Origin of the sequence: Caballeronia sp. dw_276, from assembly GCF_018449635.1 — a bacterium.
Lineage (GTDB): Bacteria > Pseudomonadota > Gammaproteobacteria > Burkholderiales > Burkholderiaceae > Caballeronia.
On record NZ_JAAVUV010000002.1, the window covers coordinates 114,300 to 171,579 of the forward strand.

Annotated in this window: 55 protein-coding genes (2 of these 55 only partly in view); 29 read left to right on the forward strand and 26 right to left on the reverse strand. The window is 59.3% G+C overall.

Annotated features, from left to right (window positions below; all coding sequences use genetic code 11):
• The 6 genes in view from HB633_RS03470 to HB633_RS03495 are tightly spaced (at most 50 nt apart) and all read left to right on the forward strand, a layout consistent with a single transcriptional unit that may run on beyond the window.
• On the forward strand, positions 1-678 hold the 3' portion of the coding sequence (locus HB633_RS03470) for an SRPBCC family protein (protein ID WP_213776685.1). Its footprint begins 468 nt before the window's first position; the window shows 678 of its 1,146 coding nt (coding positions 469-1,146); its start codon lies off the left edge, out of view; the stop codon is at positions 676-678.
• Between the two features lie 27 nt (positions 679-705).
• Positions 706-1,863 (forward strand): ABC transporter ATP-binding protein, encoded by a 1,158-nt coding sequence (locus HB633_RS03475; protein ID WP_213776686.1) that lies wholly within the window; start codon positions 706-708, stop codon positions 1,861-1,863.
• 28 nt (positions 1,864-1,891) lie between these two features.
• Entirely contained in the window at positions 1,892-2,929 is a 1,038-nt protein-coding gene (locus HB633_RS03480) for an ABC transporter substrate-binding protein (protein WP_213777168.1), read from the forward strand.
• Positions 2,930-2,979: 50 nt separating this feature from the next.
• Complete coding sequence (locus tag HB633_RS03485) at positions 2,980-4,212, forward strand: ABC transporter permease (protein WP_346730271.1); 1,233 nt, start codon at positions 2,980-2,982, stop codon at positions 4,210-4,212.
• Between the two features lie 19 nt (positions 4,213-4,231).
• Positions 4,232-5,059 carry an ABC transporter permease gene (locus tag HB633_RS03490; protein ID WP_213776687.1) on the forward strand — a complete coding sequence of 276 codons (828 nt, stop codon included), beginning with the start codon at positions 4,232-4,234 and terminating at the stop codon, positions 5,057-5,059.
• A 40-nt stretch (positions 5,060-5,099) separates the two neighbouring features.
• Positions 5,100-5,891, forward strand: a complete 792-nt coding sequence (locus tag HB633_RS03495; protein WP_213776688.1) for a phytanoyl-CoA dioxygenase family protein — start codon at positions 5,100-5,102, stop codon at positions 5,889-5,891.
• Between the two features lie 47 nt (positions 5,892-5,938).
• Here HB633_RS03495 and HB633_RS03500 read toward each other — a convergent pair whose 3' ends face one another.
• Positions 5,939-6,502 (reverse strand): acyltransferase, encoded by a 564-nt coding sequence (locus HB633_RS03500; RefSeq protein WP_213776689.1) that lies wholly within the window; start codon positions 6,500-6,502, stop codon positions 5,939-5,941.
• 607 nt (positions 6,503-7,109) lie between these two features.
• Between HB633_RS03500 and HB633_RS03505 the strand changes: the two genes are divergently transcribed.
• From HB633_RS03505 to HB633_RS03515, 3 genes are all read left to right on the forward strand, one after another.
• The gene (locus tag HB633_RS03505) at positions 7,110-8,405 is read left to right on the forward strand and encodes an MFS transporter (protein ID WP_213776690.1); all 1,296 of its coding nucleotides are present in this window, start codon (positions 7,110-7,112) and stop codon (positions 8,403-8,405) included.
• 10 nt (positions 8,406-8,415) lie between these two features.
• Positions 8,416-9,318 carry an SMP-30/gluconolactonase/LRE family protein gene (locus HB633_RS03510; RefSeq protein WP_346730256.1) on the forward strand — a complete coding sequence of 301 codons (903 nt, stop codon included), beginning with the start codon at positions 8,416-8,418 and terminating at the stop codon, positions 9,316-9,318.
• Between the two features lie 112 nt (positions 9,319-9,430).
• A complete protein-coding gene (locus HB633_RS03515) occupies positions 9,431-10,639 on the forward strand; it encodes a porin (RefSeq protein ID WP_213776692.1) in 1,209 nt (402 codons plus the stop codon).
• A gap of 75 nt (positions 10,640-10,714) precedes the next feature.
• Here the strand turns inward: HB633_RS03515 and HB633_RS03520 are convergent, their stop codons facing one another.
• Together HB633_RS03520 and HB633_RS03525 are read right to left on the reverse strand one after the other, a co-directional pair.
• Positions 10,715-11,155 carry a universal stress protein gene (locus HB633_RS03520; RefSeq protein WP_213776693.1) on the reverse strand — a complete coding sequence of 147 codons (441 nt, stop codon included), beginning with the start codon at positions 11,153-11,155 and terminating at the stop codon, positions 10,715-10,717.
• A 181-nt stretch (positions 11,156-11,336) separates the two neighbouring features.
• Positions 11,337-12,116 carry an alpha/beta hydrolase gene (locus HB633_RS03525; protein ID WP_062002033.1) on the reverse strand — a complete coding sequence of 260 codons (780 nt, stop codon included), beginning with the start codon at positions 12,114-12,116 and terminating at the stop codon, positions 11,337-11,339.
• Positions 12,117-12,261: 145 nt separating this feature from the next.
• Here HB633_RS03525 and HB633_RS03530 point away from each other — a divergent pair, with 145 nt between their 5' ends.
• Positions 12,262-13,749, forward strand: a complete 1,488-nt coding sequence (locus HB633_RS03530; protein WP_213776694.1) for an HD domain-containing phosphohydrolase — start codon at positions 12,262-12,264, stop codon at positions 13,747-13,749.
• Here the strand turns inward: HB633_RS03530 and HB633_RS03535 are convergent.
• Positions 13,744-14,619: a LysR family transcriptional regulator gene (locus HB633_RS03535; RefSeq protein WP_213776695.1), complete on the reverse strand. Its 876-nt coding sequence runs from the start codon at positions 14,617-14,619 to the stop codon at positions 13,744-13,746. The genes HB633_RS03530 and HB633_RS03535 overlap by 6 nt on opposite strands.
• 113 nt (positions 14,620-14,732) lie before the next feature.
• On the opposite strand from HB633_RS03535, the gene bla reads away from it, so the two are divergent.
• From bla to HB633_RS03560, 5 genes are all read left to right on the forward strand, one after another.
• A complete protein-coding gene (bla, locus tag HB633_RS03540; RefSeq protein ID WP_213776696.1) occupies positions 14,733-15,638 on the forward strand; it encodes a class A beta-lactamase in 906 nt (301 codons plus the stop codon).
• Between the two features lie 59 nt (positions 15,639-15,697).
• The gene (locus tag HB633_RS03545) at positions 15,698-16,162 is read left to right on the forward strand and encodes a lysozyme inhibitor LprI family protein (protein WP_213776697.1); all 465 of its coding nucleotides are present in this window, start codon (positions 15,698-15,700) and stop codon (positions 16,160-16,162) included.
• Positions 16,163-16,494: 332 nt separating this feature from the next.
• Positions 16,495-18,402, forward strand: a complete 1,908-nt coding sequence (locus HB633_RS03550) for an EAL domain-containing protein (protein ID WP_213776698.1) — start codon at positions 16,495-16,497, stop codon at positions 18,400-18,402.
• 101 nt (positions 18,403-18,503) lie between these two features.
• Complete coding sequence (locus HB633_RS03555) at positions 18,504-19,295, forward strand: DeoR/GlpR family DNA-binding transcription regulator (protein WP_213776699.1); 792 nt, start codon at positions 18,504-18,506, stop codon at positions 19,293-19,295.
• Positions 19,292-20,431 carry an MFS transporter gene (locus HB633_RS03560; RefSeq protein WP_213776700.1) on the forward strand — a complete coding sequence of 380 codons (1,140 nt, stop codon included), beginning with the start codon at positions 19,292-19,294 and terminating at the stop codon, positions 20,429-20,431. The genes HB633_RS03555 and HB633_RS03560 overlap by 4 nt, the downstream gene beginning before the upstream one ends.
• Before the next feature lie 31 nt (positions 20,432-20,462).
• On the opposite strand, the gene HB633_RS03565 is transcribed toward HB633_RS03560, so the two are convergent.
• Positions 20,463-21,335, reverse strand: a complete 873-nt coding sequence (locus HB633_RS03565) for a LysR family transcriptional regulator (RefSeq protein ID WP_213776701.1) — start codon at positions 21,333-21,335, stop codon at positions 20,463-20,465.
• A 257-nt stretch (positions 21,336-21,592) separates the two neighbouring features.
• Between HB633_RS03565 and HB633_RS03570 the strand changes: the two genes are divergently transcribed.
• The 5 genes from HB633_RS03570 to HB633_RS03590 all read left to right on the forward strand — a co-directional run bounded on the left by HB633_RS03570 (position 21,593) and on the right by HB633_RS03590 (position 27,523).
• Positions 21,593-22,567 (forward strand): sugar ABC transporter substrate-binding protein, encoded by a 975-nt coding sequence (locus HB633_RS03570; RefSeq protein WP_213776702.1) that lies wholly within the window; start codon positions 21,593-21,595, stop codon positions 22,565-22,567.
• A 146-nt stretch (positions 22,568-22,713) separates the two neighbouring features.
• Complete coding sequence (locus HB633_RS03575) at positions 22,714-24,336, forward strand: sugar ABC transporter ATP-binding protein (RefSeq protein WP_213776703.1); 1,623 nt, start codon at positions 22,714-22,716, stop codon at positions 24,334-24,336.
• Position 24,337: 1 nt separating this feature from the next.
• Positions 24,338-25,339 carry an ABC transporter permease gene (locus tag HB633_RS03580; protein ID WP_056366918.1) on the forward strand — a complete coding sequence of 334 codons (1,002 nt, stop codon included), beginning with the start codon at positions 24,338-24,340 and terminating at the stop codon, positions 25,337-25,339.
• Between the two features lie 18 nt (positions 25,340-25,357).
• Positions 25,358-26,290, forward strand: coding sequence for a ribokinase (rbsK, locus tag HB633_RS03585; RefSeq protein WP_213776704.1), 933 nt, complete (start codon positions 25,358-25,360; stop codon positions 26,288-26,290).
• A gap of 126 nt (positions 26,291-26,416) precedes the next feature.
• On the forward strand, positions 26,417-27,523 hold the full coding sequence (locus HB633_RS03590; protein WP_213776705.1) for a nucleoside hydrolase: 1,107 nt from the start codon (positions 26,417-26,419) through the stop codon (positions 27,521-27,523).
• A 30-nt stretch (positions 27,524-27,553) separates the two neighbouring features.
• Here HB633_RS03590 and HB633_RS03595 read toward each other — a convergent pair whose 3' ends face one another.
• Both HB633_RS03595 and HB633_RS03600 read right to left on the reverse strand, forming a co-directional pair.
• Positions 27,554-28,687, reverse strand: coding sequence for an acyltransferase (locus HB633_RS03595; protein ID WP_213776706.1), 1,134 nt, complete (start codon positions 28,685-28,687; stop codon positions 27,554-27,556).
• Between the two features lie 126 nt (positions 28,688-28,813).
• Entirely contained in the window at positions 28,814-29,239 is a 426-nt protein-coding gene (locus HB633_RS03600) for a VOC family protein (protein WP_213776707.1), read from the reverse strand.
• A gap of 110 nt (positions 29,240-29,349) precedes the next feature.
• Here HB633_RS03600 and HB633_RS03605 point away from each other — a divergent pair, with 110 nt between their 5' ends.
• Positions 29,350-30,303: a LysR family transcriptional regulator gene (locus HB633_RS03605; protein ID WP_213776708.1), complete on the forward strand. Its 954-nt coding sequence runs from the start codon at positions 29,350-29,352 to the stop codon at positions 30,301-30,303.
• Positions 30,304-30,388: 85 nt separating this feature from the next.
• Positions 30,389-31,597, forward strand: a complete 1,209-nt coding sequence (locus tag HB633_RS03610) for a cytochrome P450 (RefSeq protein WP_213776709.1) — start codon at positions 30,389-30,391, stop codon at positions 31,595-31,597.
• A gap of 70 nt (positions 31,598-31,667) precedes the next feature.
• On the opposite strand, the gene HB633_RS03615 is transcribed toward HB633_RS03610, so the two are convergent.
• The 4 genes from HB633_RS03615 to HB633_RS03630 form a co-directional block, all read right to left on the reverse strand.
• Entirely contained in the window at positions 31,668-32,105 is a 438-nt protein-coding gene (locus HB633_RS03615; RefSeq protein WP_213777170.1) for a hypothetical protein, read from the reverse strand.
• Positions 32,106-32,276: 171 nt separating this feature from the next.
• Positions 32,277-33,629, reverse strand: a complete 1,353-nt coding sequence (locus HB633_RS03620) for an adenylosuccinate lyase family protein (RefSeq protein WP_213776710.1) — start codon at positions 33,627-33,629, stop codon at positions 32,277-32,279.
• Between the two features lie 12 nt (positions 33,630-33,641).
• Positions 33,642-34,808 carry an enolase C-terminal domain-like protein gene (locus HB633_RS03625; RefSeq protein ID WP_213776711.1) on the reverse strand — a complete coding sequence of 389 codons (1,167 nt, stop codon included), beginning with the start codon at positions 34,806-34,808 and terminating at the stop codon, positions 33,642-33,644.
• Positions 34,809-34,829: 21 nt separating this feature from the next.
• Positions 34,830-36,170: a cation:dicarboxylase symporter family transporter gene (locus tag HB633_RS03630; protein ID WP_213776712.1), complete on the reverse strand. Its 1,341-nt coding sequence runs from the start codon at positions 36,168-36,170 to the stop codon at positions 34,830-34,832.
• A gap of 244 nt (positions 36,171-36,414) precedes the next feature.
• Between HB633_RS03630 and HB633_RS03635 the strand changes: the two genes are divergently transcribed.
• On the forward strand, positions 36,415-37,140 hold the full coding sequence (locus tag HB633_RS03635) for a GntR family transcriptional regulator (RefSeq protein ID WP_213776713.1): 726 nt from the start codon (positions 36,415-36,417) through the stop codon (positions 37,138-37,140).
• A gap of 4 nt (positions 37,141-37,144) precedes the next feature.
• On the opposite strand, the gene HB633_RS03640 is transcribed toward HB633_RS03635, so the two are convergent.
• Both HB633_RS03640 and HB633_RS03645 read right to left on the reverse strand, forming a co-directional pair.
• Positions 37,145-37,804 (reverse strand): AAA family ATPase, encoded by a 660-nt coding sequence (locus HB633_RS03640; RefSeq protein ID WP_213776714.1) that lies wholly within the window; start codon positions 37,802-37,804, stop codon positions 37,145-37,147.
• Positions 37,804-38,268 carry a type II toxin-antitoxin system prevent-host-death family antitoxin gene (locus tag HB633_RS03645; RefSeq protein WP_255580728.1) on the reverse strand — a complete coding sequence of 155 codons (465 nt, stop codon included), beginning with the start codon at positions 38,266-38,268 and terminating at the stop codon, positions 37,804-37,806. The genes HB633_RS03640 and HB633_RS03645 overlap by 1 nt, the downstream gene beginning before the upstream one ends.
• 99 nt (positions 38,269-38,367) lie before the next feature.
• On the opposite strand from HB633_RS03645, the gene HB633_RS03650 reads away from it, so the two are divergent.
• From HB633_RS03650 to HB633_RS03660, 3 genes are all read left to right on the forward strand, one after another.
• Positions 38,368-39,684 (forward strand): chloride channel protein, encoded by a 1,317-nt coding sequence (locus HB633_RS03650; protein ID WP_213776715.1) that lies wholly within the window; start codon positions 38,368-38,370, stop codon positions 39,682-39,684.
• A gap of 299 nt (positions 39,685-39,983) precedes the next feature.
• A complete protein-coding gene (gene glpK, locus HB633_RS03655) occupies positions 39,984-41,483 on the forward strand; it encodes a glycerol kinase GlpK (RefSeq protein WP_213776716.1) in 1,500 nt (499 codons plus the stop codon).
• A gap of 75 nt (positions 41,484-41,558) precedes the next feature.
• The gene (locus HB633_RS03660) at positions 41,559-42,425 is read left to right on the forward strand and encodes an MIP/aquaporin family protein (RefSeq protein WP_213776717.1); all 867 of its coding nucleotides are present in this window, start codon (positions 41,559-41,561) and stop codon (positions 42,423-42,425) included.
• Positions 42,426-42,488: 63 nt separating this feature from the next.
• Here the strand turns inward: HB633_RS03660 and HB633_RS03665 are convergent, their stop codons facing one another.
• From HB633_RS03665 to HB633_RS03675, 3 genes are all read right to left on the reverse strand, one after another.
• Positions 42,489-42,770, reverse strand: coding sequence for a DUF4148 domain-containing protein (locus HB633_RS03665; protein WP_213776718.1), 282 nt, complete (start codon positions 42,768-42,770; stop codon positions 42,489-42,491).
• 476 nt (positions 42,771-43,246) lie between these two features.
• Entirely contained in the window at positions 43,247-43,951 is a 705-nt protein-coding gene (locus tag HB633_RS03670) for an MgtC/SapB family protein (protein WP_213776719.1), read from the reverse strand.
• Positions 43,952-44,336: 385 nt separating this feature from the next.
• Positions 44,337-45,812 carry a PLP-dependent aminotransferase family protein gene (locus HB633_RS03675; RefSeq protein ID WP_255580729.1) on the reverse strand — a complete coding sequence of 492 codons (1,476 nt, stop codon included), beginning with the start codon at positions 45,810-45,812 and terminating at the stop codon, positions 44,337-44,339.
• Between the two features lie 178 nt (positions 45,813-45,990).
• Here HB633_RS03675 and HB633_RS03680 point away from each other — a divergent pair, with 178 nt between their 5' ends.
• A complete protein-coding gene (locus HB633_RS03680) occupies positions 45,991-46,317 on the forward strand; it encodes a hypothetical protein (RefSeq protein ID WP_213776720.1) in 327 nt (108 codons plus the stop codon).
• A gap of 3 nt (positions 46,318-46,320) precedes the next feature.
• On the opposite strand, the gene HB633_RS03685 is transcribed toward HB633_RS03680, so the two are convergent.
• The 3 genes from HB633_RS03685 to HB633_RS03695 all read right to left on the reverse strand — a co-directional run bounded on the left by HB633_RS03685 (position 46,321) and on the right by HB633_RS03695 (position 48,016).
• Positions 46,321-46,698 carry a hypothetical protein gene (locus HB633_RS03685; protein WP_213776721.1) on the reverse strand — a complete coding sequence of 126 codons (378 nt, stop codon included), beginning with the start codon at positions 46,696-46,698 and terminating at the stop codon, positions 46,321-46,323.
• A complete protein-coding gene (locus HB633_RS03690) occupies positions 46,695-47,312 on the reverse strand; it encodes a LysR family transcriptional regulator (protein ID WP_213776722.1) in 618 nt (205 codons plus the stop codon). Before HB633_RS03690 ends, HB633_RS03685 begins: the two co-directional genes overlap by 4 nt.
• Before the next feature lie 116 nt (positions 47,313-47,428).
• Entirely contained in the window at positions 47,429-48,016 is a 588-nt protein-coding gene (locus tag HB633_RS03695; protein WP_213776723.1) for a DUF4865 family protein, read from the reverse strand.
• A 294-nt stretch (positions 48,017-48,310) separates the two neighbouring features.
• Here HB633_RS03695 and HB633_RS03700 point away from each other — a divergent pair, with 294 nt between their 5' ends.
• On the forward strand, positions 48,311-49,162 hold the full coding sequence (locus HB633_RS03700) for a LysR family transcriptional regulator (protein ID WP_213776724.1): 852 nt from the start codon (positions 48,311-48,313) through the stop codon (positions 49,160-49,162).
• On the opposite strand, the gene HB633_RS03705 is transcribed toward HB633_RS03700, so the two are convergent.
• Both HB633_RS03705 and HB633_RS03710 read right to left on the reverse strand, forming a co-directional pair.
• Complete coding sequence (locus HB633_RS03705) at positions 49,159-49,620, reverse strand: MEKHLA domain-containing protein (RefSeq protein ID WP_213776725.1); 462 nt, start codon at positions 49,618-49,620, stop codon at positions 49,159-49,161. The two genes, HB633_RS03700 and HB633_RS03705, sit on opposite strands and share 4 nt — an antisense overlap.
• Before the next feature lie 34 nt (positions 49,621-49,654).
• Complete coding sequence (locus HB633_RS03710) at positions 49,655-50,470, reverse strand: TlpA disulfide reductase family protein (protein ID WP_213776726.1); 816 nt, start codon at positions 50,468-50,470, stop codon at positions 49,655-49,657.
• A 163-nt stretch (positions 50,471-50,633) separates the two neighbouring features.
• Between HB633_RS03710 and HB633_RS03715 the strand changes: the two genes are divergently transcribed.
• Positions 50,634-51,494, forward strand: coding sequence for a glycerophosphodiester phosphodiesterase family protein (locus tag HB633_RS03715; protein ID WP_255580730.1), 861 nt, complete (start codon positions 50,634-50,636; stop codon positions 51,492-51,494).
• Here HB633_RS03715 and HB633_RS03720 read toward each other — a convergent pair.
• The 5 genes in view from HB633_RS03720 to HB633_RS03740 are tightly spaced (at most 39 nt apart) and all read right to left on the reverse strand, a layout consistent with a single transcriptional unit that may run on beyond the window.
• Positions 51,491-52,321 carry an amidohydrolase family protein gene (locus HB633_RS03720; protein WP_255580731.1) on the reverse strand — a complete coding sequence of 277 codons (831 nt, stop codon included), beginning with the start codon at positions 52,319-52,321 and terminating at the stop codon, positions 51,491-51,493. The genes HB633_RS03715 and HB633_RS03720 overlap by 4 nt on opposite strands.
• Positions 52,318-53,340, reverse strand: a complete 1,023-nt coding sequence (locus HB633_RS03725; RefSeq protein ID WP_213776728.1) for an NAD(P)-dependent oxidoreductase — start codon at positions 53,338-53,340, stop codon at positions 52,318-52,320. The genes HB633_RS03720 and HB633_RS03725 overlap by 4 nt, the downstream gene beginning before the upstream one ends.
• Positions 53,337-54,401 (reverse strand): substrate-binding domain-containing protein, encoded by a 1,065-nt coding sequence (locus HB633_RS03730; RefSeq protein WP_213776729.1) that lies wholly within the window; start codon positions 54,399-54,401, stop codon positions 53,337-53,339. The genes HB633_RS03725 and HB633_RS03730 overlap by 4 nt, the downstream gene beginning before the upstream one ends.
• A gap of 12 nt (positions 54,402-54,413) precedes the next feature.
• Positions 54,414-56,357 (reverse strand): TRAP transporter large permease subunit, encoded by a 1,944-nt coding sequence (locus HB633_RS03735; RefSeq protein ID WP_213776730.1) that lies wholly within the window; start codon positions 56,355-56,357, stop codon positions 54,414-54,416.
• Positions 56,358-56,396: 39 nt separating this feature from the next.
• On the reverse strand, positions 56,397-57,280 hold the 3' portion of the coding sequence (locus HB633_RS03740) for a TRAP transporter substrate-binding protein (protein ID WP_213776731.1). Its footprint extends 136 nt past the window's final position; only the last 884 of its 1,020 coding nucleotides appear in the window; its start codon lies beyond the right edge, outside the window — the gene reads right to left on this strand; the stop codon is at positions 56,397-56,399.

The following is a 57,280-nucleotide window of genomic DNA, read 5'->3' on the forward strand; positions in this document are numbered from 1 at the left end:
CAAGGCTGGATCTACGTGACGCTCAACGCCGACGCCCCGCCTGTTGCCGAAAAGCTCGCGGGTCTCACCGAGTTGATCGCCAACTACGGCATGACCGATTACAAGGAAACGTTCTACGAAGAACACGTGTGGGATACCAACTGGAAAATCCTCGCCGAAAACTTCATGGAGAGTTATCACCTGCCTATGCTGCATCGCGCGACCGTTGGACCGCATTCGCGCCTGGAAGAAATGGAATGCCCGCCCGGCAGCGATGCGTTCAACTATCACTGGATCACGAAGGAAGCGTCGTTACCCATCGGTCAGGCGCATCCGGACAATCATCGCCTTGTTGGTCACTGGCGCAAGACGACCGCGCTGCTCGCGATCTATCCGACTCATCTCGTGACGCTCACGCCCGGCTACTTCTGGTATCTCGTGCTGCAGCCTGTGGGAACCGGCCGTGTTCATATCCGCTTTGGCGGCGGCCTGGCGCCCGAGTTCATCGCCGATCCGAAAGCCAATGAATACATGACGACACTCAAAGCATTGCTCGATGCAGTCAACGAAGAAGACCGGCGCGGCGTGCAAGCGGTATTCCGTGGCGTAAGCGCGCCGCTTGCGAAGCCGGGGCACCTGAGTCATCTGGAAAGGCCCAACTACGACTTCGCGCGCTACCTTGCGCAACAACTCGCCTAATCCTGAACACTCATTAAACACGACACGATGTCAACGCACTCCTTCATCTCCTTCGCGGGCGTGAGCAAGACATATGACGGCGTTCATTACGTCGTGGAAGGACTCGACCTCGACGTTGCCAAAGGCGAGTTCGTCTCATTGCTGGGACCGTCGGGATCGGGCAAGACCACCACGCTGATGATGCTCGCGGGTTTCGAATCGGCGACCCAAGGCGAGATCCGCCTGAACGGAAAACGTCTCGACGATAAACCGCCGCATCAGCGCGACATCGGCATGGTGTTCCAGAACTACGCGCTCTTTCCGCATTTGACCATCGAGCAGAACGTCGCGTTTCCGCTGTCGGTGCGGCGCATGAGCAAGACCGAGCAGAAGATGCGCGTGAAGCGCGCACTGGACATGGTGGAGTTGCCGCATCTTGCAGCGCGTCGTCCAGCACAACTATCGGGTGGGCAGCAGCAGCGCGTGGCCCTTGCGCGCGCACTCGTGTTCGAGCCGAGCGTGGTGCTGATGGATGAACCGCTCGGCGCGCTCGACAAGCGCCTGCGCGAGACCATGCAGTACGAAATCATGCGGCTGCATCGCGAGCTTGGCTTGACGGTGGTCTACGTGACGCACGATCAGGCCGAAGCGCTGACCATGTCGGATCGCGTAGCCGTTTTCTCCGATGGCCGCATTCAGCAGGCAGCGACTCCAACCGAACTCTATGAGAACGCGCACAACGCGTTCGTGGCGAATTTTGTCGGCGAGAACAATGGCTTGATGGGCCGGGTACTCGACCAGGATTCAGACTGGGCGACGCTCGTGTTGCCTGATGGCGCGGTCATACGCGGACGTTGCGGACGGGGCTTGCGCAACGGTGATGAAGCAATGCTGGCGCTGCGCCCGGAGCGCGCGCACATTGCATCGGCAGAAGGCATTCAGAGCGCGGCAGATATCAACACGGTGACCGCCCGCGTGGAAGAACTCGTGTATTGCGGCGACCATCACCGCGTTCACTTGAAACTTGGAGCACAAGGCGCTGGCGACAGCCTCATCGTCAAAGTACCCAATACGCAGCACCACGACCTTCCGTCACTCGGCAGTGCAACCGCCGTGGCATGGCGCCACGACGACTGCAAGATTCTCGCAACGGCCGTAACCGCAAGCCACGGCCTCGCTCCGTCCCTCACCGCAGGAGTCCACTGACATGAAAACTAAACTTATTCGTACCGGTATGACGGGCATCGCCGGACTCGTTTTTTCTGGCGTCGCGTTGTTCTCCGCAAGCGCGCTCGCGGCCGAAACGATCTCGGTGGTGACCTTCGGCGGCGCGTATGAAGCAGCGGCCAAGAAGGCGTTCTTCGAGCCGTTCACGGCTGCAACGGGCATCGGCTTTTCGACGGAATCGTATGACGGCGGTCTCGCCAAATTATCGGCGATGGAACAGGCGAAGAACCCCACGTGGGATCTGATTGACCTTGAATCGAACGACGCGATCACCGGTTGCGACGAAGGCCTGCTCAAGAAGATCGATAAAAAATCGCTCGGCAACACGAGCGCGTTCATTCCCGGTTCGATCATGGATTGCGCGGTCGCCGCCATGGTCTGGTCCACGGTCTATGCATACGACACGACCAAGCTCAAGACCGCGCCGACCTCGATCAACGACTTCTTCGACTTGAAAAAATATCCGGGCAAACGCGGCCTGCGCAAGTCGCCGAAGGTGACGCTCGAATGGGCGCTGCTCGCCGATGGCGTCAAACCCGCCGACGTCTACAAGGTGCTCGGTACGCCCGCCGGCGTGGATCGCGCGTTCAAGAAGCTCGACACCATCAAGCCGAGCATCGTCTGGTGGGAAGCCGGCGCGCAGCCGCCTCAACTGCTTTCGGACGGCGCTGTGGTGATGACGCAGGCGTACAACGGGCGCATCGATGACGCCGTGCACAAGGATCACAAGCCGTTCGAATCGGTGTGGGACGGTCAGGTCTACGACTTCGAGTGGTGGGGCATCCCCATGGGCGCGAAGAACGCCGATGCAGCGGCCAAGTTCATCGCATCGGCATCGACGGCAAAAAGCTACGCTGATCTGACGAAGTACATTGCGTACGCGCCGCCGCGCAAGGACTCGATTCCGCTCATCGATAAAACACGCCTCAACGACTTGCCGACCGCGCCCGCCAACTTCAAGCGCGCCGTGCAGATCAATGCGAATTTCTGGGCGGATAACGCCGACCAGATCAACAAGCGCTTCCAGGTCTGGCTGACTCAGTAATGAACCCCGCTAGGTGATTTGTGACCGTGACAGTGACTGCGACCAGCGACGTGCAAGAGCCGGCTGAAACCCAAACCGGCGGGCGCGCGGCGTATGACAAGACGCGCCGGCGGGCATCCACGCAAGCGCTTCTGCTCGCCTTGCCGTTGCTGCTGTTCCTGCTCGCCACCTTCATTGCGCCCATCGCTATTCTGCTTTCCAGGAGCGTCGTCAATCGCGAAATGCCGGTGAACTTGCCGGTGCTTTCGCAGGCGCTCAATGCATGGAACGGCGAAGGCGTACCCGATGAACACACCTTCGCCCTGCTCGCCGCCGACATGCGGCGAGCGTCTCAGGAAGGTCAGCTCGGCACCGTCGCGCGGCGGATGAACTTCTACCTGCCCGAGTTTCGCAGCTTGCTGATGAAGACCGCGCGTCAGTTGCCCGAGACCACGCCGCCTGCTTGGAGAGAAGCGTTGATCGAACTCGATCCACGCTGGGGCACGCATGACATCTGGCGTTACCTGAAACGCTCGGCGGTGTCACCTACGCCGGATTACTTGTTGACCGCTATCGATTCCGAAGTCACGGCCGATGGCGCCGTCAAATCTCTTCCGGCAGACAGCTCTGTCTATCTGAACGCCTTTGCGCGCACGGTGTGGATAAGCGCGTCCGTGATGGTGTTATGCCTTCTTCTCGGGTATCCCGTCGCGTATCTGCTCGCCACGCTGCCGCCTGCGAAAAGCAACCGCTTGATGCTGCTCGTGATTGTGCCGTTCTGGACCTCGCTGCTGGTTCGAACAACGGCGTGGTACGTGCTGCTGCAACCGAGCGGCGTGATCAACAGCCTGCTGGTGAGTTCGGGAATCGTCAGCCATCCGCTGCCGCTGCTATTCAACCGCACGGGTGTGTTGATTGGCATGACACATATCCTGCTGCCCTACATGATCCTCGCGATCTACTCGGTCATGAAGGGCGTGTCGCCGGTTTATATGCGCGCGGCGCAATCGCTCGGCGCGCATCCCGTAACAGCGTTCGTGCGCATCTATATGCCCCAGACGCTGCCAGGCGTGGGCGCCGGTTGCTTTCTCGTGTTCGTGCTTGCGCTCGGGTACTACATCACGCCTGCATTGCTCGGCGGCGCTGGCGATGAAATGATCAGCCAGTTGATCGCAGCGCAGACCAACGAGCAACTCAACTGGGGGCTGGCCGGCGCGTTGTCGGCGTATCTCGTGATCTTCACGGCAGTGTTCTATTTCGTGTTCAACCGGCTTGTGGGTATCGACCGGTTGCGGTTTGGCTAGACGCAAGGACGAACACATCATGCAAAACCGGCGACACCTGGTGCTATCGGAACGCATTGCGTCCAAGTGGTTGCGCGTGCATTCCGCCGTGATCCTGTTCCTCCTGATCGCGCCGATTCTCGCGATCGTGCCGCTGTCGTTCAACTCCGGCGCGTACTTCTCCTACCCCATGCAAGGCTTCTCGCTGCACTGGTATTCAAAGGCGCTCGGCAGCAGCGACTGGCAACGCGCGTTTGTGAACAGCATCGGCATTGGCGCGGCATCGACGTTGCTTGCCACCTGTCTCGGCACCCTCGCCGCGCTTGGTCTCAGCCGCTCGAACTTTCCGTTTCGCGCGGTCATCATGCCGCTGCTCATCTCGCCGATGATCATCCCCATCGTCGTCGTGGCTGCCGGTTTCTATCTCGTGTTCGCCCCGCTCGGGCTGGTGAATTCGTATGTCGGCGTGGTGCTGGCGCATGCCGCGCTCGGCACGCCCTTCGTGGTAATCACCGTCACGGCGTCGCTGCTCTCTTTCGATCAAAGCCTGATTCGCGCGGCGTCCGGACTCGGCGCCACGCCATGGACCGCGTTTCGCCGCGTGACCCTGCCGTTGATCCTGCCGGCCGTGGCGACGGGCAGTGTGTTCGCGTTCGCGACTTCGTTCGATGAAGTCATTGTGATCCTGTTCATTGGCGGCCCGGATCAGCGGACGGTGCCGCGACAGATGTGGAGCGGGATTCGCGATTCCATCGATCCATCCATTCTCGCGGTCGCGACCATGCTGATCCTGTTCGCCGTTGCGTTATTCAGCAGCATCAACTGGTTGCGCGGACGCAGCGCCGCTGCAACGCTGCCGGGCACGTGACTCACAAAAACGCCCGATCAATCGATAAAAGGAGAACGCCATGCTTGCTGCAGAACGGGAAGCGTTTGAACGTGACGGTGCAGTCGTATTGCGCGGCATGTTCAAGGACTGGATGGAGACCTTGCGCGAAGGCGTGGAGTACAACGCGACGCATCCAGGTCCTTCGTTCAGGAACTACACGCCTGAGAAAACCTCGGGCCGTTTCTTCGGCGATTACTGCAACTGGCAGCGCATCGAGCCGTTCAAGGATTTTGTCGAACACAGCGCGGCGGCGTCCGTAGCGCAGGCGTTGATGGGCTCGCAGCGCGCACGCATCTTCCATGAGCACGTGCTTGTGAAGGAAGCCGGCGCGGCCAAGCTCACGCCCTGGCATCACGATGAACCCTATTACTGTGTGAGTGCGGATCAAGCCGTGAGTTTATGGATTCCGCTCGATCCGGTTCCGCGCGAAACGTGTGTGGAGTTCGTAGCGGGTTCGCATAAATGGGGCAAGTTGTTCCGGCCGCGCAAATTCAGCGGCGTGGCCTACGATCACAAGTCGGAACGGCTCGAAGAGTTACCCGATATCGATGCAAACCGCAGCGATTACCAAATCCTGGGTTGGGATCTGGAGCCGGGCGACGCCATCGCGTTCAACTTTCATACGGTGCATGGCGCGCCCGGCAATCTCGCGGGGCAACAATCGCGGCGGGTCGTGTCGTTCAGATGGCTTGGCGACGGCGCGCACTTCGTGGATCGCGGAGGTGAAACGTCACCGCCTTATCCGGAACTGATGAAGAAGTTCAAGCATGGAGATGCGCTGCCGGAGGCGGAGTTTCCGTTTATTGTTTGAAGCGCGCTTACCTGTCTTGGATAAAGCCGGATTGATGCTTCGGATTATCAATCCCGAATCCAATCATCCGGCACATCCAGCGTCCTTATTACGCGCGCGGGTGAGCCGCCTGCCAAGGTCTTCGCGGGGATTTCTCCCACAACTGTCGATCCCGCAGCAATGACAGAATGATCACCAATATCCGCGCCGGCCAATATGGTTGAGCGAGCACCAATCCACACGTTATTGCCAATGGATATGGGCGCACGTTTGGTCGGATGTTGCGGAGAAACCTGATGAAAATCGGTGTCGTATATATAAGTCATATCGCCGATCTTGCAGTTCCGGCCGATCTTCACGGAAAGCGTCGCGCACAGGTTGGCCCCGTCGTTCATGAACGTATTGCGCCCGATTTCCAATATGGCGTCTTTCGTTACTGTTATGTGCTGACGCGTGCGGAATGATCGAAACGAACAATTCTTCGCAATGTAAATGCGCCCTTTGTTCGTGATTTTCGGCCATTTGCCGGAAAAGATTGGCGCGCCTTCATAACCCACGTTGTCAGCTTTTAATGACAAACGGACGAGCACGCTCTTCAGTTGAGATAATCCTCTGACAAATACATTTTTCATCTTATGTCCATTTTTGACTGGCGATTTTCACCCTCAAGGGGATGATTGAAGTCATATTCTGATCATAACTTGCTATATCCGGCAGGAAACGATACTTCCTGTAACCAAATACCATCCGGATTCAATGTATAGCTGCGGAAAACATTTGATTATCAACGCATGGTGTTCGCGCGTTCATACAATCGAATTAAATCGATTGCGCGCATATTAACACCCATCAAAAGGGGCCGAATGACGGGGTCCGGTGCACCAAGCCGCATCGGTACGTTGTTTCGAAGCAATCAGCATCTCAAAATTTACCCTTAGTTGTACGACGTCTTTCCACTATGCGGATTTGGTGCTTGGATAGCGCAATCCCGTCCGAAGGCCCTTGATTGCCGGTTTGCCAACATTTCCGCCATCCTCGCGCCCAATTCCTAGGAAAAATTACTGGTGTAAACGCTGAGCGCTGTCTTATTGCGTCCGCCAAGTCATCTGACATACGATGCGTTGACATTACGTAACGTACCTTACGTTCACTCGATGTCCGGCCGATGAAGCGCCGCGCGCGCAGCACATAAAGCGCATGCCATCGGCCGAGTAAAACAACGAAATCGGAGACACCGACATGGCAATGAAACTACGCGGCCTGCGCTGGTGGATGATCGGCCTGCTCACGCTCGGCACCGTCATGAACTACCTCGCGCGCAGTTCGCTGAGCGTCGCCGCCCCGACGGTCATGACCGATCTCCACATCACAACCCAGCAATACGGCTGGATCACCGGCGCCTTCCTCGTGATGTACCCGATCGGCGCGCCGGCTACCGGTTACCTGATGGACCGCGTCGGCCTGCGCTTCGGCTTTTTGCTGTGCGGCGTGATGTGGTCGATCGTATGTATAGGTCACGGGTTCGCGAGCGGCTGGGTCGGTCTCTTTGTATTGCGCGGCCTGCTGGGACTCGCGGAAGCCTCGTTTATTCCAGCCGGCATGCGCATGGCCGCGTTCTGGTTCCCGGCGCGCGAACGCGCGCTTGCGGCGGGGATCTTCAACATCGGTACATCCATAGGCGCCATCGCCGCACCGCCGCTCATCGCATGGTCGATCCTCAAGTACAGCTGGGAGATGGCTTTTGTGATCGCCGGATGCCTGGGTCTCGTGTGGGCCGCGCTGTGGATCATGTTCTACCGGCATCCGAGCGAACACAAATCGCTCACGCAAAAGGAAGCGGCTTATATCGTGGAAGGCGAACACGCCGAACTCTCCGATAACGGCGCCAAACCCAACCTCCGCCAGATCTTCAGCCAACGCAATTTCTGGGGCATCGCATTGCCGCGCTTTTTCGCCGATCCGGTGTGGGGCACGCTCGTGTTCTGGATGCCGCTCTACCTGCATCAGGCACGCGGTTTCGATTTGAAGGCCATCGCCATGACCGCGTGGCTGCCGTTCGTCGCGGCCGATATCGGCTGCCTGATGGGCGGAACGATTTCGATGTACCTCAACAAGCACTTCAACATTTCGGTGATCAATGGCAAGCGGATGGTCTTCACATTCGGCGCGCTCGTCATGACCGCGATGGCCGGCGTTGGTTATGTGAAAGACCCGGGCACCGCGATCTTCCTGTTGTGCCTCGGCGGGTTCGCGCATCAGACGCTCTCGGTGACCGTGATCTCGATGTCCGCCGACCTGTTCCCGCGCCGCGAAGTGGCGACGGTGACGGGGTTCGCGGGGTTATCGGCGGGGATCGGCAACTTGAGCTTCACGCTCGTGATTGGCGCGCTTGTATCAACGATTGGGTATGCGCCGTTTTTCGTGGCGCTGGGCTTCGGCGACCTGATCGGCGTGGTACTGCTGTGGACGCTCGTGCGCCCCGCACTCGTCAACCGGCGCACGAACGCAACGATCGCGCGGCCCGCCAATGCGTAGCGATGCATCCGTGAAAACAGCACGCGTGGAGCGCGTCGAAGCGTCTGGTCAGATCCCGGCGCAAGTGGGCGAAAGCCCGGTATGGCGCGAAGCCGAACAGGCGCTGTACTGGGTCGATATTCCCGCGCGCACGATCGCCCGCGTGCAACTTGAAACAGGCACGCGCACGGACTGGACGTTGCCGGAACAGGTTGCGTGCATCGCGTTCGATCGCAACGGTACGGTGCTGGCCGGCTGCGAGAGCGGACTCTTTGCGGTGACGTTATCGAGTGCCAGCGAAGCAACGTTCAGACGCGTCGCCGCGCCCGAATTCCCCTTCCTTGGCATGCGCTTCAACGACGGCCGCTGCGACCGGCAAGGCCGCTTCTGGGCCGGCACGATGGTGCAGGACATGGCGGCGGCGAATCCGGCCGGCGGGTTGTATCGATACGACAGTGAAGGCGTACTTTCAGCGCCCATCGTGCGTGACCTGATCACCCAGAACGGCCTCGCATGGTCGCCCGATGGCACGACGATGTACCTCTCGGATTCGCATCCATTGCGTCGTCTCGTGTGGGCGTTCGACTTCGACATCGATTCCGGCGAGCCTCGCAACCGGCGCGTCTTTGCTGACCTGAACCGATTCACCGGCCGCCCGGACGGCGCTGCAATCGATGCCGACGGCTGCTACTGGACCTGCGCCAACGACGCGGGCGTCCTCTTGCGCTTCACGCCCAACGGCGCATTGGACCGCACGCTTGAACTGCCCGTCAGCAAGCCTTCGATGTGCACGTTCGGCGGTCGCGATCTGGACACGCTCTTCATTACATCGATACGCCCCGCCACCAACGCCAACGAACTCGACGGGCATCTTCTTGCCGTTCGGCCCGGCGTTCGAGGTGTGTCCGAATGCGGTTATGGAGGTTTGCTATAGGGGCAAACACTGCATGCCAATCGACAGGAATTGTCAGGCACTTTGTAGTAAAACTTTGTCCGCGACGCGGCTGGCCGCATCGCAATCATTGATACAAAAAAGAGGAGATACCATGCAGTCACGCCACGCCAAAAAGGCGGTCCTTCTGGGCCTTGCCACCCTCGCTTCACCGGTTTTTGCTCAGAACAGCGTGACGCTGTACGGCATTATCGATGACTCGATCACGTACCAGAGCAGCCAGACGTCGCTGGGTTCAAACAAGGGCGGACGCTCGAACGTCAAGATGCTGCCGGGCGTATGGGCCGGCAGCCGTTTCGGCCTCAAGGGCGCTGAAGACCTTGGCGGCGGCAACAAGGCCATCTTCCAGCTGGAGTCGGGCTTCAATTCGGCAACGGGCGGCCAGCAGTTCACCAACGCAATGTTCGGCCGCCAGGCATGGGTCGGTTTGACGAATCCCGCCTACGGTACGTTTACCGCGGGCCGCCAGTACACGTCGTATTACACGTTGCTCGCGCCGTATAGCCCGACCACGTGGCTGACCGGCGCATTCGGCGCGCATCCGGGTGACCTGGATGAACTCGATACGATCTATCGCGCGAACAATTCGCTGGTCTACACGTCGCCGAAATTCTATGGCGTCACGATCAGCGGTTCGTATTCGTTCGCGGGCGTGCCCGGCAGCGTGAACCAGGGTTCGACCTGGAGCGGCGCGGTTCAATACGCGAACGGTCCGTTCGGCCTTGCGGCGGGCATTACGCGCATCAACAACTCGACGCCGGGTGGCGGCGCATTCGGCGCGGATTCGACGACGAACTCGGCGGGACAATCGGGTGTATCGGCGGTGACCAACGGCTATCAGACGGCTCAGGCGCAACAGCGCATTGCGGTGGCCGGCGGTTATACGTTCACGCAAGCCCTCGACATCACGTTCTCGTATTCGAACGTGCAGTACATCCCGGGCATCAACTCGAGCTTCAAGACGACCGAGATCTTCAACACCGGCGGCGCCGTGCTGCACTGGAAACCGGTCACGCTGGTCGACCTCGCTGCGGGCTACAGCTATACGCGTGCGACGAAGGCCAACGGCATTACGAGTTCCGCGCAGTATCAGCAGTTCAACTTGTCCGAGTACTACTCGTTGTCCAAGCGTACGGGCCTTTATGCATTGCAGGCTTATCAGCGCGCGAACGGCAAGACGCTCGGCACGAACGGCGTGAGCATCATCAACGCAACATCGGCGATTGGCGATGGCTTCCAGTCGGCGCCGTCTTCATCGCCGAGCCAGTTTGCGGCGGGCGTGGGGATTATTCACCGGTTCTGATTTAGCAGGGAAACACGCTTGAAAGAACGGCGCGCCAGACATGGCGCGCCGTTTTTTATTTGCCGCTGAAACCCCTCAAACCGTCACCGTAATCACAGCACTCGCCCCGCACCTTCCAATCAACGTCTGATGCGGCGCCGGCCCATGCCACAGGCGTGAAAAACCAGAACGCCTTCTATGCCCCACCACCACAAAATCGGCCCGCAACGCCTCGGCATAATGCCTCACGTTATCGACGATATTGCCCATCGCAACATGCCCATGCGCACTCACGCCACGCTCTTCCGCTAGATCGAGCCCGCGTTTCAACGTCTCGCGCGCGGTGTGCTCGATGTTCAGATAAGCCCCTTCGGAAGGCATGCCGAGAGTCGAGGACACCATCGAAGCTGTATCGATGACAACCAGCACGTGCAGCTCCGCCCGCAAGGATTTTCCAAGCGATGTTGCGTGATGCAACGCCGCCTTCATCTCTGCCGTGTCGTCATAACACGTGAGGATGCGCCGATAGTCAAACATTCAAGGCTCCGATGGTTCCCGCTGTGCTGCGGTTCGTTCGGATAACGCCTTGAATCCGGCGAAAATTCCATCCGGCCTTCCGAAAAATGCTTCTGGACTTGAAACTTGCAGCCTATGCAAATACAACCGGGACAACCCGGGCCGCCGATCAGATCGTGCAACCCTGGCTATCCCACGTCCATCAATGCACCTTTGTTGCCGCCGCGATGATCGCTGCCGCCACTGCATTCGGCTGACTCACCATTGCCACGTGACTCGAGTTCACGTGCGTGGTCGTCGCGCCGATTTGCGCGGCCATTGCCGTTTGCAGACGCGGATCGATCATGTGATCTTTATCGGCGATGACAAACCACGACGGCTTGGAGTGCCAGGCAGCGGTCGACACTTTGTCGTCCGTCGCGCTCGCCGCCCACGGACCCTGGGTCGCGGCGATCAGGCGGGCTTGCGGCACCGGCAGATCCTGCGCGAACTGATGGATGATGGCGTCGGTGGAAAGCGTCAGGTAATTGCCCGAGTCCTTTTGCAACTCGCTCGCCCAGGCAGGCGCCGGCTTGCCCTTCAGCATGTCGTTGATCGACGTGTTGTTATCGGGCGCGAATGCGGCGACGTAGACCAGAGCCTTGACCTTGTCGTCGTTGCCGGCCTCGGTGATCACCACGCCGCCCCACGAATGACCGACCAGCACAACCGGTCCGTTTTGCGCGTCGATGGCTCGCTTGGCTGCAGCGGCGTCGTCGGCGAGCGAGCTCAGCGGGTTCTGGACCGCGACTACATGCAGGCCGCGCGCTTCGAGCAACGGGATGACCTTGTTCCAGCTGGAACCATCGGCGAACGCGCCGTGCACGAGCACCACGTTCGTTCCCTTCAGGTCCTGGACCGGCGCGGCGTGAACCGCGGGAACCGCGAAAAGGCTGCCGAGCAACATGGCGGACGCTAAAACTTTTCTGAGAAGTGTGTTCATGATGGGTTTTCCTCGTGTGGGTTGGTTTGAGCCCCTACTTTCTCAGACGGGACCTGGGGGCGGTATCGGTCGAATGACCGACCCTGGAAAAACGCGTCGCGTATAGTGATGCGCTTGCCAGAAACCTTCCCGAGAGACCGAACCCATGCAGAGCGACCGTTCCGCCCGATCAGACATACGCGCATTCGACGCGGTCAGGGCGCTCGCTTTTATCGGCGATCTCAGCATGGGACAGCCGACCGATCATTCGCCGCGCACGGCGTGGCTCGCGCTGCAACTTGCACAGGCCGATGGAATGGACGCCACCGGCTGCGACACGGTACGCGAAGCATCTTTGCTCCGATGGTCAGGCTGCACGGCCAACGCATCCGGTTTCGCCGATGCCCTCGGCGACGACATCGCCGGCCGCGAAGCCATGCTCGCAATGCGTCCCGACTGGGACGAACCAATGCGGCAAACGCAGGGCGGCACCGGCGCCGCGATCCAGCCGCTCGCGCAGATTCATTGCGAAGTCTCTGGCGAAGTGGCGCGCATGCTCGGCCTCGGGCATGAAACCGAAACCACGCTGCGGCATATTTTCGAAACGTGGGACGGCAACGGATTGCCGGCGCGCATCGCGGGCCTGAAGGTTCCGGCGGCGGTGTTTATCGTGGTGCTCGCGGGCGATATCGAAATTTTGAGCCGCGTGTATGGAATCGAACGTGCGTTTGAACTGATTGGGCAGAGAGCAGATAGCCGATATCCGGCGCGGCTCGTGGCGCTTCTATCCGGGCGTGCTCAGGCGTGGCTGACCGCGCTCGATGAATTGCAGCCCCGAGAAATCGACGACGCCCTTTTGACGCCGCAAATGCAACAGGTTACGTCGCTGGAACTCATCGCCGACGTGATCGACCTCAAGCTGCCCTGGATGACGGGGTTTTCACGCGAAGTCGCTGCGATCGCCGCCGCGTGCTGCGAGCGTCTTTCGCTCGATCGCGCCACGCAAGAGCGGGTTTATCGGGCGGGGCTGATTCACGGCATCGGGCGCGCGGCCGTGCCGAACGCGCTCTGGAACATGCCGGGTCGGCTGCCGGCATCGGCTTGGGAGAAAGTGCGCCTCGTGCCTTATTGGACCGCGCGCGCCGGCAAGCAGACGGGCACGCTGGAACAAGCGGCCGAGCTGGCGTCGTTCGTGTATGAAAGGCTTGACGGCACCGGCTACTTTCGCAGCGCGGGCAACGCGGCACTGCCGGTCGAGGCGCGCGTGCTGGCGGCATCGGCGGCGTGGGTTGCGATGCGCTCGCCGCGTCCATGGCGCGAAGCCATGAGCCGCAGCGCCGCTGCGGAATTGATGCGGGCCGAAACAGCACAAGGACGATTCGATACCGCCGTCACCGACGCGCTCCTCGCCTCGGGTCTCGCGCAAGTGCCGAGCGAACGATACGGAACCCGGCCGCAAGCCGTGCGTTTATCGGCGCGTGAAATCGATGTCCTGCGCTCCATCAGCCGGGGCGCGAGCAACAAGGAAGCCGCGCGCGAACTGGAACTGAGTCCAAGCACGGTACGCACGCACGTTGAAAGCGTGTTCCGCAAACTCGAATGTTCTACGCGCGCCGCCGCCACGCTCAAGGCATCGGGCATGGGCTTTTTATGAGTTTGCTGCCGGGATCTCGCCGGTTATCCAGTTGCTGAAGGAAAGCATGGCGAGGGTCATGCTTTTTCCTCTCATCGATGTCAGCCAGTAACTGCCCGCGTTCACCTCGACATCGAACGGCCGGACGAGACTTCCCATGTTCAGCTCGCGCTCGAACATCACCGCAGGCGCGAGCGCCACGCCCGCGCCCTGCATGGCGGCTTCGACCATCAATCGCGACGAATCGAATACCGGGCCACGCAGCGTTCGCGGCGCGATGCCCGCGGCGGCGAACCAGCGCGTCCAGTCATCGACCCGATACGAGCGCAGCAAGGTTTCGTTGGCAAGCGCCTCGGGCCGGTCGAGCCGCTGCCCGATTTCCGATGAGCACAGGATGGCAAGCGGCGCATCGAACAGTTTGGTCGCAACCGATCCAGGCCACGTGCCGTCGCCAAAACGGATTGCGAAGTCGAGCCCTTCTGTCGCCAGATCGACCAGATTGTTATGCGTGAGCAACCGCAATTCGATAAACGGATGCGCCGCGCGAAACGACTTGAGACGCGGCATCAGCCAGCCGACCGCGAAGGTGCCGACTGCGCCCACTGTCAGGACCTCGTGGAAATGACCGCCATCGAATTGCTTGAGGACGGCTTCGATACGATCGAACGCATCGGTCAGGACCGGACGCAGCGCGAGGCCTTCGTCGGTCATGCCAAGGCCGCGCGGCAAGCGCTTGAAAAGCGTCGTGCCGAGCCGTTCTTCCAGCGATCTCACTTGCTGGCTGACTGCCGCCTGGGTGACGTTCAGTTCGAGCGCGGCGCGCGTAAAGCTCAAATGCCGCGCGGAGGATTCAAACGCCCGAAGCGCATTCAGAGGGAGATAAGGTCGCATTTTTACGCCGATCCATTAGATTTTCTTGGGTTCGCGTAAAGTTATCATCGTTTGCCAATGAAATCCAAACCGTCGATATTGAGCGCTCAATTCACGTCACGAATGGAGGATCAATGGTCACACGGCGGATGTTCACGGGCACGCTTGCAGGCGCGTCCCTAGCTGGAGTTATAGCGGCATCGTTCGGCAAACTGGCGATGGCGGCGGAAAACGGCGCCGGCGTTTCAGCCGAGACGACAGGCAAGGCGCTTGCGCGGATCGAAGCACGCTCCGGCGGACGGCTGGGGGTATCGATGCTCGACACCGGATCAGGCAAGCGCGCCGGACTGCGCGCCGACGAAGCGTTTCCCATGTGCAGCACCTTCAAGTTCCTCGCCGCCGGTTTCGTCCTGGCGCGCGTGGACCAGGGTCAGGAAGACCTTAAGCGGAAGATCGTTTATTCGAAGAGCGATCTCGTCGAATACTCGCCGGTCACGCAACATCACACCGGCTCCACGGGCCTGAGCGTCGCCGACCTATGCCACGCCGCGATCACGCTCAGCGACAACACCGCGGGCAACCTGCTGCTCGCAAGCTTCGGCGGACCGCCCGCGCTCACCGCGTTCGTGCGCACCCTCGGCGACAAGCTCACGCGCCTCGACCGCAACGAACCCACGGTGAACGAAAGCACGCCCGGCGATCCGCGCGATACCACCACGCCCAACGCCATGCTCGCCAACATGCGCACGCTGTTGCTGACCGACCGGTTATCGGTGAGTTCATGCGCCCAGTTGCGGGATTGGCTGATCGCGAACGAGACCGGCGGGAAGCGGATTCGCGCGAAGCTGCCGAAGGACTGGCGCGTCGGCGATAAAACCGGCACCGGGTCACACGGCTCGACCAATGACATCGCGATCATCTGGCCGCCCGGACGCGCACCGCTGCTGGTGACCGCTTATCTGACGCAGACGAGGGCCGAAACCGCTCGACGGGAAGCGGCGATTTCGGATATTGGCGGGCTGCTTATGTCGTCGTTTTGAAGTCGATATATATTACGCGGCAGAATAGCGGTCCCTCATGTCACCACACCACTCTTCAGATGCTCACCAAGCTCTCGCATAAAACCGGCCGATGGATCGCCCCGCTGCTTCTGATATCAGGCATCGGCGCGGCGACGATCGCAACCCCTGTGCTCGCCGCCGAACCGAAGGACAAGACGTCCGAAGCGCTGGACGCTTGCCTAAACAATCCGAAGACCGTTTCGACCGCGGACATGTCGGACTGTTATTCGGCTGCGTACAAGGCGTTTGATCATCGATTGAACGTTGCGTACCAGAGCTTGCTGAAGACGCTGCCGGCCGCGCCCGCGCAAAAGCTGAAAGCCTCGCAGCGGACCTGGCTGACTTTCCGCGATGCCGAACTGGCGACGCAATCGGCGATCTTCGCAACGCGCCAAGGCACGATTTACGTTCCGATGCAGGAAGATGAAGGCATGTCCCTTACGCGCGACCGGGCGCTGAGACTGGAGTCGTACTTGAGCGTGATGTCGGTCGACGGGCAGTGATATCCGGCGCAAAACGGCCGTTCTTCAACGGCCGTTTTGCCGTCCGCAATGAATGAGCAAATGCCTCGCTTGATTCTCTTGTCCTTCGAATAAAAACTCGCACGCAAGACGCTCGCCGCCATTGCGGCAACGCCAGCTTGCCGTTGTCCCGCCGCACATAGTACCTTCGCCGTCAATGCTGACTGCAGGTCGCAAATGTACTCGCGCCAAGCCATACCTTACACAATCGTCAGATAGATTTAGTCAAGCGCAACCTGCAATCCACGGGATAATCCGCAACAGAAAAAGCCAGCCGCGCCGATAACCATATAACCACTCATATTGCGCATTCCATGGCGTTTAGCGAACCGAGGTCGCCGTTTTTCAAATGGCTCGTGGGATCTGCTCAAGACCTGAGCGCCGATAACCGGCAAATCCTGCTGTCGAATCTTTTCACCAGGACAACGTCGATTGTCATGGCGTCGATTTGCGAGCTCAGCGTTTGTCTGGCGGCTTTATATCTGTACCCGAATGCAACTTACCTGGCCTGGACATTGGCCGTGCTCGTGGTGCTGGCCGCGCGTCTATTGCTGATCGCCATTTGTTGCAGGCGCAGCGCGCGTAGCGAGCCGACACCTACGTCGCTGTTTCTTGTCGCCAGCATTGTTTGGAGCGCGCTCCTCGGTTTCGGCGCGCTGCTCTGCAATATCAGCGGCGACCAGACGCTCTTTCTGTTGGGCAATGTCTGCGCGGTTGGCGTGGTCGGCGGACTAGCCGGACGCAATGCGGGCACGCCGCGGCTCGTGATGATCCAGATATCGTTCATCTTTGCGCTGCTCGGAGTCGGTGCGGCGATGTCGCCCGGCTCCGGAAAAATCGTGCTGCTGTTCCAGGCGCCGTTTTGTGCGGCCGGATTTTTCACGGTCGCGGTACGCAGCAACAAGGACACCGTTGCCATGCTGCGGGCGCAGGAAACCAGCAACCGGCTCGCGCGCCACGACAGCCTGACCGGTCTTCCCAACCGTGCTCGCATCAGCGAATTACTGCTCAACCGTACCGATGCCGAACCCACGTTGCGGCCCGGATCGTTTGCCGTGCTGCTGATCGACCTGGACGGTTTCAAGGCTATCAACGACAGCCTCGGCCACGCCGCCGGCGATCTCGTCCTGCAGGAATCGGCGCGGCGCTTGCGGGCGGTGCTGCGCAAGGGCGATATTGTCGGGCGTCTGGCGGGCGACGAATTCGTCGCCATATCGAACGATGCGTCTCTTAGCGAAGAAGTGCGCCTTCTGGCAGACCAGATCGTGAAAACGCTTGCCCGGCCTTTCGTGCTCAATGACGCGTTGGTGCGCATTGGCGCGAGCGTCGGCATTTCGCAGTATCCCGAGCATGGCGACACCGGCCCGCAATTGCTGATCTGCGCCGACCGCGCGCTTTATGCGGTGAAGCGCAGCGGCAAAAGTGCGTTTGCCGTTTTCGATGCCCAGGCGCACGCCTCCGACGACAGCCTGAGCCTTTTGCGCAGCGATCTCGAAGGCGCGCTCCAGGCTTTCGGCAGCGGCTTGCGCATGGAGTACCAGGCGATCGTGAATCTCGCGAGCGGCGTCACGACAGGCCGCGAAGCCCTCGTCCGATGGACCCATCCCACGCGCGGTGAGTTGCCGCCCACCACGTTCGTGCCCATTGCCGAACGCACGGGGCTGATCTTGCCACTTGGCGAATGGGTCCTGCGGCGCTCATGCGAGGAAGCGGCAAGATGGCGCGAGCCCGTGGTCGTCGCAGTGAATGTGTCGCCGGTCCAGTTGCGTGAGGAATCGTTCGCCGACACGGTGGCGTCGGTGCTGCGCGAATACGATTTGCCGCCGTCGCGTCTGAATATCGAGGTCACGGAAACCGTGTTGATGAGCGACGACGGCCCGACGCGTCGCAACGTGGAACGGCTTCGAGGGATGGGTATCGGCCTTGCGCTGGATGACTTCGGCACGGGGTTTTCGACCTTATCGAACTTGTGCCGATTTTCCTTCGATACCCTCAAGATCGATAGCTCGTTCGTGCGGGAATCGGTGCATCGGAGGGAATCGGCGGCGGTCGTGCGGGGGATCGTGGCGCTCGCCAGAGAGCTTGGGATTCCGACCACCGCCGAAGGTATCGAGACGGACGAACAGCTTGCGTTCGTACGTGGGTGCGGCTGCACGAGTGCGCAAGGCTTCTTTCTTGGGAGGCCGGAACGAGGTGAAAGGATTGCGGGAGTAACGATTTAAATCCGCGCTCGTTACGAAGTGCGGCCTAAAAAAATTTGCCCTGTCGTGCTCGTTTAAGATACATTATGCTCAATGATGATCGATTGAATGTTGAGCAGACAATGCAAAGAACTCGCCAAGACGCCACTGCAAATCTCCTCCCCGACGAGCGCGTCAAGCTGATCCTCGAGCGCCTGCGTTCGCGCGGCCGCGTACTGGCCGCCGACCTTGCAGAGGAATTCAGCACATCCGAACACACCATCCGCCGCCACCTGCGCGATCTCGCCGATGCCGGCCAATGCAAGCGCGTCTACGGCGGCGCGCTGCTGATATCGCCAGCGTCGGTTGCAGGATCCACGCGTATGCGCGAAGCCGGCGACCGCAAAGCGCTGCTCGCGGCAATGGCGGCAAGCATCGTCCAGCCGGGACAAGTCATTCTGCTCGACGCAGGATCGACCAACGTCGCCATTGCGGCGGCGCTGCCGGATAACGCCGGCCTGACGGTCGTGACCAACTCCCCCGACGCCTGCTCGCGGCTGATGGATCGTCCCGGTATCGATGTAATCCTGATTGGCGGGCGCATGAGTCCGCGCGGCGCGGGATCGGCTGGTTCCACCGCGCTCTTGCAGGTTCAGCAGATCAGGGCCGACCTATGCTTTCTGGGCGCATGTGCCATCGATACCGCCGAAGGCGTCGCCGCTTTCGATGCTGAGGAAGCCGAACTAAAGCGCGCGATGGTGAAGTCGAGCGGACAGGTTGCCATAGCAATGACATCGGAGAAATTGATGACTGCAGCACCCTATTTTGTAGCGCCTGCGTCGGGCATCGACCATTTGATCCTCGAGGCCGATGTTCCCGCCGAACGCCTTGGCGCATTTGAAAACCTGTGCGGCAACGTGATGGTGGCGCAATGAAACCTGTCTCCGAACGTGTCGCCACTACCGCCGTATTCCTCGCCAACGGCTTGGGCATTGGAGCGTGGGCCGTCGAGGTTCCGCGCATCAAGGAAGCCTTGTCTCTTAGCGACACCGCGCTCGGACTCGCGCTGTTCGCGTTCGCCCTGGGCGCGATCGTCGCCATGCCGCTAGCCGGCCGCCTCGCTCCGCGATTCGGCAGCGGGCGCGTCACCGCGTTCCTTGGCATTGCGTTTGTGTTGGCCCTTCCCTTGCCTGCATTCGTACCCGACTTCGCGATGCTGTGTGCCGTGCTGTTTTTGTTGGGCGCGGCGAACGGCGCACTCGATGTATCGATGAATGGACACGCCAGCGCCATAGAAGGCGAATGGCACGCGCCGATCATGTCGTCGTTTCACGCAGCGTGGAGCGTGGGCGGGTTGGTCGGCGCGGCATCGGGCGCAGCGCTGCAAGCGAATGGCATTGGCACATTCGGCGGCCTCTTGATTCCCAATGCGGTAATCGCCACCCTTGTCCTGGGCGCTGCCGTTTTTGCACTAAGAGATATTGGACCGCGCGTAAAAGAAGCGGCAAGCGGCTTCATACTGCCCAGCGGCGCGGTGATGAAACTCGCCGGCCTTGCGTTTCTTTGCATGCTGGTCGAGGGCGCGGTTGCCGACTGGAGCGCGGTGTTCCTGCGCTCCGCACTCGACACACAAGCAAGTGCGGCGGCTTTAGGCTATTCATCGTTTGCATTCGCGATGGCGGCGTGCCGTGTCGTCGGCGACGTCTCCGTGCGTCGGCTTGGATCGAGTGTGGTGGTTGCAATCGGTGGCCTGATCGCAGCGCTCGGGCTGGCGCTGGTGCTCGGATATCCAAACGTGGTGACTGCTTGCGTGGGCTTCGTGCTTGTAGGCATCGGGTTGGCGAACATCGTGCCGGTCATCTTCAGCGCAGCCGGACGGTCGACCGCGACGCCCGCAGTCGGTGTATCGATGGCGGCAACCGCAGGTTATGCGGGGTTCCTGGTCGGGCCGCCTCTGATTGGATTCGCGGCAGGTTTCGTTGGCTTGCGGCTTGCGTTGTTCGCGCTCGTGATAGCAACGCTTGTGGTTTGCTTGCTGGGTGGCAAAGCGGTCAGGAACGCAGCCGCGTAACTCCCGGCAATCCATGCGTCACGCCGAAAAATTATCGAAAAATATCCGCGACGAGATTCGACACGGCGCGTATGCGCTCGCTTCCGCGTAGCGCCGGATGCAGCACCATCCATACGTCCTGATCGAGCTCGCGGATATGCGGTTCGATGCAAACCAGGTCGCTGGTTGTATCGCCGGCGAGTTGGGCAAGCACGCCCAGGCCCGAGCCTCCAAGCACGCCGTCGAACACGCCCAGGACATAGCTGCATCGAAGGCTCGGTTCCGGCGCGCCCGGCAATGTCTTCAGCCATTGCGCGGCCGGATGATCGCCGCGACGTTCGTCATAACCCACGAACGAGAGCTTGTTCCATTCCCTCTTCTTGATCGCCACCTTGTGACGCAGATAATAGTCACGCGATGCATACAGACCAAAGCGCACCTTGCCGATGCGCCGCACGTACAGATCGCCTTCGTCCGGGCATTCCGACCAGATGGCAATGTCCGCTTCACGACGCGCGAGGTTGTAAGGGCGCTGAGAGGTCAGCACTTCGATAGCCAGCCCGGGAAATCGCTCCTGAAACGAGCCGAGCAGCTTCATCAGGATATAAGACATCCATTCGACGGCATTGATCCTGACGGTCCCTTCAAGACCATGCGACCCGGTCACGTCTCCGGCGCGTTCAATCTGATGCGCGAGCGTTTCCATTTGCTCGGCCCATATCAGGACTTGCTGTCCGAATACAGTCACCGTGCACCCGGAAGGCACGCGGTCAATCAGGGGTTCACCTAGTCTGCGTTCAAGTTCGGTCAACCGGCGCGAGAGCGTGGCGGCGCTCACGTCACACGCCAAGGCCGCGGCCCGCATGGTGCCTTCCCGCGCGATGGCGAGCAGAATGCGCAGATCATCCCAGTCGACGTGTTCCATATTCGAAACGCCCGCTTTCAATTTTAGAGGTAGCATATCGCCAATCGCGAGGATAGCATTAGACCTCGATAGATCACCCTTGCCGTACTAAACAAGCGTCTGGCGTGGTCTTTCAGATACTTCGCGCCAAAGGAAACGTCATCAAGGCTTTCCTTTCAGATTGATTAATTCGTTGATCTCGCGCATCTCAAGAACGCACTCACCATACGACTCGCGGCTGCCATCCGGTAGACCGAAGAGCGGACTCCGGAGACTTTATGACCCGCAAGCACAATCAAGCTCGACGCCGCGTACTCGCCGCAACCGCGGTTTTCGCTGCAGCCTCGCTCCTGCCCGTTTCGTCGGCATTCGCTCAAGCAGCGAAGAAACCCACCGTCGCGCTCGTGATGAAGTCCCTCGCGAACGAGTTTTTCCTGACGATGGAAACCGGCGCCAAAGACTATCAGGCGCACAACACCGACAAGTTCACGCTGATCACGAACGGCATCAAGGACGAAACCGATACCGCCAACCAGATCCGCATCGTGGAACAGATGATCGTCTCGAAGGTCGATGCACTCGTCATCGCCCCGGCTGATTCGAAGGCACTGGTTCCGGTGATCAAGAAGGCCGTGGACGCCGGGATCATCGTGGTGAACATCGACAACAAGCTCGACACCGACGTGCTCAAGTCGAAAAACCTGAACGTGCCGTTCGTTGGTCCGGACAATGCCAAGGGCGCGCGTCAGGTGGGTGAGTATCTGGCCAAGCAGAAGCTCAAATCCGGCGACGAAGTTGGCATCATCGAAGGCGTTTCGACGACTACGAATGCACAGCAGCGCACGGCAGGTTTCAAGCAAGCCATGCAAACTGCGGGCGTGAAGGTCGTCGCATTGCAATCGGGCGATTGGGAAATCGACAAGGGCAATGCGGTTGCATCGCAGATCTTGAACGCTAACCCGAACGTCAAGGCGTTGCTTTGCGGCAATGACAACATGGCGATCGGCGCCGTGTCCGCAGTTCGCGCATCGGGCAAGGCCGGCAAGGTACAGGTCGTGGGTTACGACAACATCAACGCCATCAAGCCGATGCTCGCCGATGGCCGCGTGCTCGCCACCGCCGATCAATACGCTGCAAAACAAGCTGTATTCGGTATCGATACCGCTCTGAAAGCGTTGTCCACGCATCAGAAGCAGTCTGACCTGTCGAGCGTTGTCGAGACGCCTGTCGATCTCGTCACGGGCAAGAAGTAAATACAAGCGCCACGCTTCACGAGTCATCGCCATCATGGTGAGCCGCGGGACAACTTGTGTCCTGCGGCATGACTCCACGCTTGAACTGTCCCGACGCGCCACGCTCCGGATTTCACCATCAAGCACCTTCCAGTCTTTCTAAAGCGATGCCAAGTCCAATCGTCCCTTCCGCCGATGCAACTCCGGTGCTGACCATACACGGCATCGGCAAGACTTATGTCGAGCCCGTGCTCATGGATGTCTCCTTGCATCTGCGTCCCGGCGAAGCGCTCGCGCTGACCGGCGAGAACGGCGCGGGCAAAAGCACGTTGTCGAAGATCATCAGCGGTCTCGTCACGCCTACCACCGGTTCCATGCAGCTTGCCGGCGCCGCATACGCGCCGGCCACTCGCAGCGATGCCGAAGCGCTCGGCGTACGCATGGTGATGCAGGAGTTGAACCTGCTGCCTACGTTGTCCGTCGCGGAAAATCTGTTCCTGAACCGTCTGCCTCAACGCGGCCTCGGCTGGATCGACCGCGCGAAGTTGCGTGAGGACGCACGTCATGCGATGGCCCAGGTCGGTCTCGATGCAATCGATCCGGACACGCTCGTAAGCGAGCTTGGGATCGGTCATCAGCAGATGGTCGAGATCGCGCGCAACCTGATCGGCGATTGCCGCGTGCTGATCCTCGACGAACCCACCGCGATGCTGACGGCGCGCGAAGTCGATCTTTTGTTCGAGCAAGTCGACCGCCTGAAGCCGCGTGGCGTCGCACTGGTTTATATCTCGCATCGGCTGGAAGAGCTGGCGCGGGTTGCCGAACGTGCAGCGGTTCTGCGCGACGGGCGCCTCGTTCACGTTGACGCAATGCACAATCTGACCAGCGATAAACTCGTCACCTTGATGGTCGGACGCGACATTGGCGAGCGCATCGATCTTGGCGAGCGCCGGATCGGTGCGACGGCGTTCAAGGTCCAGGGCATGACGCGCGGCCAGGCGGTGCGCGACGTATCGTTTGAAGTGAAGGCCGGCGAAATTTTCGGCATCAGCGGGTTGATCGGGGCCGGACGCACAGAACTCATGCGCCTGATCTACGGCGCGGATCGTGGCGATAGCGGCGAGGTCTTCGTTGCACGTCACGGCGGAGCCCTCGCGAAGGTCAACGTCAAGTCGCCATCCGACGCGGTCAGCCAGGGCATCGCGTTGATCACCGAAGACCGCAAGGGCGAAGGCTTGTTGCTGCCCCAGCCTATCGCCGCAAATATTTCGCTGGGCAATATCGGCGCGGTATCGAAGCATGGCGTGGTCGACGCAAAACGCGAAAACGCCTTGGCTCAAAAGCAGATCACCGCGATGCGCATCCGCACATCGAGCGCCGCGCAACCCGTGTCGGAACTGTCGGGCGGCAATCAGCAGAAGGTTGTGATCGGGCGCTGGCTCGCGCGCGACTGCACGGTGCTGCTCTTCGACGAACCCACGCGCGGTATCGACGTCGGCGCCAAGTTCGACATCTACGCGTTGATGGGCGCGCAAGCGCGCGAAGGCCGTGCGCTGGTGGTGGTATCGAGCGATTTACGCGAATTAATGCTCATTTGCGACCGCATCGGTGTAATGTCGGCGGGACGCATGACGGGCGTGTTCGAGCGCGATAACTGGACCCAGGATGCGCTGCTCGCCGCCGCGTTCGCGGGCTATGCCGGCCGCGATAAAATTCTCACCGAACCCGCCGAGCCGGACACACGCGTGCCAGATACAAGAAAGCCAGACGCACATATCACGGAGCATTAGGATGACAACTCAAACCACTACCCCGAAGACGCAGACGGAGCCGCCAAAAAGCGCCAAGCCGATCGGCACGCGCCTCGGGTTCTCGAATTACCTGGGGCTTCTCGGAGCGTTGATCGCAATGATCGCGCTCTTCTCCGTGCTGAGTTCGCACTTCCTCACCTACGACACTTTCAGCACGATCGCGAACCAGATTCCCGATCTGGTGGTGATGTCGGTGGGCATGACCTTCGTGCTGATCATTGCCGGCATCGACTTGTCGGTGGGTTCGGTGCTCGCGCTCGGCGCGGCGCTGACCAGCGTCGCCGCGTTGCAATGGCACTGGCCGGCGCTTCCCGCCGCGCTGCTCGGTATGGCCGGCGCGACGCTGACGGGCTGCGTGACCGGCGCAGTTACGGTGGGATGGCGCATTCCGTCGTTCATCGTCTCGCTCGGTGTGCTCGAGGCCGCGCGCGGTCTTGCGTACCAGATGACAAACTCGCGCACCGCGTACATCGGCGATGCGTTCGACTTCCTGTCCAACCCGATCGCCTTCGGCATTTCACCATCGTTCCTGATCGCGATCGCGGTGATGATCGTCGCGCAACTCGTGTTGACGCGCACCGTGTTCGGCCGGTATCTGGTAGGCATTGGCACAAACGAAGAAGCGGTGCGGCTCGCAGGCGTCAATCCCCGGCCCTACAAAATCATCGTGTTCGCGTTGATGGGGCTGCTGTCGGGCCTGGCCGCGCTGTTCCAGATCTCGCGCCTCGAAGCCGCTGACCCCAACGCGGGATCGGGTATCGAACTGCAGGTGATTGCGGCGGTTGTTATCGGTGGAACGAGTTTGATGGGCGGACGCGGTTCGGTCATCAGCACGTTCTTCGGTGTCCTGATCATTTCCGTGCTCGCCGCCGGTCTCGCGCAGATCGGCGCGAACGAGCCGACCAAGCGGATCATCACCGGCGCGGTGATTGTCGTTGCCGTCGTGCTGGATACGTATCGCAGCAAACGCCGCGTCATGTGACGCCGGCAGGAGAAAGACATGTCCAAAGAAACAAAGCAAGGCCTGGTCCTTATCGTCGGCAGCATCAATACAGACTTGGTCGCGCGCTCCCCTCACCTGCCGCGTCCGGGCGAAACCATAGGCGGACACGAGTTCTCCGAACACTCGGGCGGCAAAGGCGGCAACCAGGCGGTCGCGGCTGCGCGCATAGGTGGGCGCGTTGCGATGGCCGGTTGCGTTGGCGCTGACGGCAACGGAAAAGTGCGGCTCGCGGGGCTTGAAGTGGAAGGCATCGATTGCGGCGCGATCGAGATCGATCCGTCGTTGCCCACGGGCGTCGCGATGGTCACCGTCGCCGACGATGGTCAAAATACCATCGTGGTCGTGGCGGGAAGCAACGGGCAGGTCACGCCCGAGATGGTCAAGCGGCATGAAGCAGTCATCAAGTTCGCCGATGTCGTGGTCTGCCAGCTCGAAATTCCATGGGACTCGGTATATGCAACGCTGGTGACAGCCAAGCGTTTCGGCAAGCTGACGGTATTGAACCCTGCACCCGCAACCGGCCCGCTGCCCGCCGACTGGTTGCCGCTCGTCGATTATCTGGTTCCGAACGAAGTCGAGGCTGCGATCCTTGCGGGATTGCCGGTCGAATCGCAAAGCGGCGCACGGCGTGCGGCCAAGGAATTGCAACGTGCCGGTGCGCGCAACGTGATCGTGACGCTTGGCTCGCAAGGCGCGTATCTGTTGCCGGAGGGCGGCGAAGGCACGCACTATTCCGCCCCCAAGGTCGACGCCGTGGATACAACCGCTGCAGGCGACACGTTCATCGGTGTGTTCGCCGCACAACTGGCCGCGCGCCAGCCGTTGGAAGCGGCTATCGATCTTGCGCAACGTGCCGCTGCTATTTCGGTGACGCGCGCAGGCGCACAGCCGTCGATTCCTACGCGCCAGGAGGTCGATAGCGCGTCCTGACTCATTCCGGCTGTGGTCACAGCCGGAAGCGTCCTGCCTGCCTTTGCAGGCGGCTGACGCGAAGCTGCCGCATGGCGCCATGTTGCAGTCGTTGTTCGTTATCCACCAACTCGAATGGGAACAGCAATGCACTCAAAGTCTATAGCAATCCTGATGACCTCCATGGCCCTCGCCGCGTGCGGCGGCAACGACGACAACTCGAATACCTCGCCTTTGGGCACTGCGCCCAAGGTCATCATGGATTCGGATTTCAACACCATGGGCGACGACGGCCAGCTCTTCGCCATGACCACGCAATTGATGGCGCAAGGCAAGGTCAACCTGCTGGGCCTGACGGTCGTCACAGGCAATGACTGGCTGTTGCAGGAACAAGCCGATGCACTCAAGGCAGTCGAGCGCATGGGCGTGCAAAACACCGTGGGCGTATATGCCGGCGCGAACTATCCGTTGCAATACGATGTCCCCAGCATTCGCGCGCAGCAGGCGGCGAACCCGAACGGTTACTTCGGTGCGTGGATGCGTGCGGAACCTACTCAGGCATCGCAGTTGACGGCGCCCCCTGATGGCTTCGCGACCAGCACGAAGCTGCAGGCGGAAAATGCGTCCGACTTCATGATCGATACGATCAAGAAGTATCCGAACCAAGTCACCATTCTTGAAGTGGGGCCGCCTACCAATCTCGCGCTTGCATTGAAGAAAGCGCCGGAAATCGCGCCATTGATCAAGCAGATTGTCTACATGGGTGGCGCCATGGCTGTACCGGGCAACGCCAATGCCGTAGGCGAACTGAACTGGTGGTTCGATCCGCTCGCGGTGCGCACGGTGCTGCAGACAACGATTCCGCAGACCGTGATTCCGCTGGATGTCACCGATACCGTTCCGCTTACGGAAAGCGTCTACAACCAGATCGCCAACAATCCGAACAAGCAGACTGCGGTCACGAAGGCCTACGCGATTGCGAACGCCAATGCTTTCAGCACCAACACGGATATCTTCGACACCCTGACGATCGCGTATTTCACCGACCCGACTTACGCTACCCAGACCAAAAGCGCTTATCTCGACATCGATACAAGCAACGGCGAAACGCAAGGTCAAGTGAAGGTCTATCAGACCCCAACAACCGGTGCTTCTCCGCAGAAGATCGCTTATGTGACGCAGTTCGACAATAACCGGTTCTTCAATCTTTACGTCGACCTGTTGACACGGCCCGTACCGGTGACCTTGCCTTAAGCAATAGGAACATGGGACAGCCTGAGATCGTCATGCGTGTTCAGGCTGGCCCATTGCACGCGGCGCACGAGACCGCTTATAGGCTATGCGCAAATAAGCGCACAGCGGTTTTTCTATCGCCAGGAAACAGATAATCGACACCGCCGTAAGGCCGGCCAGAAACGCCACGAATTGCGCAGGTGAAGTCGCAATATCGGGGAACACCATCTTCGCGTATCTGAACAAAGGCACGTGCAATATGTAAAAGGCAAAACTTGCCTCGCCTAGCAAGACCATGGGCTTGCTGCCTAGCAAGGCGCTAAGAGGCCCTTTCGCGCACGCAAGACAGTAGAGCAGCAACATGAAGGCGGGAAACAGCAACATTTTTGCGTGCAGATGATTCGCTACGACGATCACGGCAATCGCCACGATCAAAGCTGCAAGCGCACCTAGATCGAAGGCCGCCGATTTCGCTTTAGCGCTTCCCAGAAAAATCCGCGCCAGACAAATTCCGGCGATAAATTCGCCAATCCGCAGCGCCGGCACGAAATTGACAAGTTCGCGGGGCCAAAACTCGTTTTTAAGCGGCGACGGCAAGTACGAAAGCGCCAATGTCGGAATAACTGAAACAAGCCAGCATACGGCGATCAACCCCGAAAGCACGGGGACACGCTTGCTCTTCAGATAAGTGAAGAGGAACGGAAACGCCGCATAGAACACGGCCTCAGCCGAGAGCGACCAACCTGGCGTATTCCAGGCATTGGCCGTGTTCGTCGTCCACGCTTGCAAAAGCGTGAGCGACATGAATCCGTAGAATGCGAGCCGGACATAAGTGCCGGCGCCATGGCCATGAAGCGCAACAAGATTGGAATAGATCAGCGGCGCAAACACGATCCAGCCCAGCAAGTAGATCGGATAAATTTTTGCGAACCGCGAGAAATAGAATTGGCGAATTGCAGGGCGTTCCGCACCGTTCACTTCCGGGTGCGTATAGGTCAGGATGAACCCTGAAAGAATGAAGAACAATTCCACCGGATCACCCGCATTTTCATAGAAATGCAGCGATGAAATTCCTAGCGATGCGGCCACTTTGTCCGATAAATGGTAAAGCGCAACGCTCAATGCCGCCAAAAAGCGAATGCCGGTCAATGCGGGGATCAGTGGCCTTCTTGCGACTGTGGTCATCGTTCCATAGGGTGCGCCGCGTGCCCCAGCCCGCTTGGCGACCCCATGGTGCCCGTTAAATAAATCGAAAATTAATGCGGAAACATCGGGTTTCGCGAAAATAAAACGGGGTTCTCAAGCGGACGCTTACTTGGCAAACACTTGTCCCATGTCTTCGAACGCCTTGAATTCCAGCGCGTTTCCACCGCAAGGATCGAGAAAAAACATGGTCGCTTGCTCGCCCGGCAATCCCTGAAAACGGATTTGCGGCTCGATGATGAACTTGACGTCTTTCGCGCGAAGCCGCTCGGCGAGGGCTTTCCATTCGGGCATTGGCAAGATAGCGCCGAAATGACGGACCGGTACATCATGGCCATCCACTTCGCTCGTCGATTTATGGCCGGTTTCCTCCGGCGAGAGGTGCGCCACGATCTGGTGCCCGTAGAAATCGAAATCGACCCAGCTTTCCGCGCTCCGGCCTTCGGGGCAACCAAGCAGCTCACCGTAGAACTCGCGGGCTTTCGCAATGCTATTGACGGGAAACGCGAGGTGAAAAAGCACCGGTGATGTCATTTGCAGCCTTGAGGAGTAGTTGTCGGAATCTCGTTATGCCGGCAATGTTAAGATAAAGAATAAAGAATGAGAAACGCATATTTTAAAGCCTAAGCATCAAATAATTTCATATGCTCCGCTACCTTGTTACCTTCCTGACCGCTGCTGAAACAGGCTCGTTTTCAGGTGCCGGAGAGCGCTTGGGTCTGACGCAATCGGCGGTCAGCATGCAGATCAAGCGACTGGAATCGGATCTCGGATGTGTGTTGTTCGAGCGCAGCGGGAAATCCGTGCAACTCAGCGAACGTGGACGGTCGCTGGTCAGTCACGCACGCGACCTGGTTGCGCGTTATGACGATATGAAAGCCGGCGCATCACCAGACGCATCTGCGATCAATCTCGGCGCAATATCGACGGTTCAATCCGGGCTGCTTCCCAAGGCCTTGCGAGGTTTCGTTGAAGATTGTCCGGCGACACACATCCAGATTACGCCAGGAACATCTATCCAATTGCTGGCACAGGTCGATGCAGGCGAACTCGACATTGCAGCCATGATCAAGCCGAATTTCGGCATTCCCGCCAACCTCGTATGGATTCCGTTATTGGACGATGTCTATGTCGCGATTGCGCCCAAAGCGGCGACAGGTTCGCTAAGAGAATGGGCGCTCGATCTGCCGTTCATTCGCTACGACCGGCGTTCCTACGGCGGAGGCCTCGTCAATACGTTCTTGCGGCGGCAAAAACTGATGGTTCGCGAAGGCATCGAGCTGGACGAACCGGCGGTGATTGTGCAAATGGTTGCGGAAGGACTGGGATGGTCCGTCGTACCGGGAGATTTGCTGATGCTCCGTACTACGCCTTTGGTTCAACGTCTTGCGCTGCCGGGCCAACCCGTAAGTCGCAAGCTGGGTCTGCTGGTCAGGAAAGCAGTTCTGGATCGGGCGACCACACGGGCACTCGTGACCAGTCTTCAGGAAGAAGCGCGCATGCGCCGGGCAGAAACCGCAAAAATGGACGATGCACCCGCCCCCTCCCGCAAGGGCGTGACCGCGCGCCGGCCAAGAATCAAGCGGCCAAGCAGGTAGCTTTCCATTTACCCGATGGAATAAGTCCGCGTCACAGGTGTTATCAAGGCGTACGCCTTCACTAACATCCTTACGAACGCCCCACATGAAATTCAGCGATCTGTCCTCCCCCGCCTTCTTCGAAAATCCTTATCCGTTCTACGAACAACTTCGGGCCGAAGCCGCTTTGGTTCCGCTTGCGCCGAACGTTGTACTGACGGGCCGCTACGCAATCATCGAAGCGTTGCTTCACGACCGGCGCATGGGCAAGACCTATATGCAAAGCGTTGCCGCCCGATACGGCGAAAGCGGATACGAACAACCCGTGTTCCAGGCGCTGAGCCGCATGTTCCTGATGATGAATCCGCCCATGCACACGCGCTTGCGCAGCTTGCTGATGAAGGCGTTCAATGCACGTCAGATCGATCTGCTCCGTGACATTGCCCAAAGCACCGCGGACAACCTGATTGACGCTCTCAAGCCGAAAGAGGAATTCGATCTCGTGAGCGACTATCTGTTTCCGCTGCCGGTAAACATCATTTGCCGCCTGCTCGATGTCCCCGTGGAAGACGGGGTCAGGCTGGGGTCGGCCGCAAGCCACTTGGGCAACGCGCTCGACAGCGCGCCCATGGACGCCGAGCGCCTAGCCGCGGCGAACGAAGCGACTCTGACCTTGCAGCGCTATTTTGCGGGTGTAGTCGAGCAAAGGCGCTTGAAACCGGGCAACGACCTGGTTTCCGCGCTCGTGCGAGCAGAGGAAGCAGGCGAATCCCTCAACGACGATGAAATCATTTCGAACGTGCTGCTGCTGTTTGTTGCCGGGCATGAGACGACATCGAACATGTTGGGCAATGCGTTGATCGCGTTGCATCGTCAGCCTGGGCAACTTGCACTGCTTAAGCGCGATCCGTCGCTGCTTACCAAGGCGGTGAGCGAGTGCCTGCGTTTCGATAGCTCAGTGCAGATGATCGTACGCACGGCGCTTGAAGACGTGGAAGTCGAGGGTGTATCGATTGCGCGCGGAACCATTGTGTTCATGATGGTGGGCTCGGCCAATCGCGATCCCGGCCAATTCAGCAATCCGGATCAATTGGATATCGAGCGTGCGCTTCAGGGCAAGTTGCTGTCGTTTGCCGCCGGGATTCACCATTGCCTCGGCGCAAGGCTTGCCACACTTGAACTGGAAATTGGGTTAGGCACGCTTGTCTCGCGCTTGCCGGACTTGCGCATCACCAATCTCGATGCACTGCAGTGGCGGCAACGCAATACCTTGCGCGGCGTGGAATCGCTAAAGGCTTTGTATTGCGTTCTTTAGCATTTGATTAAATCAAATGCGCTATTTCCCGGTCGATGGAAATAGCGCCTTAAAGCCAAAACGCCTGCTTTTAACGGTGGCCCATTCCACCGTAACCATGCATGTGACCACCGCCGTGGAATCCACCGGCGTAACCATTCACGTGATAGTGGTTCATCTGGTTGAAATGGTTGTATCGATGGAAATGGTGGAAACGGTCTACAAAAATAAAGCCCACACCCACGCCGATAAACACCGGCGGTCCCACATACCACGGGTCCACGTACGGATATTCGGCTATCGGGTAAGTCAGCATGCTGCCGTCATCGGCCTGAACGATACGCCACGTGCCATCGCTTTGAAGACACGTCCGCCCGACAATCTGCTGCATCGTGCCGTCTATCTCCGCCTGTCCCGCAATTGCGCGGCAATTGGATTGCAGTTCGGGCGACATGGAGTCGTCGAAACTTTGTGCAAACACCGGCGCTGACGCGGATAAAACCGCGCAAGCAAGTACTGCATGTACCATCCCCAGGCAAAAAGCTTTACGCATGATCGTTGTCTCCAGCAATGATCCCGGCAGGTAACGTGCGGCTTTGCAAGCGCCTTGATGACGCTTTAGCAAATGCCGCTCGTGCCGGGGTTACATGGATTAAACGGGCGAATGCGCTTTATTATTCCGGGGGTATCTCACGTAAAATTACACGCTCGTAGCATTCGCCACCGACCGCGCCATGAGCGCCGCGGCGCCAAGATAGTTTGCCGGGTCAGTGAGTTCGCGCAGCCGCGCTTCGCCGAAAGCATCGCGGATCTTTGCGTCTTCCATGAGCACGTCGAAAAGCGTTCGGTGGTTTTCAATTGCGATGCGGCACGCGTCATAGACCACGTCATGTGCATGTTGCCGCCCGATGCTCGGCGCCAGACCCATCATTACCGCTTCCGCCACGATCAAACCACCCGTCAGGTCCAGGTTCTTGCGCATTCTCCCGGCATCGACCACGAGACCACGAAGCATGAAATTCGCCTGATGTAACGCGCTGGCGCAAAGCAGGAAACTTTCGGGCACCGCGCTCCATTCGAGATGCCACGGGCCGGTTGCGCGCTCGAAGTCGTGCATCATGCCGTCGAGCATCAACGCCGCGCGCTCGCGCAGCATTTTCGCGGCAGCGAACATCAGTTCGCTCGATATCGGATTGCGCTTTTGGGGCATCGTGGAACTCGCGCCGCGTCCAGGTACGAACGGCTCGGCCACTTCACCGAATTCGGAGGCGGCCATCATCATCACGTCGAGCGCGATTTTTCCCAGCGATCCGCCGATGCTCGCCAGAAGCGAGACCAGTTCACACAGGCCATCGCGCGCGACATGCCAGGTGATTTCCGGATCACGAAGATTCAATTCGGCCGCGAAGAGACGTCGTGTTTCGATTGCGCGTTCGGGATCGTTGAGCGATGCAAGCGTGCCCGCCGCGCCGCCGAACTGCACCATCAGCGAACGCTCTTTGGCTTGCGCAAGACGCTCGGCATGACGGTTCAGAGCAGACAACCATACTGCTGCGCGAAAGCCGAACGTGACCGGCAGCGCATGTTGCAAATGTGTGCGGCCGGCCGTCACCGTCTCGGCGTGCTTGTTGGCAAGATCGCGCAACGCGCCGCGCACGTCATCGAGCTGACGTTCGATAATCGCCACGCCTTGCGCGCATTGCAGCATGGTCGCGGTGTCCATGATGTCCTGCGTGGTCGCGCCCCAATGCAGATAACCGCCGGCATCGCCGCACATTTCACTGACTTGCTTGACGAGCGGCAAAATCGGATAACCGACGATCTCTGTCTCAAGACGCAATGCTTCAAGATCGAGCTTCGAAAAATCGGCACGCTCAGTAATCTCCCGCGCCGCTTCTGCGGGAATCAGACCGGCTTTGGCTTGCGCACGGGCAAGCGCCGTTTCTGCATCGATACAACGCGCAAGATACGCGGTGTCCGAAAACACATCGCGCATTTCCGGCGTGCCGAACATGTCGCGAAAGAGAGCAGAGTCGAATACGGTGGTGGACATCAAGGATTCCTTTTAATGATTCAGGCGCGCGAGCCATGGCCGCAACGCTTCTTTTTCTTCGAGCCCGAAGCCGGCCGCTTCGGTCGGGCGCACGAGTCCGCCGCCCACGCCGCAACCGGGCGGATATCCGCCGAAGGGCTGGAAAACGCCGGGATAGGCTTCGCATCCGCCGAGTTCAAGGCCAACGGCTATGTGCAAATTGATCAGATGGCCACCGTGAGGAAACGCTTGCGCGCGATCGAAGCCATGCCTTTCCATCGCGTCGATCATGCGTGCGTATTCGGTCAGTCCGTAAGCCAGGCCGGCGTCCATCTGGAAGATGTCCTGACCCTTTCGCATGCCGCCAAAGCGGATCAGATTCAATACATCAGGCACGGAAAAAAGGTTTTCTCCAGTCGCGATGCGTCCTTCGTAAACCTCCGCTACCTGGCGGTTCAGATCGTAGTCGAGCGGATCGCCGATCTCTTCGTACCAGCGTAAATCGTAGGGCGCGATCGCCTTGGCATACGCAAGCGCTGTGTCCAGATCAAAGCGTCCGTTGGCATCGACTGCGAGGCGCTGACCTTCACCGGCCACCTTCAACGCGGCCTCTATGCGTGCGATGTCCTGCGCGAGTGTGGCGCCGCCTATCTTCATCTTGAACGCATCAAAACCGAGTTCACGATAACCGCGGAATTCATCGGCGAGACGCTGCGTGCTTTCATCCGGGTAGTAGTAGCCGCCCGCCGCGTACACGTTCACGCCTTCGCGCTTGCCCTGCCGTCCGAAATGCCGCGCGATAGTGATGTGCGCGGGTTCATCGGCGAGCTTGGCGTTGAGGTCCCACACCGCCAGCTCGATTGCGCCAGCCGCCGCAGCGCGATCGCCGTGGCCTCCGGGCTTCTCGTTGCGCAGGACGGTTTGCAGGACCTTGGCGGCATCGAAGCGCTCGCCTGAAGCATCGAGCAACGACTCGGCCGATGCAGCCTTGAGGCGCGGAATCATCCGATCGCGCAGGATGCCGCCTTGCGCATATCGGCCGATGGAATCAAATGCATAGCCGGTCACGGGACGGCCGTTGCGGATCACATCCGTTTCGAGCGCGACCAGCGACACGTCGTGCTCGGCGAAGCTGACCAGCGCGTTCGCCACGTTTCCTTCCAGTGGTACGGAGACTTCCTTGATCGCGGTAATACGCATGAACATGTCCTCGGGATGACTTCAGATAACCTTGCCGTCGCTTGATCCGAACACACGCGTGTATTCGCTGCGTGCGGCGGTTTCATTGAACTCGCCAGTGGACTTTGCGATGACGAGCGTCGCCACGCTGTTGCCCATCGAGTTGCAAATCGAAACCGCTTGCGACGTGAACCGGTTGATGCCGAACAGGATCGGCAATCCTTCTATAGGCAAGAGGCCCGATGCGGTGACCGTCGCTGCAAACACAATGAACGTGCCGCCCGAGACAGTCGCCGCGCCCTTTGATGTCAGCAACATCAGCAAAAGCAAGCCGAACTGCTGATGCAAATCGAGCGGCACGCCATACGCATTCGCCAGGAACATCACGCAGAGCGACATGTACACGGCGGTGCCGTCGAGATTGAACGCATAACCTGTGGGCAAGACCAGTCCGACTGATTGACGCGAACAGCCAAGCTTTTCGAGTTTTTCAAAGAGGCGCGGCAATGCGCTTTCTGAAGAGGCCGTGGCGAACAGCAGGAAGATTTCTTCCTTGAAATAGCGCAGGAAGCGGAACACATTGAAGCCGTAGAGCCGCAATATCAGGCCAAGCACGACGACCACAAAAAACGCCAGCGACAGGTACATCACGATCAGCAAGTAGCCGAGCGAGATCACCGCGCTCATGCCGCTGCTGCCGATCGCAAACGCGATCGAGCCGAACGCGCCGAGCGGGGCGAACTTCATGATCACATCGACAAACTTGAAGAAGCAGTCGGACATCCGCGATAGCGCATGCTCCACGCTTGCGCGCTGCTCCGTGTTGAGCATCAGGACCGCCGCGCCAAAGCCGATCGAGATCACGAGTACCTGCAGCAGCGATCCATTTGCAAACGCGCCGATGAAGTTATCGGGAAAGAGCGTCAGGAGGAAATGCTCGAACGATACGTGCGCCGCCTTGCCATACGTCTCGTGCGCTGCCGCCGCAGCTTCCGGGCTCTGCACGAGATGCATGCCGGCACCGACATCGGAGAGATTGGCGATCACCATGCTGATGATGAGCGCAATGGTCGAGACGATCTCGAAGTAGATCAACGCACGCAAGCCGATCCGCCCGACGTTCTTCAGATCGCCGGCAGCAGCAATACCGAGCACGACGTTCAGGAACACGAGCGGCGCGACGATCATCTTGATCAGCCGCAGGAAGATGTCGCCGAGAATTTTCATCTGCACGGCAAGATGCGGTGCAATGAACCCAAGTGCGAGACCGAGCACGATTCCGACCACGATCTGGAAACCCAGCCGCGCGTAGAACGGCTGGCGCGGCTTTGCGCCGGCGACCCCATCTTCCGTCTGGTGCGCCATATTCGTATGAACAGCCATTTCGGTCTCCGTTGTCGTGCGGACTCGGCACTTGCATCAATTTTCTATAAGTCCGTACATTTTCAATATGTACGGACTATATTAGTGTAGATGGAAATACGTCAACTTCGGGTTTACTCGGGGCACGGCCCGCCGTCGGGGTTTGCGCCCTGGACGCCTTGGCAACCGGGCGTGCGCCAAGATACGATGACGCGCTTGGCTTTCGCGGCCATGCTCTTGAAACAATAGGAAAACGGGGAAGGTTATGAAACCGCGCTACGTCGAACTGGCGGATCAATTGATTGAAGCGATCGGCAATGGGACGTTCGTGGTCGGCGCGGCCTTGCCCAGCGAAATCGACCTTTCGACGCAATACGGCGTGAGCCGCGCAACCGTGCGATCGGCGCTGCAGAAGGTGCAGGATCTGGGTCTCATCTCGCGGCGCAAGCGTGCGGGTATTCGCGTCGAGGCGTCAAAACCGCGCGTGGCATTCGAACAGTCGATGTCCAACGTCGAAGACCTGATGCAGTTCGCGGTGCTTACCGAGCGGCACGTCCAGTCCATCGGCGAGATATCCGCGAGTGCTTCCCTTGCCGCGCATATTGGCGTTGATGTGGGCTCGCGATGGTTGCGCATCGAGATGTTGCGGATCGATCCGGCCAAGCCGGAGCAGCCGATCTGCTGGACCGAGGTGTATCTGGACCCGGTTGCCGGTGCGGCCATCAGGCGCGAGTTGCGCAAGAACACCGGGTTGATCTGCGAGATGGTGGAGGAGCACTGCGGACGCGCGGCCCAGGAAGTGCGCCAGGAGATTCGCGCGGTCGGCGTGCCGGACCGTGTTGCTACAACGCTCGCCGCCGCGGCCAATTCGCACGCGCTCGAGATCGTGCGCCATTATGTAGACCAGCGCGGTCTCGTATTCGAGGCGACCATCAGCGTGTTCCCCGCTGATCGCTTTACGTATGCATTGCGGCTGACGCGGCACGACTGACGCGTTACGGAGATGACGCCTCGATCGCGGCCTGTACGACAGGCCGGGCCCATTCCGGCGTGGCGGCCAGCGCGGCGGCATCGTCCGGATCAGGAAAGACAATCTTTCCCGCGATGCATTCCAGCACCAGCACCGGATCGGGGATATCTTCGCCCGGCGAGGCTTCGGCGCTGTTATCGAAAACCTGGAGATTGGCCAGCTTTGGCAACAGCCTGATCAGGTTTGTGCGGGATCCGGTCCAGCGTTCGCGAATCTTGGTTTCGGGGATGTCGTGGCCGCCGTGGGCCACGCGCAATCTCACGCGCTCGATGTGCTGTTCCGGCGACGAAAGCCCGCAAAAAAGAATGAAGACGTCGTGCGTGCGGGTTGCAGCCATCAACATGTCTGGGATGGTTCGCGCGCCTAAAGTCGTTTCGAAGGCGAAGTTCGTTTCGGTTTTTATCGCCGATTCCAGGCTGGATCGACCGAATTCCCACGCGCGAGCATTGGCTTCATCCAGGTCCATGCCGGATTGCGCCATCAATTCCCGGGTGTAGGCGTCCGGGTTGAACCATGTCAGCCCGTACTCATGAACCATCGCCCCGCCGACCGAACTCTTGCCGGCTCCGTTGACGCCGGCAAGTACCAGAATGAATGGGCGCTGCCTTGCAACGACTTCCGGCATCAATACGATGAACCGGCCTTAGGCCGCTTGCCGGCTTTCCCCCGGGCGTTGAAGAGCGCCTGCACATTTGCGCGCGCTTCCGGCTGCTGGAGCGAAGCCAGCCGAGCATTAAACCGGTTTTCCAGCTCGTCCAACCCCGTTTGCTCGCGGGCTTTGAGCACCTGGATTTCTTCGGTGAGTTGTCTATAAGTGTTGACGTCGAGCATCACGATCTCGACAGCCGAGTGACTGGTTACAGCGACACTGCCTTCCTCGCGAACGAAGCGCACTACCTCGGCCCATTTATTCTTCACCTGAGATGCGTTCTTGCGTGGCAGCTCTTGAAAGTCAATCAAAGGAGTGATCACCATGACCTCCGCGTGTCGTGTCTTGCCATTATGGCAAAAATAGCCGGATTTTTCAATTTGCTTGGCGGCCGACCTGGAGATGCCGACTTCGAATGCGACCAGAGATCGCTCATTCATTCACTATTTACATCAATATGGTCAATAAATGAATTTGACGTCTTATTTTCCGGGCAGTAAATTCCGGGTTCTTGCTAATTGATATTTGCTGAATTACCGATGTCGACTTCTACCCCCCGCCCCGCTCCGGCCGAGCCGCTTTTCCGGCTTGCAGCGGTCACCGTTCTCACCGGCATCGGCGCCGGATTGGGCGGCATGGCGCTCGCCCTTCTGCTTCATCTGATTCAGCACCTCGCTTACGGATACAGCATCACCCTCCTGGTCGGACACGAAAGTTTCTATGAAGGTGTGGCCGCAGCATCGGCGGAACGGCGCATTGGTGTATTGCTCGCATGCGGTGTAATCGCGGGATTCGGCTGGTTCGCGGTGTATCGATACGGCCGGCCCCTCGTCAGCATCAAGAAGGCAATCAGCTCCGGCGATCCGCTCATGCCGCCCGCAACAACGACCGCGCACGCGCTCTTGCAGATCATCACGGTCGCGCTCGGCTCGCCGCTCGGCCGCGAAGTGGCGCCGCGCGAGGTTGGTTCGCTTATCGCGGGATGGCTGTCGCGTTACGCCGGTCTCAGCATCGAACAAACCCGGCTGATGGTAGCTTGTGGCGCGGGCGCAGGACTCGCCGCGGTCTATAACGTCCCGTTTGGCGGCGCGATCTTCGTGCTCGAAGTTCTGCTTCGTTCGTTCGAGTTGCGCGTGGTCATTCCCGCGCTGGTCTCGTCGGTCATTGCCGCGGTTGTCGCATGGCTGGGGCTCGGCGATGAGTCGCAGTACATCGTCCCGCATTTCGCGCTGAGCGCAAACCTGGTCGCATGGTCTATCGTCATGGGGCCGGTGTTTGGCGTCGCTGCGTTCGCGTTTGTTCAGTTGACCAGCCGTGCACGCGCCGCCGCGCCGAAGGGATGGACGCTGCCGCTTTTATCGATAGCCAATTTTCTTGTCATCGGCCTGCTGGCGGTTTCGTTTCCGCAAATCCTCGGCAACGGCAAGACGCCCGCGCAACTGGGCTTCAGCAATGAATTGACCATCGGACTTGCCGCGACCCTGCTGCTGATCAAGGTCGCCATCACAGTCAGCAGCTTGCGGGCCGGCGCTCAGGGCGGCTTGCTCACGCCCGGCATGTCCAACGGCGCGCTGCTCGCCATCGTGCTCGGCGGCGCGTGGACGCTGATATGGCCGGGCACGCCCATCGGCGCATTTGCGATTGTGGGCGCGACGGCGTTCCTGGCTTCATCGATGAACATGCCGATTACCGCGCTCGTCCTCATGGTCGAATTCACGCGAGTCGATCATGATTTCTTGGTGCCGATGTTATGCGCGGTCGCAGGTTCGATCGCGGCCAATCGTCTGCTCGAAACGAAAATGAAGGCGCGTTCGGAGACAGCGTTGACGCTCGGCGCCAACGCCGAAGGCGCCTGACCAGACGATCTATCCAACGCCTCTCGCGATCGCCGGCCTGCATGCCCCGCATGCGGCCGGCGTTTTGCTTTTGGCTTCCGCACCTGGTTGCCAGCACCATTTGTGACTTTACATTTTCGAATCTGTTCATTAGCATTCGAATTCGAACATTATCGGTTCGATAAATTTTCTTTTGTTGACAGATACTGGGAAAATCCGCGGCGCTGGCGAGCAGTGCGCATTGAACCGAAGGTTAAAACAAGAAGCCGTTAATATCGCCAGACAGACCCGGCGATTCGTCCAGGAAAGTGGAGAAGACAATGCAGGAGCAATACATCCTCGCGCTCGATCAGGGCACCACAAGCTCACGCGCGATGCTGTTCGATCGCCAGGGAAACGTGGTCTCCGTGGCGCAAAAGGAATTCGCGCAGATTTATCCGCAGCCGGGCTGGGTCGAACACGATCCGCAGGAAATCTGGTCCACGCAAGCGGGCGTCGCGGCAGAAGCCGTCACGCGGGCCGGGTTGAACGGGGCGTCGATTGCGTCCATTGGCATCACGAATCAGCGTGAGACGACCATCGTCTGGGATCGCGAGACGGGCCATCCCATCTATAACGCGATCGTCTGGCAAGACCGCCGCACGGCCGACCTCTGCGATCAGCTCAAGGCGCAGGGACTCGAAGAAAAGGTGCGCGCGAAGACCGGGCTGCCTATCGATTCGTATTTCTCGGCGACCAAGATTCGCTGGATTCTCGACAACGTGGAAGGCGCGCGAGAGAAAGCCAAAAACGGGCGTCTCGCATTCGGCACGGTCGATAGTTGGCTGGTCTGGAACTTCACAAAGCACGCGCTCCATATTACCGACGTGACCAACGCGTCGCGCACCATGCTGTTCAACATTCATACGCTCAAGTGGGACGATGAGCTGCTCGACGCGCTCGATATTCCGCGCAGCATGCTGCCGGAAGTGCGGTCATCGTCCGAAGTCTATGGACCAACGAAAACGACGGTGTTTGCATCGAAAGTTCCGCTCGGCGGCATTGCAGGCGACCAGCACGCTGCCCTTTTCGGCCAGATGTGCACGCAGTCCGGCATGGTGAAAAACACCTACGGCACGGGTTGCTTCCTCGTGATGAACACGGGCGACAAACCCATTGAATCGAGCAACAATCTTGTGACCACCATCGCATGGCAGATCGGCGACAAGGTCAATTACGCGCTGGAAGGCAGCATTTTCATTGGCGGCGCGGTTGTGCAGTGGCTGCGCGATGGACTCGGCATAATCAAGACTGCGAAGGAAATTGAAACACTTGCGCGCAGCGTTCCGCATAGCGACGGCGTGTATCTCGTGCCCGCTTTCGCCGGTCTTGGCGCGCCCCATTGGAACGCGCATGCACGCGGCACATTGTTCGGCGTAACTCGTGGCACGACGTCTGCCCACCTTGCGCGCGCGGCCCTGGAAAGCATTGCGTACCAATCTATCGATGTATTGAAGGCCATGGAAGCCGACTCCGGCATGCGGATCGGCGAATTGCGCGTGGACGGCGGAGCCGTGGCCAACGACTTGCTGATGCAATTTCAGGCCGATATCCTGGGCGTTGACGTGGTGCGCCCGAAAATCAGCGAGACGACCGCGCTAGGTGCGGCCTATCTTGCAGGACTTGCCGTGGGCTACTGGGAAGATGTGGACGAACTGCAAAGCCAATGGAAGCTGGACAGGCGTTTCTCCGCGGTCCTTCCTGCCGAAGACGTGAAGCGTCACATGCAAGGCTGGCATCGTGCGGTGAACGCTGCCAAGGCATGGGCTGACGCGTCCTGAGCCTATCTTTATCCGGGTGAGCAAATCAACCGGATAAAGGCCACCGCAATTCATTTTTCCCGGAGCAATTTCTTAGTGTCTTCTACTGCCGTACCCTTCACGAGAAAAAAATTCATCGGAGAACTAATCTCCGAGGCTGTCGCGGTTTTTATCATCATCGCGTTTGGCGATTCCGTTGCATGCATGTACACCCTTTACGATCCCAGCCCCTACGCGAACGCATATTGGGGCGTCTGCATCTCATGGGGACTGGCGGTCACGCTGGCCATCTATATCACCGGTTCGATCTCCGGCACGCATGCGAATCCCGCAGTCACGCTTGCGCTTGCCATGTTCCGCGGTTTCTCATGGAAGAAGGTCTTGCCTTATTGGGCAGCGCAACTGCTCGGGGGCATTCTGGGCGCAGTGATCGTGTACGCGCTGTTCGGTCCGGTCATCGATCACTACAACCTGACGCATCATCTGACACGCGCGGAAGGCGGCGCCGCTGGGGTGTTCTTCACACATCCGGGTCTGGCAGTCACGCCCATGCACGCGTTCTCCAATGAAGTCATTCTCACTGCGCTTTTGCTTTTCGGCATTTTCGCGATCACCGAACAATTCAACGAAATGGCGCCGCAGGCCAATTCGGGTGCGCTCATGATCGGGCTGCTGGTAGCGATCCTGGGTTCATCGATGGGATATCTGGAAGCATGGGCCATGAACCCCGCCCGCGATCTTGGTCCAAGGATATTTGCTTACTTTGCAGGCTGGGGATCGTCGGCGCTACCCGCGCCCGATAACTACTGGTGGATTCCGGTGGCGGCGCCCTTGCTCGGCGGTGTGATTGGCGGCGGGGCTTACCAGTTGTTGATTTATCCCTTCCTGCCTGCCCGGACAAAAGCCAAAACGACGCCCTCCGACGAACGCAGAGACGCGCCTGCACAAGGACAACGCACTTAAGCGCGTCCTCAGCAGTCTGGCGCCGAACGTCAATTCGTTTGGCGCCTATTCAAGCTACTTAAATCAATGGTCAGCGGTAGGGTTGCCGACCGGAGACATCGACGTCCCCGTGTCTGACACGCCGCCATACGCGCTTGCACCGCTACCGGCATGTACGCGTGCTTCTGCGGCCTGGATATCCGACGGGTATGCAGCGTCCTGCGATACCGGACGATACCCGGCGTTTTCGAGCTGGACCAGGTCAGCGCGTACTTCCGCGCGCGTAACGGGTTCGGCCGTTTGCGCAAATGAAACGACGGGCGTAGCCAATGCGATGGCCAGCGTTGTGAGAATGAATGATTTCATGATGGTCTGCCTCTATGCGAAATGAAACATAGGCTTCGCTCGGCATGAATGAAGCCCACGGTCATCTGTCAATCAACATGCGATGACCATGACGCAATTCTGAGGGACCTGTGCTGACCTAAAGCTGACGCCAAAATGACAAGCTCGTCATGTTCAGCCGATTGAAGGCTTTAAACAAGCGCCTTGTAAACGTAGTGTATTGCTAAGCGGTGGATCGCCAACATGTCAGTGCTTGTCGTTATGCCTTGAGTGTTTGCGTGCGTCGAATATGCCCCAGATCGCGATCGCCAATCCGATTCCGAAACCGCAAGCCAACAACACATAAGTGCTCATTCGCAACCTTGAAGAATGTGAGGCGGCGCTAGAGACAGGTCCGCGCCAAAACGCCACAAACACACAGTCGTGCCGTGGCGTCGCCCGGCGAATGGTACCGGTCCATTCTTTCAAAACCCATTCCGCAACAGTGATTGTTCTGGTCAGTCGGCCAACGGGACCGTATCCAGTCCCGCCCAGCTCACACTCGACACACCTTTGTCCATGCTTAGCCTGCTCGCGACCGCTTCGACTTTCGATTGATACCGGGGATGCGTTTCAAGCGTCGCGATAACTTCCACCCGCTTCGGTTCATCGTCGATATCTCGACTGCTCAGCCCCTGGAACGACAACGGCGCGGACACCATTGAATTGGTGATGAGCGCTCGAACATTCACCTCGTCCTGCTCACGGCACACAACGGTCAGCACGTACTTGCGCAGCAGGTCGGCGGATGCGACCGGTGTGGTATTGATCGCGCGGCCGACCTCTCGCAATACGGTATTGATAAACAGGATCACCGCCGTTCCCGCCAGCGCAGGACCGTAGTGTCCAGCTCCGCAAAGCACACCGACCGCGGCGGAACACCACAAGGTAGCCGCAGTGTTGATGCCTTGAATGGCGCCTTGCTCACGCATGATGACGCCGCCGCCAAGAAAGCCGACGCCCGACACTACATATGCAGCGATCTGCGTAAGCGTGGTCGTGCCGTTACCGGTCATCGCGCCGAGCAGTACAAACAGGCATGCGCCGCACGTGACGAGTGTGATGGTGCGCAGTCCGGCGGTACGCTGACGCATTTGTCTCTCAAGACCAATGCCGATGCCGCATGCCAATGCGGCCAGAAGCGGAAGAAGATAATTCAACATGGAGCGATTCTTTAACTTGTATTTTTCGCGTGGGTTGTCGGGCGCCGGGCGCAGCGCCACCGTATTGACTCGATATGACGGTCAAATGACAACTGGCAAACCACTCGTTCGGACGTGGTTGGACACTGCGCTGAAAGCGCAGAAAAAAGGTACACGGGTAAGGTATTTCGACGCGCACCGTCTGCCTGCTGGCAGGACGGCGGCTTGAGATAAAAGCGCGAAGTCCTGCCGCTCAGGCAGCCAAACAATTCGATGGTTGATTACTGCAGGTGTCCAAGGCATCGGCCTCATTTTTAACGATGCCCGGATTCTAGGCAGTCGCCAAACGACAAGTCAACCTTTATCGAAAAGGGTCTTGGAAAAATTGGAGCTGGAAGATGTTCGGCTAATTGGCACTAAGCGCCAGTCGGCCGAGCCGCTGGAATGCATCGTCCAGGGTCTGGTCGAAGGGTTGCGCACAGCTCAATCGAATAAACGATGCAAAACGCCGCGAGTTCGAGAATATAGTCCCGGGCGCAATGCGAATTCCGTCCGCAAGCGCAGTTTCGAAGAGGCGTTCCGAGTTTGTATCAGCGGGCAATTCCACCCATAACAGCACGCCGCCCGTTGGCGCACTAAGCCGCGTCCCAGGCGGGAAATACCGCGCGATCGCTTCAGCGGTCGCAATTCGCTGAGTCATCAGGCGTTCACGCAGTTGAAACAGATGCCGGTCATAAGCCCCTGAACCCATGAACTCGGCGGCCACCAACTGGGACAAAGTTTCGTTGTTCCGGCTTTGCGCGAACTTCAGCATCTTGACGCGCGCGTGCCACCGCCCGGCCGACATCCATCCGAGCCGCAGTCCGGGTGCCAGTACCTTGTTCAGCGACACACAATGAATGACGCCGCCGTCCCTGTCCCACGCTTTCAAAGGTTTGTGCTGATCGGCTTCATCGAGGAGTTCGCGGTAAGGATCGTCCTCGATCAGCGCGACTTTGTGTTGCGCGCATAGTCGAACGAGTTCGGCCTTGCGTTCGTCGGGCATGTTGCAACCAAGCGGATTTTGCAAATGCGGGACGACAACGAGTGCCCTGATGTTCCCATAAGCACGAAGGGCCATTTCCAGTGCTTCGATGGATATCCCCGTCGACGGGCTAGTGGAAATTTCAAGCGCGCGCAGCCCAAGGCTTTCGATGATCTGCAAAACACCAAAGAACGCCGGTGATTCGATGGCAACCGTATCGCCGGCTTGCGTAACGGCGCGCAGCGCCAGATTCACGGCTTCGACCCCGCCATTGGTAACGACGACTTCTTCCGGCGACACCGTGACACCGGCGGAAAGCGCTCTCTTCGCAACCGCCTGCCTGAACGATGCACCGCCGGAGTCCCGCCCGGACTCGGTGAGCAGCGTCGGTTTCTGACGCAAGAGTTTTATCGTGAGCGCTTGCAGCCGCGCAGTCGGATAAAGCGAAGCGGCGGCAGTCGCCCCACCCAGATTCAACGCATCAGGATATTGCTGGGCTAACGCGACGACCTTCGAGATTGATTCGTGCAATCCGACAAACTGTGCCTCGCCGGGAGGCGTTGCGGTCGCGGGTTCATCGACGCAAGGTAGCTGCGCACTGCTCCGCCTTCGCACGAAATAACCTGAACGCGGTTTGGCTTGCAGCCAGCCCGCGTCCTCGAGCCGGCGGAACACCTGAAGCGCGGTGGAAAGACTGACGTGGTGCCGCGTCATCAGCACGCGCACCGACGGCATGCGGTCGCCAGGCGCCAATGTCCCGGACGTAATGACCCGTCGATAGTGCTCGGCAAGGCGCTCATAGAGCGGTTCACCTGCCATTGGGAGGTCGCGCGGCAGAGTGTCTGAAGACGTGGTCATGTGCTAATGCTGCCTGTGCGCCGGTGCGCGCGCCAGATACAGACGCGCCATAAATGAACGGATACAGATCAGGAATCGCCAATCTGTTGCGTAACAGATTCTACCGCGCTGGATCTGTCGCACAAGCATGGCCGGCAATAAGCTTGAGGCACGTTCAAGCCTGTCAGCGAGCTTAATTATGAAAACCGTCTGTTTGCATCCGGGTCAGATCCACGCTAGCCATCAACGTGCGGGAACGCAGTTGATCGCAATCGATGGCGCGCTGCGCTTGACCTATCGCGATCCTTCGCTCGACTGGCTAATGGATTTGTCGCCTCGAGTTCGCGTTGATCTGGATACGGGCGATGTCCATGTGTGTTCCTGCAACGCATGGGTAGAGGTCGAAGTGGTCGGGGAGACCACAACCATGGGCCTGCTAGCGAAGCGCGGCGTCATGGATCGATCGATCGAGAAGTTGACTGCGTGGCTCAAGGAGAAATCCCGGTCGGCATTCGCTAAAGCCTAGCGCCTACGCGACGTCCAAGACCCTTTCATGCGCAGGCGATACGGTCGGCGCAACATGAATTTGCGATGCTTCCTTGCCGCACTCGGCGATCAACCATCGCGCAAGCTGGTCCCGCGCTTCGCCAAAGCGGTCGGTTGGCGGAATCAGCAGGTAATATCCGCCGTTCGTGGTCATCGGCAGATTGCTAGCGATCGCCAGACTGCCATTACGAATCAGCGGATCGATCAACGGAATCCATCCGAGCGCAATACCCTCCCCGGCAACGGTCGCATCGATCACGTTCGAATAGCTATTGAAGGTGAAATGCCGGCTGTCGGTCGCGGGCACTACACCGTGTTCGTTGAACCAGTCGGTCCATGTAAGCCATCTTGACGGCGTCACGCCCTCAAGATGCAAGAAGCGTTGCGCAGCCGATCTCCCGCCGTTGAAGTATCCTGCGCACCTTTAAGCAATGACGGCGCGCAGACCGGGATTACCGTCTCCTGAAACAAGCGATGCGCCGCACAGCCGGACCAGCGTCCCGCACCGAACGTGATTGCGAGGTCGGCGTGGTCCCTGATTGCATCGAAATCCTGTTGCGATGAAGTAATGCGAACATCGAACTCAGGCATGAGGCTGCGCAACTCTGCAAGCCTTGGAAGCAACCAATAGGAAGCGAAACCAAAATCGGTCGCGAGGGTCAAGGTTCGGCGTCGGCGACGCGAACGAATATCGGATACTCGCGAGCGTATGCCATCCAGGCTCTCGAAAACCGCTTCAAAGAGCGACGCGCCGTCTTCGGTCAGTTCAACGCCGCGATGCAGGCGCTTGAACAAAGGCATGCCGAGATCAGCTTCGAGGGCGCTGATCCGGTGGCTCACCGCAGGCTGCGATGTCCCGAGTTCGCGCGCCGCCGCAGTGAAGTTGAGGTGCCGCGCGGCTGCATCGAAATAAGCGAGAGTCTGCAGCGGCGGAAGACGCTCGCCGCCGTCTGCAGGAGTGGAAACGCTTGCCATGGAATAAGCCCGACCGAAAATGGTTAGCGCAAATCTTAACGGCTTGGTGCCCGAGTTCCTCGTAACAAAAGCAGATATGCATATTCGCATCGTGGCTTAGCGGATCGGGCTTTGATTCATAAGGTCACCGCCTTGTCCGCGGCGAGCTTGGCCAAGCCGGGTGCTGCCAGATGCACGATTTCGTAGCCCTTGCCTTCATCGAAGGGACGTAATGGTTCCGAAGACAACGTGAATCGCACTAGCCGCCACGACTGGACATCGAGACCGACCAGCGAAGCGACCGTGTCCGGCCTTGTGCCAATCCGTTCGTTGCGCGCGGCCTCGGTTTGCTTTAACGCCTCAAGATCGGCATCTTCCTTGACCGGAATATCCTCCCGGTAAAGCGATCTGGCTTCCTTTGCCGTGCCAATCCGGAAATCGATGGGCAGCCACAACTCGATTTCCGGACGGCCGAAGCTTTCAAGCACATGCTTGAATCCGGTTCCCGTGACGAACTTTCCGGCCGCACCTTCGTCAAGCCAAAGATAAACCGACGTATAGGCGTTATTCGGAGCGTCGCTTCTGGCACGCTCGCGTAACGCAAAGGCCTTGAAGACAAGCCCCTCCGCGTTGTTCCACAATGCGCCGCGCGTACGTCCGCGGTCGCGAATCTGATTCATGTCGTAGTTTGAAGGAAGCCGATGTTCATATTGCTTGATCAACACGGTCGTACTCCTTTAAGGAAATGTCCGCTTCACCAGTTTCTTAGCATTACGCAAGCTAATGCAGTCATGCTCAGGATAAGCAACAGGCCAACGCCGATTCCAGCGATATGCGCGTAAAGCGCATATCGCATGCCGATATCTGCGTCGATGCGCTCATCCATGTAAGCTTGCTCAGTGCTAAGCGGCATCGGTCATATCCGTAGTCAATGCTGAAACATCAGCGTGTCATTGATTGACCGTTCGCGAAACGCCATTCATAGTATTTCTGTCATTAAGAACTGAAATGGATCGCCCATGAGAGCGCTCGATCTGGAAGCCGTTCAAGCCTTCGTTCTTGTCGCAGACTTGCGAAGCTTCACACGCGCCGCCGATATTCTGGACACAACGCAATCGGCGATCAGCCTGAAGCTCAAGCGCCTTGAAGAACGGCTCGGACACAAGCTCATTGAACGGACGCCGCGCATGGTGCGGCTCTCTGCCAAAGGCGATGCCTTCCTGCCGTCGGCACGCAGTCTCCTCGCCGCGCAAGAAAGCGCGATCACATCGCTGGAACGTGAGCGGACGTTATTGAAGGTGGGGATCAGTCATCACATTGTAGGAAGCGAACTGCCGTTACTGCTCAAGCACATGCATAACGCCGATCCTGCCTTGATTGTGGAGATGCGCGTGTCTACATCACGCGAGGTCGAGGCCGAGTTCGATCAGGGCGCGCTGGATGCAGCCATCGTCCTGCGCCACGATGACAACCGTCGCGACGGTGACGTCCTGCTCAATGAAACGTTTGGATGGATGGCAGCGCCCCACTGGAAACATCGCGCGGGTGAGCCTCTCAGACTTGCAACCCAGGCGTACCCGTGCCGCGTCAGAGCAATGGCGGTCGCCGCGCTGGAAGAAGCACGGATGCCGTGGACGGAAGTCTTCGTGGGCGGCGGCGTTGCTACCATAGGCGCAGCGGTTCAGGCGGGACTGGCCGTCGCGGCAATGCCCCAGCGCGTCGCGCCGCCAGGAACAATCGACGTCGGCGCGAGGTTCGGCTTACCCCCGCTGCCATCGAGAGACGTGGTCCTGTATTCATCGACGACTGACCGGCACGTGCGTTCGGCGTTGCGCACGCTAAGTCACGCGTTCAAATCGACGCCCGGCTAAACATCCTTCCATTGACGATACGTAGCCGCCTGTCCGCGATACACACCGTCATCATCAATCAGGTTCCAGACCGTTACGTTCTCGATCCAGAATCGCCTTCCCGACTTTGCAATGCGAAGGCCGCGATAACCGCTCGCATAACCTTTCGTTCGCACAGATTCCAGCAGCGCATCGCGCTCATCACGATTGGGATGTTCGGCCGACAAACGCGAGCGCAACTGCGTGAATTCGCTCCAGGAATATTCGAAGCATTTCTGTGCCGCGCGATTTGCGTACACGAAGCGCGGATCTGCATCGGTGTTGTGCGCAACGACACAGAACGGCGCGTCTTCATATAACCATTGCGCGGCGTTGCCTTGCAAATCTTCATGATCGATCAGTGGTGTACCGACAATGCGAAGATGACTGCTTACGAGCAGCTTGCAAAAGTCCTTATCAAGCGCCAACGACGTCGTCATGTGTTCAATCCATTAAGAAAATTTTCCACCGACATTATTGCGCAAGCGTGGCTGCAACGTCCGGATAGAAACGCTCCATGGCTTGCGTGAACGTCGCACGTGAAAATTGGCCAAGATGCGCCGATATGAGCCGCCCTTGTGCATCGTAGAAAAGCGTCGTTGGATACGCCCTGGCTTCAACTGCCCTTGCCACACTGAGTTGTGGATCGAGCAGCGCATTCTCGATCTTGATATCGTGCGAGTTCAGATAGTTGCTGACCGTGTTGTGCGTCTCGCCCTGATTGACGAACACAATATCAATACCTGGCAGGTTCTTCTGCGCCTCTTCCAGAACCGGCATTTCAGCCTGACATGGAGGACACCATGTCGCCCAAAGATTAACTACGACCGGACGGCCGTTTCCCTTGAAGAGTGGTCGCCGCACACCTTCCAGATCGAGCAGCGAAACGGCCGGGATGTTTTGAGGCGTGCGCGAAAAATTGATTGCTATGTTAGCGCTGCTCCACACAACGGCACCCGCGACAACCGCCGCCAATAGCGGCACGCGCATGGCCCGCCTCCGAACCGCGAACCACATCACAACACACGCTCCAGCGACCAGACCGGGAACCGGGTCGAATCCCTGATCGCGGTAATCGAGGATCTTCCACCAGTTGTCCTTGTATGCGGGCAGATAGTGCAAAGCGAATGACAGCCGCGCGACGATCAGCCCGACGAACACACTGGTAAAAAGCACGCCGTCGACATCCGCGCGGCCTTTGCGAAAGATCCATCCGGTGAAAAGTGCTGCAACGACACTGACAAAGAAAATAAGCGGTGCAATGGGTAACGTGAAAAGACCAACGTTCATCTAGATGCTGCCTGCTGTTCTGAGAGATCGGACAGTCTACGCGATCGACCATCTACTGCAGCGGAGGCGATATAGTATCGCCGGTTCGAACCTGGTATTTGATCTGGATGACAAACCAATGACATTGGGCTTTTTCAAATTTTTTAATGCAGCATCGCTTTGCATGCTTATAACGCTGCCCGCGCTCGCAGACCCGATGATCATCGCGCATCGTGGCGGTACCGGCGATACACCCGAAAACACGTTACTGGCGTTCCGCACTGCGCTCGATAACGGCGCCGATGCACTATGGATGACGGTCCAGGTGACGAGTGATCGCGTTCCGGTGCTCTACCGTCCGGGCGATCTTGGCGCGTTGACAGAAGCGCATGGACGTATTGATGACCTCACCCTAAGCGATATCGAGACACTCAATGCAGGGTATTCTTTCGAAGCAAAGGATGCATCGGGTCAGGTGAGTTATCCGTACCGTGGCAAGCCGCTGCGGATTCCCACGTTGCACCAGGCATTACAGGCCGTGCCCGCCAACGTGCCAATCATGCTCGATATGAAACAAACGCCGCCAGCGCCGCTTGTGACAGCTGTCGCGCGCGTTCTCGATGAGTCGAACGCATGGTCTCGCGTGCGTCTATATTCCACCGACGCCGTAGCCATCCAGCTCATGAAGGCTTATCCAAAAGCGCAGGTGTTCGAAACGCGCGACGCGACGCGCGATCGTCTTGTGGATCTATCGCTTGGCGGCACCTGCGATAACCCGCCGCCAGCGGGAAGCTGGGTCGGTATCGAGTTGCATAGGCAGGTCGAGGTGATCGAGCGCTTTACGCTTGGGACCGGCGTGTCCAAGGTCGACGCAAAATGGTGGACACCCGCCGCCGTGAAATGCTTCAAGACGAACGGGGACGTGAAGATCGTGGCTTTCGGCGTGGATTCCGCTGAAGCGTATGCAACCGCGTCGAAGTTGGGAATCGACGCGGTCATGACGGATTCACCGCGTTCGATGCGTGGTGAAAAGCAGTCGCGCTAAAACCCGTAAAGCGCGGCTGGATTACTGGCAAGTATCTTCCTGCGAACTGATTCGTCAGGCGCCCAGTGCGACAACAACGCGAGCATCTCGGCGGCGTCTGGCCGCACCTTACGACCCGGATGCGGCCAGTTGCTCGCCCATAAACACCGCTCGGGACTATGTTCTATCAAGGCATGGGCGAGCGTGCTGACATCGTCGTATAGCGGCGGTCCAATCTTCGATGTTTCGTATGGCGCCGATACCTTCACCCATGTTCGCCCTGCATCGAGCAGATTCAAAAGGCTTCTGAAGCCGGGATGATCAGTCGCAACCGGCTCGAGAAACTTGCCGATATGATCGATCGTCAGCAAGCACGGCAGCGCACGCAAACGCGTTTCAAATTGCGCCAACTCGCGGCCATCGAGTTGAAGGTTGATCACCCAGCCGAATTCCGCAATGCGAGCCGCCATGGCTTCGAGGTCGTCCCATGCGAGCACGCCGCCGCTGCCAGGAATCATCATGAAGCGCACGCCACGCACACCTGCGTCGTGCATAGCTTCCAGTTCGGCAGGTGACGTATCAGGCCGGATCACCACGATGCCGCGCGCCGCGCCGCCAGACAATTGCAATGCGTCGAGCAGGCATCGGTTGTCGAAGGCGTAACCCGTCGGCTGCACAAGGATTGCTCGCGTGAGTCCCAGGCGCTGCTGCACTTTTTGGTAGTCGCTCCACGAGGCCTGCGGTGGTCCGTACGTCGATGTGCTTGCAAGCGGGTATCGTTCAAGCTCGTAAATATGAACGTGACAGTCGCACGCATTGTCGGGCATGTTGGCAAACGCGTCGTTCAAGACTGCTCTCCTTGCAAGGCGCCGGCGAATCCCGGCAAACGCGCGAGTCGCGCGGCATGTTCTGCGTTGACCGCATGATCGGGCATGACGCCGTTGAGCAGCGAGCGCACCTGACGCACGGTATCCATGGCCTGATGCTCGATCGCCGACGGCGTCAAACCGCCAACATGCGGACTGGCCACAAGCTTTGGATGCGCGGCGAGCGCCGGGGTCGGCATTTGATCGGGCGCACGTCCCACGTCCACGGCAGCGCCAGCTATCACATTGGTATCGAGCGCATGCAGCAATGCGCTATCGTCAACAAGTTCGCCTCGCGAAGCATTGATGAAAAACGCGTCCCGCCGCATGCGTGCAAAGGCCGCGCTATTGAACAGGTCAGCGGTGGCGGGCGTGGCGGGCGCCAGGCACACCACATAGTCGCCGCGTTTCAACACTTCTTCGAACGGGACCTGCTCTATTCCGGGTTCCTTGATCGTCACCATCGGGTCAGAGACAATCACGCGCATTCCCATTGCAATGCCGAGTTCCGCAAGCCGCTTGCCGATAAACCCATATCCCACGATCCCAAGCACCGAACCGCGCAATTCGCGTCCCATCGCAATGACAGGCGCCTGTTTTTGCCAGTAGGCCGCTGCCGCTGCGCTAATGCCGCGGCTCAGATCGATCATCACACCGATCACCCACTCGGCAACGGACGTGTCGAAGCCTGGCGTTGCTTGCGTGACGAGCACGCCGTGACGGCTCGCGGCATCCACATCGATATTGCGGATGTCCACCGCCACGCGGCAATAGGCAAGCAACTCAGGTAGTTGATCGAATAGTGCGGCGGGCGCGGCTGCATCGCGGCTTGCAATCACGATCTCGTGACCTTGTGCTTCGCGAATGAGTTCATCGAGCGATAACGGCCGGCCGAGCGAGTTGATGGTTACGTCGCCCAGCGTCTTCAGTTCGGTCAATGCCCGCTCGCCGTAGTAGTTCTTGAGCGCATCGGACGAGTGAGTCAGGTAGATCTTCGTCATTTGGAGAGTGCCGCCTTTTTGGCGCGCGCCGGCTTGGCGACCGACTGACGCATGATTAACGTAGGTTGAAAAAGAAAGTCGGCAGCGGGCAGATCCGGCTGGGTCGAACGGGCGATCGCGCGCTCGACCATGGTGCTCGCCATCTCGGCAAGCGGCATGGCAACGGACGTGAGGCCCGGGCTCACGAAAGCCGCCACGGATAAACCATCCATGCCGACAACGGAGACATCGTCGGGCACCCGCAAGCCAAGTTGCTGCAGACCCGACATCAGGCCGATTGCCAGCATGTCGTTGACGGTGACAATGCCCGTTGGCATCCATCGCAATGTCGCGACCTGGCTTGCCATGGCGAAGCCCAGGTCCGCGAGTTCGGAATCGCCAAACGCCTCGGAAACCTGCCCTTCTATGACACTCGCCGTACAGCGCTGCCCTTCGCGCGACACCCGTTCGCGAAAGCCGTCGATCTTGTCGCCGCGGCTTACCGTCTTGCCGCCTGGCACGAGGAACGCGAGGCGCTTGTGACCGTGCGCGATCAGATGATCCGCCGCGAGATAACCCGCCTGATAGTTGTCCGCAGACACGTGATCGACCAGCGAATGGCTGCCGTTGTTCGCACTGCGGTCGTAGCTCACGACCGCGAGTCCGCGCGCGACGGCTTCGTCGAGATGGCGTTCATCGTCGAGGGAAGAAACGATGATCACCGCGCGCACGCCGAACGACAACAGGTCGTCGAACATGCGCGATTCCTGCTGCTTGTCACGATGCGTATTGCCCAGCAGCAGCCGGTAGTTGAAGCGCGTCTGCGCCGCCGCTTCGACGTTGAGCGCAAGCTGGCCATACATGGGGTTCGCGGTCGAAGGCACGAGCAGGCCGAGCATCGGCGTGTGCCCTGTCTTCAGCTGGCGAGCCGCGCGGTTTGGACGGAACGCGAGCGTACGGATCGCTTCTTCCACCCGCGAATAAGTTTCCGCGCTGAGCTTCTCGGTGCGCCCGTTGAGCACATTTGAAACTGAACTCGTCGATACCCCCGCGAGCGCCGCGACGTCGTGAATCGTAGCCATGGGTTATCCGCTTCAGGCCATGTTGAAATGTCGCGGCAGCCATAACGAAATGGACGGCACGAGGACCAGTAGAACGAGCATCACGACCAGCAAGGCAAGATACTTGAGCATGCGCCGCGAGACATCTTCAACGCGCGTTCCTGTCATGGCGCATGTGGCGCAGAGACCGAGGCCGAACGGCGGCGAGAACAGGCCGAGTCCCATTGCAGTGACGGCAATCGTGCCGAAATGCAGCGGGTTGATCCCTACCTGAACGGCGATGGGTACGAGCAGCGGCCCGAAGATGATCAGCGCGGGCGCGCCCTCCAGCACGGCGCCAAAGACGATCATGATCAGCACCGATACCGCCAGGAACGCCACGCTCCCGTAGTTGTGCGCGAGCGCGAGCATCCCGGCCGACAACATTGCGGGAATTTGCAGGATGGTCAGCGCAAATGCCACGCTGGATGCCGCCGCGATAATGAACAGGATGCCAGCGGCCATCGCGGCAGCGCGCACGAATAACGCCGCGATGGCGCGCGGCGTAAGCTCTCGAAACGTAATGCCGCCGACCACGAGCGCATAGACCACGGCAAACGCGGACACTTCGGTCGATGTCGCGACGCCCGAGGTCACGCCCTTGCCAATCATGATGACCATCACCAACGCCACCAGCGCGCCGCCCAGCAGCCTGAAAATCGGCTTTCGGCTCGCAAACGCCGTCTTCGGATCGACCTTCTTGCCGAAGATAACCACGAGCGTTGCAAGCGCCATCGCCATCACCACAGCGGGGACGATGCCCGCAAGAAACAGCCCGCCAATCGAGATGTTCGCGACAAAGCCGATAATGATCATGTTGATGCAGGGCGGAATGGTCTCGGCCATCACGCCCGATGCCGCAAGTACCGCAGCGGTCTCGTTCGGGTCCTGCTTCGTGCGCCGTACCGCCGGCACGACAATGCCGCCGACCGCCGCGATATCCGCGAGCTTCGATCCCGATACACCCGAGAAGAACGCGGTCGCGAGAATGGCGATGAGGTTCATCGATCCCCGCACGCGGCCGAAAATGCGCACCAGCAATTCGATCAACCGCGACGACATGCCGTTCACTTCCATCACGAGGCCCGCCAGCACGAAGAACGGAATGGCAAGCAATACGAAGTGATCCATGCCGGCCATCACTTGCTGCGAGTAGATGATCATCGGCAGGCTTGGGTCGCTGATGAAGTACAGCAAGGCCGAGAGCGCGAGCACAAACGCGATGGGCACACCCACCATCAATCCGCCGATAAACCCGGCCAGCAGCATCGCCCAGGGCGCAATGGCGTATTGCTCGAACGCCGTGTTCCAGCCCCACACGGCAGCGGCCGCAACGCAGCAGGCAAGCAGCGTGAACCATGTTGTGCGCGTTGCACCGGTGATCGCGCTCGCGACTGCAACCACGGTCATCAGCAACGCGCCAAGCAATACGGGAAGCACGTTGAGCCATTGAGGCAGGCCCATCGGCGTGGTCACGTTTGCCGAGTCTTCGAGCAACAGCCACGCAGAATACGCAAGACCGCCCGCAGTTCCCGCGATGACCCAATAACCAATCTGCAACGCAGCCGGACGCCACGAAAGCGGCAACAGAGCGCGAAAGAAATCGATGTTCACATGCTGCCTGCGCGCGAGCACGGTCGCGCCGCCGAGGAACACCATCATGATCATCAGGCCGCGTGCGACCTCTTCTGCCCAGTCGACCGGATGATGCACGAAGTATCGGAGGATGACCGAGACGAACACCACCAGCACGTCCACGCCGAGCACCACAGCGCACAGGCGTTCGATGAACGTGCACAACGTGGCAAGCAGATGTCCGCCCGTGGTCAGCGTACCGAAGCCCCACGTGCCCGAGGTAATAACCGGCCCCGCCACTTCAGCCGGCGCTTCCGCAATGTGCAGGTCATGCGTGGCGATGTTGCCAAGTGATTCGTTCATGTCGGTTCTCGATCCTCGATACTTCAAGCGTATGCAGACTCAGGCGCGCGCAGCGTCGATTGCGGCAAGCACGGGCGCCGTCACCGGATTGCTTTGCGTGAACGGCACCCACAGCTTCTCGCGCATCAGCTTGCGGATGTTGGCGCGCTCGGCGTCCGCCATCGGATAGAAGGTCATGCCCGCTTTCTTGAGCGACGCGATGGCGTCCGCGCCCTTGGTCGCCGCAGCCTGCCGCTGATAAAGACTCGCTTCATGCGCGGCTTCACGGAATTGCGGCTTGATTGCATCGGGGATCTTCGAGAGGCCGCGCTTGCCGATCACCGTAATGCACGGGCTGAACAAGTGATTGGTCTGCCAGCTGTTCTGCACGACTTCGTTGAGCTTGTTCGAGAGCACACTCGCCGCATCATGCTCGAAGCCTTCGACCACGCCCGTCTGCACGGCGGTGTACACCTCGTTGAAAGCGATAGGCGTCGGGATCGCGCCCATCAGCTTGAACGTTTCGATAAACGCCTGCGTTGGCAACACGCGCAGCTTCACGTTCTTCAACTGCGCGATGTCCTTGATTGCAGGCTTCGTGTACACGCTGCGCGCGTTGAAGTGCGAACCCCAGCCAACCACTGAGCAACCTGTGCGCGTTTGCAGCAGCTTGTCGTAGACATCGGCGACGCCATGGTCGACCGACTTGCCGACATGCGCCCAGTCATCGAAGAGAAAACCGAGATCGAGCAGCGCGAGTTCAGGTAGCGCCGTGGCCCAGATCGAACTACCCGTGATCATCATGTCGATGGAACCAAGCCGCACTTGCTGGACGACGTCCGCCTCCTTGCCCAATTGCCCGTTCGGAAAAAAGTCGACGCGAATCTGGTCGCCCACGCTCTTCTTCAAATTTTCCTGAAGACGCTGGTAGTAGATGTAGTGCG

Coding starts and splice junctions, on each gene's coding strand:
- HB633_RS03475 (WP_213776686.1), top strand. CDS start 706: ATGTCAACGCACTCCTTCATCTCCTTCGCGGGCGTGAGCAAGACATAT.
- HB633_RS03480 (WP_213777168.1), top strand. CDS start 1,892: ATGACGGGCATCGCCGGACTCGTTTTTTCTGGCGTCGCGTTGTTCTCC.
- HB633_RS03490 (WP_213776687.1), top strand. CDS start 4,232: ATGCAAAACCGGCGACACCTGGTGCTATCGGAACGCATTGCGTCCAAG.
- HB633_RS03495 (WP_213776688.1), top strand. CDS start 5,100: ATGCTTGCTGCAGAACGGGAAGCGTTTGAACGTGACGGTGCAGTCGTA.
- HB633_RS03500 (WP_213776689.1), bottom strand. CDS start 6,502: ATGAAAAATGTATTTGTCAGAGGATTATCTCAACTGAAGAGCGTGCTC.
- HB633_RS03505 (WP_213776690.1), top strand. CDS start 7,110: ATGGCAATGAAACTACGCGGCCTGCGCTGGTGGATGATCGGCCTGCTC.
- HB633_RS03515 (WP_213776692.1), top strand. CDS start 9,431: ATGCAGTCACGCCACGCCAAAAAGGCGGTCCTTCTGGGCCTTGCCACC.
- HB633_RS03520 (WP_213776693.1), bottom strand. CDS start 11,155: ATGTTTGACTATCGGCGCATCCTCACGTGTTATGACGACACGGCAGAG.
- HB633_RS03525 (WP_062002033.1), bottom strand. CDS start 12,116: ATGAACACACTTCTCAGAAAAGTTTTAGCGTCCGCCATGTTGCTCGGC.
- HB633_RS03530 (WP_213776694.1), top strand. CDS start 12,262: ATGCAGAGCGACCGTTCCGCCCGATCAGACATACGCGCATTCGACGCG.
- HB633_RS03535 (WP_213776695.1), bottom strand. CDS start 14,619: ATGCGACCTTATCTCCCTCTGAATGCGCTTCGGGCGTTTGAATCCTCC.
- bla (WP_213776696.1), top strand. CDS start 14,733: ATGGTCACACGGCGGATGTTCACGGGCACGCTTGCAGGCGCGTCCCTA.
- HB633_RS03545 (WP_213776697.1), top strand. CDS start 15,698: ATGCTCACCAAGCTCTCGCATAAAACCGGCCGATGGATCGCCCCGCTG.
- HB633_RS03550 (WP_213776698.1), top strand. CDS start 16,495: ATGGCGTTTAGCGAACCGAGGTCGCCGTTTTTCAAATGGCTCGTGGGA.
- HB633_RS03555 (WP_213776699.1), top strand. CDS start 18,504: ATGCAAAGAACTCGCCAAGACGCCACTGCAAATCTCCTCCCCGACGAG.
- HB633_RS03560 (WP_213776700.1), top strand. CDS start 19,292: ATGAAACCTGTCTCCGAACGTGTCGCCACTACCGCCGTATTCCTCGCC.
- HB633_RS03565 (WP_213776701.1), bottom strand. CDS start 21,335: ATGGAACACGTCGACTGGGATGATCTGCGCATTCTGCTCGCCATCGCG.
- HB633_RS03570 (WP_213776702.1), top strand. CDS start 21,593: ATGACCCGCAAGCACAATCAAGCTCGACGCCGCGTACTCGCCGCAACC.
- HB633_RS03575 (WP_213776703.1), top strand. CDS start 22,714: ATGCCAAGTCCAATCGTCCCTTCCGCCGATGCAACTCCGGTGCTGACC.
- HB633_RS03580 (WP_056366918.1), top strand. CDS start 24,338: ATGACAACTCAAACCACTACCCCGAAGACGCAGACGGAGCCGCCAAAA.
- rbsK (WP_213776704.1), top strand. CDS start 25,358: ATGTCCAAAGAAACAAAGCAAGGCCTGGTCCTTATCGTCGGCAGCATC.
- HB633_RS03590 (WP_213776705.1), top strand. CDS start 26,417: ATGCACTCAAAGTCTATAGCAATCCTGATGACCTCCATGGCCCTCGCC.
- HB633_RS03595 (WP_213776706.1), bottom strand. CDS start 28,687: ATGACCACAGTCGCAAGAAGGCCACTGATCCCCGCATTGACCGGCATT.
- HB633_RS03600 (WP_213776707.1), bottom strand. CDS start 29,239: ATGACATCACCGGTGCTTTTTCACCTCGCGTTTCCCGTCAATAGCATT.
- HB633_RS03605 (WP_213776708.1), top strand. CDS start 29,350: ATGCTCCGCTACCTTGTTACCTTCCTGACCGCTGCTGAAACAGGCTCG.
- HB633_RS03610 (WP_213776709.1), top strand. CDS start 30,389: ATGAAATTCAGCGATCTGTCCTCCCCCGCCTTCTTCGAAAATCCTTAT.
- HB633_RS03615 (WP_213777170.1), bottom strand. CDS start 32,105: ATGGTACATGCAGTACTTGCTTGCGCGGTTTTATCCGCGTCAGCGCCG.
- HB633_RS03620 (WP_213776710.1), bottom strand. CDS start 33,629: ATGTCCACCACCGTATTCGACTCTGCTCTCTTTCGCGACATGTTCGGC.
- HB633_RS03625 (WP_213776711.1), bottom strand. CDS start 34,808: ATGCGTATTACCGCGATCAAGGAAGTCTCCGTACCACTGGAAGGAAAC.
- HB633_RS03630 (WP_213776712.1), bottom strand. CDS start 36,170: ATGGCTGTTCATACGAATATGGCGCACCAGACGGAAGATGGGGTCGCC.
- HB633_RS03635 (WP_213776713.1), top strand. CDS start 36,415: ATGAAACCGCGCTACGTCGAACTGGCGGATCAATTGATTGAAGCGATC.
- HB633_RS03640 (WP_213776714.1), bottom strand. CDS start 37,804: ATGCCGGAAGTCGTTGCAAGGCAGCGCCCATTCATTCTGGTACTTGCC.
- HB633_RS03645 (WP_255580728.1), bottom strand. CDS start 38,268: ATGAATGAGCGATCTCTGGTCGCATTCGAAGTCGGCATCTCCAGGTCG.
- HB633_RS03650 (WP_213776715.1), top strand. CDS start 38,368: ATGTCGACTTCTACCCCCCGCCCCGCTCCGGCCGAGCCGCTTTTCCGG.
- glpK (WP_213776716.1), top strand. CDS start 39,984: ATGCAGGAGCAATACATCCTCGCGCTCGATCAGGGCACCACAAGCTCA.
- HB633_RS03665 (WP_213776718.1), bottom strand. CDS start 42,770: ATGAAATCATTCATTCTCACAACGCTGGCCATCGCATTGGCTACGCCC.
- HB633_RS03670 (WP_213776719.1), bottom strand. CDS start 43,951: ATGTTGAATTATCTTCTTCCGCTTCTGGCCGCATTGGCATGCGGCATC.
- HB633_RS03675 (WP_255580729.1), bottom strand. CDS start 45,812: ATGACCACGTCTTCAGACACTCTGCCGCGCGACCTCCCAATGGCAGGT.
- HB633_RS03680 (WP_213776720.1), top strand. CDS start 45,991: ATGAAAACCGTCTGTTTGCATCCGGGTCAGATCCACGCTAGCCATCAA.
- HB633_RS03690 (WP_213776722.1), bottom strand. CDS start 47,312: ATGGCAAGCGTTTCCACTCCTGCAGACGGCGGCGAGCGTCTTCCGCCG.
- HB633_RS03700 (WP_213776724.1), top strand. CDS start 48,311: ATGAGAGCGCTCGATCTGGAAGCCGTTCAAGCCTTCGTTCTTGTCGCA.
- HB633_RS03705 (WP_213776725.1), bottom strand. CDS start 49,620: ATGACGACGTCGTTGGCGCTTGATAAGGACTTTTGCAAGCTGCTCGTA.
- HB633_RS03710 (WP_213776726.1), bottom strand. CDS start 50,470: ATGAACGTTGGTCTTTTCACGTTACCCATTGCACCGCTTATTTTCTTT.
- HB633_RS03715 (WP_255580730.1), top strand. CDS start 50,634: ATGCTTATAACGCTGCCCGCGCTCGCAGACCCGATGATCATCGCGCAT.
- HB633_RS03725 (WP_213776728.1), bottom strand. CDS start 53,340: ATGACGAAGATCTACCTGACTCACTCGTCCGATGCGCTCAAGAACTAC.
- HB633_RS03730 (WP_213776729.1), bottom strand. CDS start 54,401: ATGGCTACGATTCACGACGTCGCGGCGCTCGCGGGGGTATCGACGAGT.
- HB633_RS03735 (WP_213776730.1), bottom strand. CDS start 56,357: ATGAACGAATCACTTGGCAACATCGCCACGCATGACCTGCACATTGCG.